The organism is Flavonifractor sp. HCP28S3_F3, from assembly GCF_052065355.1.
GTDB lineage: Bacteria > Bacillota > Clostridia > Oscillospirales > Oscillospiraceae > Flavonifractor.
The window spans coordinates 225,471-271,798 of record NZ_JBQHUF010000003.1 but is presented as its reverse complement, the minus strand read 5'-3'; the positions used below and the strand labels follow the sequence as shown (position 1 = coordinate 271,798).

Genomic DNA, 46,328 nt, shown 5'->3' with positions numbered 1-46,328 from the left:
CAGCACCGACAACGATGTTGCAGGAATCAAAAACTGGTTCAATGAGTTTTTTGCCAAGGATACCAGCCGCAAAATCCGTGCGGTACAGAAGGCCAAGGGCGAGCAGGGCATCCCGCTGACAACCAATGTTCCCTTTGGCTACCGCAAAGACCCGGAGGATCGAACAAAGTGGGTCGTGGACGAGGCAACCGCTCCTGTGGTCAAGCGCATCTTCAAGCTGTGTATGGAAGGACGGGGGCCGATGCAGATCGCCAAACTCTTGCAGGCGGAACGGGTGCTCAACCCTACCGCCTATAAGCGGAGAGATGGCATTAAGACCCCAAGCCCTGAAACCGCTGATCCATACCACTGGAACCCCAATACCGTTGTTCATATTCTGGAACGGCGGGAATACACCGGCTGTACGGTTAATTTCAAGACCTACACCAACTCCATCTGGGACAAGAAGCAGCGGGAAACGCCCATTGAGAAGCAGGCGGTATTCTACAACACCCATCCGGCTATCATTGAGCAGGAAGTCTTTGACAAGGTGCAGGAAATCCGCAAGCAGCGCCACCGAAGGACAAAAACAGGAAAAAGCAGCCTGTTCTCCGGCGTGGTTTACTGTGCTGATTGCGGGGCAAAAATGCGCTACTGCACCACCAACTACTTTGAGAAGCGGCAAGACCATTTTGTATGCGCCAGCTACCGCAGCAACACGGGAACCTGTTCAGCCCATTTCATCCGGGCAGTTGTACTGGAAGAATTGGTCTGGATGCACATGAAAACAGTAATCTCCTATGTAACCCGGCATGAATCCCATTTTCGGACAGTTATGGAGCATAGACTCCGGCTGTCCAGTGAAGAAGCTGTCCGGGGATACAAGAAGCGTCTGGCGCAGGCAGAACGCCGTCTTGGGGAACTTGACCGGCTGTTTATCCGTATCTATGAGGATAATGTGGCCGGGAAACTTTCTGATGAACGGTTTGCACTGATGAGCAAGACCTATGAGGACGAGCAGGCGCAGCTTAAAGTGGAAATCCAGACCTTGCAGCAGGAAATCGAAGTACAGGAACGACAGATTGAAAATTTGGAGCAGTTCATCCAGCGGGTACACAAATACGAGGATTTGCAGGAAATGACCCCTTACGCCTTGCGGGAGCTTGTCAAAGGAATCTACATCGAAGCGCCTGACAAGAGCAGTGGGAAGCGCAGACAGGGTATCCGAATCTCCTATGACCTTGTGGGCTTTATCCCCGTGGACGAACTGATGAAACAGGAAACGGCATGACCGAAGCCATGCCGTTCCTGCAAAAAGCAATATTACTTTCTTATGACCCCCGCCCATTCGTGCCGGGGGACTTTTTCTGTCTGATTATTCCGCTACTACAACGCGGACCTTGCCGCCCGCCTCAGGGGAGCGGTCATAGTATACCGTCAGGTTATTGGAGAAAGCCAGTGCCAGTTTCAGGGCCTCCTTACTTCCATCCTCACCTTCGGCTTTGTACCACTCACCGCTTGCCTTATTGTAGCACTCTACGTTATCCGCCACGGGAATGATCAGAGAATTTGTGGTAAGGGTCATATTGTCCAGATCAAATTGTGCGCGGCCCACACCCTTTACCGACTGGAGCGGCATAAACGCCGCCAGTTTGCTCTGGCCACCCAGCTTATCCATAGAGAGGGCCACACCGCCCATAACGCCGGTCTTGATCCCGTCCATGTAATAGGTCGTAAATTCCTGCGATCCACTGCTGTTGGTGACTTTAACGGTATCGTAAGTCACGTCTCCGTCCGGATCGGCCCGCTTATAATAGATCTCACCATAGATATAGCGGTCGCCGGTGACATCATTGATCACCACTTTGTCCGCACGGCCAGCCCAATCGTAACCCACATAGGGGATTTTAGAGGCCGGTATGGTGTTCACAGAGATATCGCTGCGCTGGATTTCCACCAGAGCACCGTTCCCCACCTGTTCAAAGAACCGTGCACTGGGAGAAAGCTCTTTTGTTCCCATCTTTCCGGTCTCCATATTCAGAGCGGCAGGTGCGCCGTTGCCAGTGACCTTGCTCAGGGAGAGGTAGCCTTTCTTGTAGGAGGATACCGTCACCAGCCGGCCATTGAGCTGCTGGGCGGCAGACTCGCTCATTGTGGTGCTGCCGGTAAGGGTAAGCAATCCGTCCAGCAGTTCGATACTGACGCTGTCTTTGGACTCGACCTGAGCCACACCGATTGCATTAGACTGGGCCACACTGGGAGATACGGCGCCCGCCACCTGACCCGTGGTGGTAAGGAGGAGCGTAACCTTGTCGCCCACCTTAAAGACAGACAGGTCTTCCACCGCACTGGGCAGCACATTCAGGGTAACTCCCATGATTTTAATGGTGGAAGGTGCGGCAGTGTTGGGATAGGCATCCTCGTACAGACCGCTGAGCTTCAGATCAGATACAAACAGGGTGTTGGAAGTCTTGTCATAGGTACCCACATCGTACTGCCGGATATCGCTCACCTGGGCGGGAGCACCATTTTTGTAGATAGTGGGGGACTTTCCACCGGTAATCACACTAAAGGGATTGCTGGTGCCGGTGGGCTTATTCTTGACCACCATTACATTGTCGTCGCTAGCGTCGGCCTTTCCGGAAGGTATATAGATGTAGTCCAGCTTGCCCGAACCGTTAAAGGCCAGCACCAGGGAGGTTCCGGTGCGCAAGCCGGTCCACTCCTTCTCGTAGGTCGTAGACTCAGGCTTATCACTGCGGTACACCGGAGTGGTCAGCGTAACGGAGATCTTGTCTCCGCCAACCACAGGGATGGCATTGGCCTCCGGACTGCCCATCACGGTAACACTGCGGAAGGTAGCGCTCTCCTCCGGGAGGATCGCCAGCAGTTTTTTGTTCTTATCCAGCACGATCTGGCCTCTGGTGCCGCACAGTTCGTTGCTGAAGGCTGCCCGATCGGTCTTGTAGGTACCAGAGGTGGTAAGTACGGAGCCGGTGGTACCATCTTCCGCAGTGGCGTCGGTGGACAACACGATCACGTTGTCCTCCAGGCTGCCGCCCAGGCTGGTCAGATAGGGGCTGTCGCTGTCCTTGGGGTTGGTAAACAGCAGGTTGTAGAACAGAATAGCAGCCTGCCCTCTGGTAAGGGTAGAAGCGCCGGAAATGCTCAGCCCGTCGGCCAGGCCGGAGGACCCGGCCAGACCCACATAGCCGTCATACCAGTTGGAACCGGAAGCTACATCCTGATCGCCGTAGCCCAGTACCCGCATAAGCATGGTGACCGCCTCACCGTAGGTGATAGCCCGGTTAGGCTGGAAGCTGCCATCACCCACGCCCATGATGAGCCGGGTACCGGCAGGCGCATTCTCACCGCTTCCGCCGCCGATAGTGATGGAGGCAGCCAGGTTCACATACCCTCTGGCCCAGTGCTCCGGCCCCACATCGGTAAAAATGGTGCGGTTGCGCTGAGCAGGCTCCTCGCTGCCCCGTCCCAGGATCTCCACCGCCATTTTGCAGAATTCCGCACGGGTGAGGGTTCCGTTGGGGTTAAAAGTGGAGCCGCCGGTACCATCTACCACACCCAGCACCCGCAGGGTCTCCGCAGCGTTGGCGGTGGCGGAGTCCTTGATGTCGGTAAAGCCGGGGTTCCCTGCGGCAGTTGCAGGAGCCAAGGTAACCAGCCCTGCCAGCATGACGGCGGCCAGCAGGCCGGAAATGAATCGTTTCACTCTCATAGTCTCTCTCCTTTATTCCGCCCGCAGGGCGTCCACCGGCTGGAGGCCGGAAGCTTTGATGGCGGGGTAGAGTCCAAAGCCGATACCCAGGGCCACCGAGATCAGGAAAGCTCCCACGGTAATGCCTGGACTTGGCAATAGAATTAGGTCAAAGGATGCCTTCCCCACGATCAGGGTGCCGATGTATCCCACCGCGATACCGAAGAGTCCGCCGATACCGCAGATCATACAGGCCTCAATGAGGAACTGTGCAATGATGCTCTTGCGTTCGGCACCGATAGCCTTGCGGATACCGATCTCCCGGGTCCGTTCGGTAACGGTGACCAGCATGATGTTCATGATACCGATGCCGCCCACCGCCAGGGAGATTGCGGCAATGCCGCCCAAGAAGCGCTGCTGCATCTTGATCTGCTCATTGCCTTCCTCCTGCCACTGGTTGGGGGTACGCACATCATAGTAACCCGATCCCTCCGGGATCAGCCCCTTGAGAAATCCCTTGAGCATGGTGATGGCCTTGGTGGTGGACCGGGCATCCCTGGCCTTGCCCACGAAAGTGTCCATCTGGGTGGAGCTGTTGAGCACCCGGTTCATGGTATAGGGCAGGACGATATAGCGGTCCATGCCGGTCATGTTGTTGGGGTCCTTCTCCTGATAGACGCCGATGACCTCAAAGGGCACGCCGTTGATGGTAATGCTCTTCCCCACTGGGTCCACATAGTTGAACAGAGAAGTGGCGATCTTGGAACCCAGTACGCACACCTGGTTGTAGTTTTCCACATCCAGATAGGAAATGTCTCTGCCTTTGGCCAAGGTAAAGTTGTTGCAGAGGGAAAAGGCTTGGTTTCCCATTACCACCTGGGGACTCTCCTCCCAGCTGGAGTTGTAGTTGTCCAGCGTCTTGGCACCATACTTGATGACGGTCTGATTATACATCTGTACCACCGGAGTCACACCCAGCATGTACTCATCCATCTCCAGGCAGTAGTCGTATAGCTTGTCGGATACACCCTTGCTGTCCCAGCTGCTGGCCTGGATGTTGATGACGTTGTTGCCCAGGCTTTCATAGTAGGCCCGCATTTGCTGGTTCTGGCCCTCAGCATAGGACACCAGGATAATGACCGCCGCCAGGCCGATGATGACGCCCAGCATGGTAAGGGCCGAGCGGGCCTTTTTGGCCGCGATGGATTTGATAGCGATCTTGAAGGCCTGTGTCAGATTCATGAAAAGGCCCCCTCTCTGTCACCGTCATACAGTATGTGTCCGTCGGAGATACGGACCACCCGCTCGGCGGTGGCGGCAATGCCGTTGTCGTGGGTAATCAGGATAATGGTGGTGCCCTCCTGATGGAGGCCGTGGAGGATCTCCAGCACATGTTTGCCGGTCTTGGAGTCCAAAGCACCGGTAGGCTCGTCGGCCATGATAATGGGCGGCTGGGTGGCAATGGCCCGTGCAATGGCCACCCGCTGCTGCTGGCCGCCGGACATCTCGGTGGGCTTATGCTCCGCCCGGTCGGCCAGACCCACCCGTTCCAGGGCAGCCTCCACTCGATCTGCCCGCTTGGACGCCGGCACTCCCTGATAAATCAGAGGAAGCTCCACATTCTCCCATGCGTTGAGGGCGGGGATCAGGTTAAACCCCTGGAAGATGAAGCCGATCTGCTTGTTGCGGATATGGGCCAGCTGGCGGTCGCTGAGTTCTGTGACGTCCACTCCGTCCAAATGGTAGTCCCCGTAGGTGGGGATGTCCAGGCAGCCCAGAATGTTCATCAGGGTGGACTTGCCGGAGCCGGACTGGCCGATGATAGCCACGAACTCTCCCCTGTCGATGGTCAGGGAGACGCCGTCCAGGGCCCGCACCTCGCTTTCCTCCCCCTCATGATAGATCTTAAAGAGGTTCTTTACATCAATGAGCATAGCATCAACTCCAACTGTCGGCGCTCTGGGTCTCCCGTCCGATGTAGACCGTGTCGCCCACATTCAGGCCACGCTTAATCTCCACTCGGGTGGTGTCGGCCAGACCCACCTCCACCGGCACGGCCCAGAAGCCCTCGGGGCACTCCCAGGCGGGGTCAGGCTCCAGGATGGCGTTGACGGGAGGCTTGTCAGCCTTCACAAATACGATGGTACCGGTGCTCTCGTCACCAGCTCCGCCCATGGAACCGCCCATGGAGCCGCCGCCGTCCACGATCACGCCGCCGCCGACAGCCACCGACATCAGAGGCTTTGCAAAGGCGCCGCCGGAAGTGCGCTGAGGCACCACCACGCTGCCGTCGCTCACCATCATGTCGCCGCCCTCCGCAGGCAGCATCTCACCATCGATCATACCGTCTTCGGGCAGCATTTCACCGTCGGTCATACCGTCCTCGGGCAGCATCTCACCGTCAGTCATGCCGTCGCCGCCCTCCGGGGGAGCCGCATCCAGCGTATCAGGCAGGGTGACGTTAGCAAAGCTGACGTACATAACAGCGGCAATGGGTACAGTCATACAGTTGTCAGACTGGCTGGCCACAAAGGAATAGCTGACATAAGTACCAGGGATCATGGAGCCGTCGAAGTTATCCACCGTGACCACCGCGGGCACGGAAGCCACACCATTCTCGCCGGAAGCGGTCATGGAGACGCTCTCTACAATACCCATGTAGGGGGTACCGTACTGGTCGATATTGACCATCATACCAGCCTTAACATAACGGGCGTTGCGCTCATCCACATTGATCTCCACCACCATCTGGGTGGTGTCGGCGATACTGATGCCCTGTCCGCTCTGGACCTCCATACCCTCCTGCAGGCTGCAGGAGAGGACGGTACCCGAGATGGGAGAGACTGCGTTGTACTTGGCCAGTTCGTCGTTGGCCTCCTTCAGCTTCTCCTGGGCGGACTTCAGGGCCTCCTCCTTGGTGGAGATCTCCTCGTCGGTGTTCTTGGCGCCCAGCTTGACCATGACCTGGCCGGCCTTCACATCGGCGTAATCCAGCAGATTGAACTGCTCCACCGGGCCGGAGGCCTTGGCCTTCACCACGGTGGTCTCATAGAATTCCAGCTTGCCGTTCTGATAGGCATAGATGGGAGTGCCGTCGGCGGCGGTGAGGCCGGCAGAAGCCTCCATTCCCTCCGTCAGGGTGCCGGGATTGTCCAGCACGAAGACCACCTCAAAGTGGGTGGCACCTTCAGGGGAGACAAAGCGCACCTTGTTGATCTTCTCCACCGTACCGGTGCGGGAATCCATAATGGCAGGGATGGAGATCTGGGCCGTCTGTCCCAGCTTGATCTCACCCTCATAGGCGTAGCTGTAATAGAGGGAAAGCCGCAGCTTGGTGTCGTTAACGATGGTAGCAATGGTGTCACCCTCGTTAACCGTATCCCCCACCTTCAGGTCAGCCACTTCCCGCAGATTTCCGCTGTGGGGAGCCTTGACGGTGAGCTCGGCGATCTTATCATATACCGCCTGCAGGTCCTTCTGGGCGTTGTCCACCGATTCCTGAGCGGCGGTGACGGCCTCCCGGGCCGTGGTGTCGTCCATTTTGTAGAGCTGCTGGCCCTCCGTGACCTGATCGCCTTCCTGAACATAGAGCTCCAGGATGGTACCGCTGCCGGGGGTCACACTGGCAGAATTCCGGGCTTTGGTCATACCGGAACCCTCCACCATGGACTGGATGGAACCCAGCTGGACAGTATCCGTCATGATCTCACCCAGGTCCTCCGTCTCCCGGAACACAAAATACCACAGGATCACAGCTACCGCGATTACCACGGCAGCTGTCACCAGGATTCCTGCGATCATCTTTCCTTTTCCGCGGCGCTTCTTTTTCGGTCCTTTCGGGGCCGCCGGTACAACGCCGCCGGTCTGGACGGCCTGCTCTATCACGGGCGTCTGCTGTTGGCTCATTTCCGTATCCTCCTTATTTGCATTACGCTCCACACAGATTCTACCACAGCGTGGGCTGGTTAGAATTACAAAGCAATGACAAGTTCTTAAGGAAACCTTAAATTTTCCGCCCGTTATTTAGACGCGTGGCTTTATAAAAAGTTTCCAGTCCCGTCCATAAACTTTTCCGCCCGAAACGACAAAAACGACCCCCGCCGTATCCTGCGATACGGCGGGGGCCGTTTTCTTAGTTCCGTTGTAAAAGGCGGCGATATTACCCCTTCAGGCTCTCCGCCCAGGCGGCGTACTTGGTCACCTTCTCGTCGGCCTCGGCCTTGGATGCGCCATTAGCCAGGATATACACCTTGACCTTGGGCTCGGTACCGGAGGGGCGAACGATGAGGCTGGTGCCGTCGGCCATCTCATAGCGCAGCACGTTGGAGCCGGAGAGCTCCATAGTGCTCTTGCTGCCGTCGGCCACATTGACCACGCTGCCGTCCTTGTAGTCCTTCTGCTGGGCCACTGCCACACCGGCGATCTCCACCGGGGGCTTCTCCCGCAGACCGGCCATCAGATCAGCCATCTTCTTCAGGCCGTCCAGACCGGGCATCACCAGGTTCAGCGTCTTCTCAGCGTAGAAGCCGTACTTCTCGTAGCACTTCTGCAGGGCGTCGTACAGGGTCATACCCTGCCCGGCGTACCAGGCCGCCATCTCGGTCAGGGCCAGAGCGGCGGTTACGGCATCCTTGTCCCGGACATAGTCGCCCAGCATGTAGCCGTAGCTTTCCTCGTAGGCAAAGATGACCTTGCCCTCACCGGCATTCTCCAGCTTGTCTTTCTTCTCAGCCAGGAACTTGAAGCCGGTAAAGGTGTCATAGCAGGCCAGGCCGTTGGTCTCGGCCACCTTCCGGGCCATCTCGGTGGTGACGATGGTCTTCAGGGCCACGGGCTTTTCAGGCATCTTGCCGGTGCGCTTCTTGGCGCCGATCAGGTAGTCCAGCAGCAGTACGCCGGTCTGGTTGCCGGAAATAGTGATGTACTCGCCCTGATCGTTGCGGACCATGATGCCCACCCGGTCGGCGTCGGGGTCGGAGCCCAGGATGAAGTCGGCGCCTTCCTTTTTGGCCAGATCCACTGCCAGGTAGAAACCCTCGGGGTTTTCCGGGTTGGGAGAGACCACGGTGGGGAAGTTGCCGTCGATGACCATCTGCTCAGGCACACAGATCACATGCTTCATACCCAGACGCTTGAGCGCCTCGGGGATCAGCTTGTAGCCGGTACCATGGAAGGGGGTGTACACCATCTTGAAGGTGTCGGCCACCTTTTCCACAGCGGCCTTGTCATTGACCTGACCCATGACGTTCTCCAGGAACTTCTCATCGGTCTCCGCTCCCATCAGGGTGATGAGACCGGCCTTCACCGCCTCGTCATAGTCCATCCGCTTGATGGAATCGAAGAGGTCCAGCTCCTCCATCTTCTGGGCGATGGCGGAAGCATGGTGGGGGGGCAGCTGGGCGCCGTCCTGCCAGTAAACCTTGTAGCCGTTGTACTCCTTAGGGTTGTGGCTGGCGGTGACATTCACGCCGGCGATGCAGTGATACTCCCGCACGGCGAAGGACACCTCAGGGGTGGGACGCAGGGACTCGAACAGGCGCACCTTGATCCCGTTGCCCGCCATAACGCAGGCGGTCTCTTTAGCGAAAGCATCGGAGTTGTTGCGGCAATCGAAGCACACCGCCACACCCCGCTCCATGGCCTCGGGACCCTCGGCCTTGATGACCTCGGCGAAAGCCTGGGTGGCATGCCGGATCACGTGAATGTTCATCTGATGCAGACCCACGCACATGGTGCCCCGCAGGCCGGCAGTACCGAACTCCAGGGGGGCAAAGAAGCGGCTCTCGATCTCCTTCTCGTCGCCAGCGATGGCGCGGAGCTCGTCCTTTTCCGCTTCGCTGAGGGCGGGGCTGTTGAGCCATTTTTCATATACGTCACGATAGGACATGGGAATTACCTCCAATACCTCAATTTCACAGGTCAGCGCATTGCTGCTTTGGTCATTATACCATAAAACGCTCCGCATATCTACCCTGTCCTCCGGCATTTCGCAGGATAATATGCAAATTTTTTCCTGTTCTTTACTTGTGGTACCCGGAGCCCTCCTGGATCTTGAAACAGCGGTAGACCTGCTCCAGCAGCATGACCCTTGCCAGGTGATGGGGGAATGTCATGGGGGACATGGACAGCTTCAGCTGAGCTATATCTTTGAGGGAGGGATGCATACCGTAAGAGGAGCCGATGAGAAAGACCAGATTGCTGGCCCCGCCTGCCGACCACTGCTCCAGCTTTGCCGCCAGCTTCTCGCTGGAGAGGAGGGTCCCCTCCACGCACAGGGCGATGACCGCCGCTCCTTTGGGGATCTTCCCCCGGACAGCCTGGGCTTCTTTTTCCAGCGCGGCATCGATCTGGGCTCGGGAAGGGTCAGCGGGCAGCCGCTCCTCCGGCAGCTCGGTGAGCTGAAGCTTACAGTAGGCGCCCAGCCGTTTTACATATTCTGCCACTGCATCAGCATAGAATTTTTCCTTCAGCTTGCCCACACAGATGATATGTACACCGATTCCCTTCATATGCAATACCGCTCCCCGATCTCTGCCCGGGGTGCCACCGTCAAGGTCACGTCCCGGCCAATTTGAGCGCCCCGCCGCTCCAAAGTGGAGCGTACCACGTCATATGCTCGCTGAGGGGTGTTGTTTTCCTGGGAAAGATGGGCCAGCACCACAGTACGGGCGCCTCCCTCCACCGCCTGCCACACCAGCTCGGCTCCCGCCTCGTTGGACAGGTGGCCGTGGTCCCCTAGAATACGGCTTTTTAGGAAGTAAGGGTAGGGCCCGGACTGGAGCCACTCCACATCGTGATTGGCCTCCGCTACCAGCAGCTCCGCGCCCCGGATACCGCCGGCGACCGCCTCAGTCACATGGCCCAGGTCGGTAACCACCGCCGCCTTCTTCCCTCCGGCGCTCAGGGCGTAGCCGTTGCTCTCCGCGGCGTCGTGGGGGGTGGGAAAGGTCTCCACGCCGATACTCCCCAGGGAAAAGCTCTCTCCCGGCGTAAAGGTGTGGAGCAGGTCCTCCAGGAAGGGGATGCGGTAGCACAGCTGCCGTCCGGTGCCCCGGCTGGCGTATACCGGCACTGCCAACTGCTTGGTCATAGTGGCCAGCCCGGCGATGTGATCGGTGTGCTCATGGGTAACCAGTACACCAGCCAGCCCCTTGGGATCTATCCCCAGGCTCTTCAGGGCAGTGGTGATCCGCCGGCAGGAAATGCCCGCGTCCACCAGAATGTGGGTGGCCCCGTCGCTCACCAGCAGGCAATTGCCGCTGGAGCCGCTGGCCAGGGTACAAACTTCCAGCACAAAATCGCTCCTTCTCATAAAAAACAGGCGGGGGTCCTCCCCCGCCTGGATGACGGTCTGTTTCTCGCTCAGCCTACCTGGCTCTGCTTCTCCTCATCGGGGGTAACTACCACCCGGATATCCGCCCCCACGCCGGAGAGCTTGCGGACGATATCTTCATAGCCCCGCTCGATGTGGTGGATGCAGCCGATCTCCGTAGTCCCCTGAGCAGCCAGTCCGGCGATAACCATGGCTGCCCCGGCCCGCAGATCGCAGGCCTGGATACGGGCGCCGGTCAGATGATCCACGCCCTCGATGACGGCGATCTTTCCGTCCACCTGGATCTGGGCACCCATCCGCCGGAACTCGTCCACATAGCGGTAGCGGTTGTCCCACACACCCTCCGTAAGCACACTGGTGCCCTCTGCCAGGCAAAGCACAGCGGCGATCTGGGGCTGCATATCGGTGGGGAATCCGGGATAGGGCAGGGTTTTGACATTGGTACGGGTCAGGTTCCCGGTACGACGAACCAGAACAGCGTCATCCCGCTCCTCCACCGTCACGCCCATTTCCAGCAGCTTGGCGGTAATGCACTCCAGGTGCTTGGGAATGACATTTTTGATGAGGACTTCGCCGCCGGCGGCGGCCACGGCAGCCATATAGGTACCCGCCTCGATCTGATCGGGAATGATGGAATAGGTACCGCCGGAGAGGCGGTCCACACCCCGGATCTTGATGACGTCGGTACCGGCGCCCATAATGTCTGCGCCCATGGAGTTGAGGAAGTTCGCCAGGTCCACGATGTGGGGCTCCTTGGCCGCATTCTCAATGACGGTCATACCCTCAGCCAGCACAGCGGCCAGCATGATATTCATGGTAGCGCCTACAGACACGATATCCAGGTATACATGGGTGCCCTGCATCCGGCCCTTTTCGGCCTTGGCGTGGATAAATCCGCCCCGGACGTCCACCTCAGCTCCCATGGCCACAAAGCCCTTGATATGCTGATCGATGGGCCGTCCGCCGAAGTCGCAGCCACCCGGCGGGGGTACTTCAGCAGAGCCAAAGCGGCCCAGCAGAGCGCCGATCAGGTAATAGGAAGCCCGAATCTTTCGAGCCAGTTCCTCCGGTACCCGGGCATTGCGGATATGGGAACAGTCCACATCCACCGTGGTACGGTTGACCGTGCGCACATCGGCGCCCAGTTCCTGGAGGATGTTCAGAATCAGCGTCACATCGCTGATCTGGGGAATATTTTCAATGCGGCAGCTCCCGTCCACCAGCAGGGCGGCGGGAATGATAGCGACAGCGGCGTTTTTCGCGCCGCTGATATCGATCTCACCAAACAGCGGTTTTCCGCCGTGAATCACATATTTTGTCAAAGCAGCAACCCTCTATTCCTTCCGCCGGAAGGGCTTTGTACCTTCCAGGGTATCCAAGGACCGCAAATGGCGGTCCGGTAAACACAAAACAGACAGCACTGAATGATTCAGTGCGCTCCTTCACACGTACATTATAGCATAGTTCTGCCTAAAATAAAAGAAAATTTCTTTCGCCTTTTCTTTCTGTTCTCCACCAACATCTTTTCCGATTTTTGTTTGTTTTATACACAGCAAGCGGGCGCGGAGACTCATGGGCCTCCGCGCCCGCCGTTCTGCCATTACTGCAGCAGGAGGCGGCACAGGCTGTCCCGGTCCATACCCTTGAAATACCGACCAGGCTCCACGCCGTTCAGCCGCTCCGTCAGGGCGTTCTCTTCCAGGGCGCAGCCAAGCAGCAGCTCCGCCAGTTTTTCCGGCTCCTCCATGCTGAAGTAGTCGCCGTAAAAGTGCAGGGTCTTCAGTGTTCCCTGCTCCACGTCCATGTGCACCTCCAGCTGTCCGCATCCCTCGATCCGACGCTTTTTGACAATCTGGCAGGCCGGTGAGGCGCCAAAGTTCCAGTCCCAGGTGCTGTACAGCGTCGCCCGCAGGTGCTCCACCTGAGCCTTCTGTTCTGCAGTCAGCTCCAGCTGCTTCATAGGGTACATCTTCCACAGTGCGTTCCGCAGCCGCTCCAGAAATGCCTCCGTAGGGAAGTCCTCTTTCACGTAGGGCCGCACATTGGTAACCCGGCTGCGCACCGACTGCAGTCCTTTGGAGGTGATCTTGTCCTCCGGCACCTTCAGCGCCTGCCCCACTACGCTCAAATCAGAGTCGTACAGGATGGTGCCGTGGTGCATCACCCGCCCGTGCTTGACATACTGGGAGTTGCCTGAAAACTTTCTCCCGTCGATGGTCATATCGTTGCGTCCGCTGATCTCAGTGGTCACACCCAGCTCAGCCAGGGCAGCAGCTACCGGCCTGCAGAAGGAAGAAAAGTCCATCTCCCCGCCCTCATGGGGCGCAATAAAGGTAAAATTCACATTGCCCATGTCGTGGTACACTGCACCGCCGCCGGAGAGGCGGCGGGCCACCCGGACGTCGTGCTCCCGCACATAGGCCATATTGACCTCCTGCAGGGTGTTTTGATGCTTGCCCACCACAATGGTGTTGTCATTCTGCCACAGCATGCAGCAGGTCTCCAGCTGGCCCGGTCCGTCAAAGACCACCTGTTCCAGAGCCAGGTTGTAATAGGGATCCGTACTTGTGCTTTCCAGGTACAGCATGCCGTCTCACCCCAGTCTTTCCGTCCATTCGGCTTCCCGGAATCCCACAAGGACGAACCCGTCGCCCACCAGGATCGGCCGCTTGACCAGCATTCCGTCGGAGGCCAGCAGCTGGATCTGCTCATCCTCGCTCATACCGGGCAGCTTATCCTTCAGCTCCAGGGCCTTGTACTGCAAGCCGCTGGTGTTGAAAAACCGCTTCAGGGGCAGACCGCTGATCTGATGCCACTGCCGCAGCTCTTCTGCCGTAGGCCGCTGCAGCTTGATGTCCCGCCCCTCGGTCTGGATGCCTTTCTCTTCCAGCCAGGCCAGGGCCTTTTTACATGTGGTGCATTTGGGATAGCAGAGAGCCAGCATAAAAATCTCCTCTTTCTGTTTGATCTGTATTTACAGCATGGCGTAGAGCAGCTTGGCCACCTCGCCCCGGGTCAGCAGGCCAGTGGGTCTGATCTGGTCGTTGGAGCCGCTGACCACACCCTGTCCCACCAGGATCTCGGTATATTCCGCCGCCCAGTCGGGCACCTGACCGGCGTCGGTAAAGGCAGTCAGTTCTGCGGCGGCATAGCCCTTGGCCTGGGTCCGCCCCAGAAGGGTGATGGCCTCAGCGCGGGTGATGGTGGCGGTAGGATTGCACATCAGGCCGCTGGCACTCTCTGCGCCCTGAAGCAGGCCCAGGCTGTACATGGCCTTGATTTCATTGAGGGCCCAATCGGGGATCTTATCCTTGTCCGCAAAGGGCAGTTCCACCCCGCTGTACTGGGTCAGGTCCAGATCCATCCAGTGGGCCACCATAGCAAAGAACTCGGCCCGGGTGATATTCCGATCGGGCTGATACTGAGGCACATCGCCTCCGGTTCCCTGGGAGATCCCCTGGTCGTAGAGGAAGGTGGCATAGGGCTCAGCCCAGTGTCCCGTCATATCTCCAAAGGGTGAGGTCCGCTGGGCGGAGGGCTTGATATCCGCCGAGGCGCGGGCCAAATTTCCGCTGGCGTCGCTGACTGTAACGGTGACCCTGTGGTAGCCGCTGTCCGCAGCGGGCAGTGCAGCGCTCAGGGTTCCTGCGCTCTCATTCCAGGTAAAGGAGATATCTGCACCGTCGTAGGTCACCGACACATTGCTCTGAGGAATGGTTTTGTCCACATCGTCACTGACCGTAGCAGTGAGCTGGGTACCGCTGACCTTGACCGTAACAGAAGGTGCGGCAGTATCCACAATCTTTTCATTGGCAGTGACCATCTGATCCAGCCAAATTGTGCCGTTCTGCTTTCCTTCTGTGCCGCCGTAGATCACCGACAGCTCAGAGATAGAGGTGGCGCCATCCGGCAGCTGAGCCATCACATACTGCCAACCCGTAAAGTCCAGGGCGGTGAGCAGGATCTGGCTGGTGCTCTGACCGTTGACGGTGGCCATCAGGGTATTGCCTGACCCATCACCGTACACCCACATACCGATCCAGCTCTCACCGGAGGGGATGGGCAGGTTGGTGCTCAGGCCTGCCACACCGGTAGTACCCGCCTGATAGGTCAGCTTTAGGCTCTGCCTTCCGTTGTGGACATATTCCAGTCCGGTCTCCGCCTGAGCCGAAGCGGTGCTTGTATTGGTAAAGGCGCTGAGATTGCCTTCACAGTTCTCCAAAGTCTTGACATGGCCAGCCACGCTTACCGGGATGCTGACAGACTTTCCGCCTGCAGAAACCGTAAGAGTACCGCTGGCACTCTTGGCACCGGCTGTAAATACACCGTTTTGGTCTACGGTACCAGCCTCACCCTGTACCGACCAGGTAAAGCAGCTGTCCTGAGCGGTAAGTGCCAGTTTGCGATAAACGGCGGATGCCTTCAGATCCACCTGCTGACCGGGATTCAGGTTAAGGGATGTGACAGCCGCCCCTGTGCTCTCGTTGGTCAGGGAGATGGAATCCGGAGTCTTGACCGTGGTCAGGTACGCCGTACCGGAATAGGTGCCGTCGCTGGCAGTGACTTGTGAGAAACCACTCTCCGTCCCGGCGGTGTACATCCCAGTCTCACTGACCGTTCCGCCGCCGCTGGTCACCGACCAGCTCACCTGATTGCCAGTCGTGGTGTAATAGGAGGTATCCAGACCGGTGGCGGACAGCTGGACCTGAGCACCAGAGAGGAGCATCTGGTCACTGGGCGTCACATAATAACCGGCCAGCTGACCGGTGGGCTGGAGGGTGGTAGTGAGGAAAATCGCGGTGCTGTTGGACCGCTGGGCACCGTCGGAAGGTTTGTTCACCACCTGCATACCGTCTTTGTCAGGGTAGGTGACGCCGATGGTGGTGGAGCCGCCGCCGTCCATGCTGATAGCATCCACGCAGCCCAGTTCCACCAGCCGCTGGGCTACCTGTGTGAGGTTAGCGCCCACACTGTAGCCGGGCTGGCTGCCGTCCATGGCATAGAACACCAGGGTGCCGTCGGCCTTGATGCCGATGGCGGAACATGCGGTGCGGGAGGCGTCCAGCCCGGAGGCCACCTGTCCGTTGGTGACGATCTTGTATACGCCGCCCAGGGCCTCGGTGGCAGTGTTCCACCGCTCATCGGCAGAGGTCACAGAGAGGGTAACCTCCTCTCCCGGCTGAAGAGCCCGCAGAGCCGCCAAAATATTGGCGTCGTCGGAGGCGTTCATGGTAAGCACTGCCTTCCCTTCAGGGATGGCGATGGGGGCGGTGGATTCCAGTACCTGGTCCACCGTGTACCGCACCGTTTTGCCGATGGTGGGCGCCAGGGCGGAGGTGCCGGTACCATCGTCCACCGGGGTGAGCACCACGTCCACACCCGCCTGGGTGTTCTGGGTGGTGGATGCAAAATCGGAGGTGAGCAGGGTCAGCCCGCCTACGCCGTTCTTATTCACCTGCCGGACCTTGTTGATAGCGCCGGTGAGGGGATAGCTCTTTCCGCCAAAGGTCACCGTAGTGGTCAATCCGGTCTGTGCGATAAAGGCGCTTCCATCCTCCTGGAAGCCAATGGCCCAGGAGGTGCTGTAGTACGGAGTGGCCCGTACCACGCCGTCGGTGACCACCAGGCCGGTGGTGGCGCCGGTGGCCACCACGTACCAGTCGCCGTTGAGGCCGGATACCACCCGCTTGCCCTGGCTCTCCAGGGTCTGAGCCATGGAAGACAGAGTTGCCTTGGAAAGCACCTTATTTCCGTAAGCCACTGTGGGTTTTACATTTTCATTGGGCGTATAGCTGACGTAATACTCGGTCCGCAGGTCCGAATACGTATCACTCCAAAACACATTTTTTCCAATCGTCGTCCCCTGGGAGATCGGTACGCTGCTTTTATGTACGTCCCAACCCAGAGCAACTGAGGCGCTGGCCGCTGTTACTGTCATTACCAATGCCAGACCGAGGGCCGCGCCCCGCCGGATCATTTTCTTCATCGCGTTCCTCCTATGCCGTGTGTCAAAAGCTGTTATGCGCATTATGTTAACACAAAAGCCCCCGCTTGTAAACAAGCGGGGGCCATATACCCGGAAATCGACAAAACATCTTCTGCCGTATGCCGACCGGTCAGCGCTCCTGTTCCGGCTCCGGTCTGCCTTGCTTCAGACGGGGCAGGGTTTTCTCCAACGTGGCTTCTTCCTGGATGCTCAGCAGCTCACCGATGAGCTGGTTGGACACCAGGAATCCCTTAGGCGTCAGATTCCACCGCCGGTCGTGGCGCTCAGCCCATCCCCGGCGCTCATATTCCTCCAGCTTCTGCTCGATGGGGTCGAAGTTCATAAAGAACTCCCGTCGGTACTCCCATTCCTCAATGCCCCTGGTGGTGCGCAGCCGGAGCATCAGATACTCGCTGCCCCGCTCTCTCTGGGGGATGAGCTCGGACTCGTCAATGACCGCGCCGCCGCCCAGCACACCGGTAATATACCGCTCCAGGTCCCGGACAAAGGAGTACCGCCGCCCGCCGAAGTCGGAGTGGGCGCCCGGGCCGAAGCCGATATAGGGCCGCCCCATCCAGTATTTCAGGTTGTGCCTGGACTGGAATCCCGCCCGGGCAAAATTGGAGATCTCGTACTGCTTGTACCCGGCCTCTCCCAGCCGCTCCACCATCCATAGATACATGTCGGCCTGGTCATCATCGTCGGGCAGCTTCTCGCCCCGGACCACCCGATCGTCCAGCGGGGTGCCCGGCTCCACCTTCAGGCCATAGCAGCTCAGGTGCTCCGGCTCCAGGGCCAGCACCTGCTCCACTGTATCCTGCCAGCCCGCCATATCCTGGCCGGGCAGGCCGTAAATCAGGTCTAGACTCAGGTTCTTGAACTTAGCCGCCCGGATCGCCTTCACGGCCTCCTTCACCTGCTCAAAGTCGTGGGGCCGGTGGAGATTGCTCAGCTCGCAGGGGTGGGCGGACTGGACACCCAGGGAGATCCGGTTGGCCCCGGCCTTCCGCAGGGTCTGGAGCATTTTGAGATTCACGCTGTCCGGGTTGCACTCCACTGTGATCTCGGCGTCCTTGGCCAGATCGAACCGCTTGGCAATGGTGCGCAGCAGTTCCCGCAGCCGCTTCTCTCCAAAATAGCTGGGCGTGCCGCCGCCGAAATATACTGTATCCACCTGGCTGCCTTTGGTCAGGGGACCTGTCTCCTTCATGTGGGCGATCAGTGCCTTCAGGTAGTCGTCCATCCTGTCCTCTCGTCCGGCCAGGGAGTAAAAGTCGCAGTAGTCGCACTTACTGCGGCAGAAGGGGATATGGACATAAACGCCCAGTTTTTCCGCCATGGGAGCACCTCGATTCCGCTGGAGAGGGCCGCGGACGCGGCCCATATGGTTTAAGAGTTATTATACTACAAAACCCGCCGTTTGAAAAGCCGCACAGGCCGTGCTATACTGGAAAAAACGAGAAGGAGGGCGGATTTATGGAACAGCAGCCCCCTCGCCGCCTGGTGCTGACAGTCACGCCCGCCCAGTCCGGAGAGAAAATTGACACCTTGCTCCGCCGGGAGCTACATTTGTCCGGCACAGTGATCCGTCGGGTAAAGTGGCTGGAAAACGGCATTCTTCTGGATGGGGCCAGGGCCATTACCGGCCAGCGGGTAGCGGCGGGGCAAGAGCTCTCCGTCCTGATATCGGATCCCGACCCCAAGTGTGATATGATCCCGACTCCCGGCCCTCTGGATATCGTCTATGAGGACGCGGATATTCTGGTGCTCAATAAGGCTCCCGGCCTGTCCGTCCACCCGGGCCCCGGCCATTTTGACGATACGCTGTGCAACCATATCGCCTGGTACTACCGTCGAACCGGCCTTCTGGCGGATATCCACCTGGTCCACCGGCTGGACCGGGGCACGTCCGGCCTGATGGTAGTGGCCAAGCACTCCCATGCTCAGGAGCGGCTGAAGCTTCAGCTCCACACCCCCGCCTTCCGCCGGATCTACCTGGCAGTGTGCGACGGCGTACCCCAACCCAGCGAAGGGCTGGTGGATGCCCCCATCGGTCTTGTGCCCGGCTCTCTCATCGCCCGGCAGGTAGCCCAGGCGGGCCAGTGGGCCCGCACCAGGTATCAGGTACTGCGCACCGCTAACGGACGCAGCCTGGTAGAGCTGGAGCTGGACAGCGGCCGCACCCACCAGATCCGGGTCCATATGGCCCACCTGGGCTGTCCTCTCACCGGGGATTTTCTCTATGGTACAGAGGATCAGAGCCTCATCACCAGGCCCGCTCTCCACTCCGCCCAGCTTTTCCTGACCCATCCGGTCACCGGTGAATCTCTCCACTGGCAGCTTCCCCTGCCTGTGGATATGGCAGCCCTGTTGGACTGAGCTATACCCCCGTCAGATCAAAGGGCGGGATGTAGTCGGCCTGAGCGGCCTCCACGCCCTGGGCAAAACCCTTCAGTCCCAGGTCGGACATGTACCCCTCTGCCGCCCGGGCCTCAGAGGGGCGTACCCGCCGGTCGATCTCGGGAAATTCGGCAGCTCTTCCCCAGGGGATGTACTGGCTCATGAGGGAAAAGAGCACCTCTCCCGGCTCAAACTGCTCTCTCACCCAGTCCATCACCCGCTTGGCTTCGGCCAGCTTGCCGGGCAGCAGCAGGTGCCGGATAATGACGCCCCGCTTCAGCAGACCGTTTTCATCATACACGCAGGGTCCGGTTTGCCGGACCATCTCCAGAATCGCCGCCCGGGCAACCTCCGGGTAATCCTCCGCCCCGGAATACCGCTTTGCGTATTCCGGGGTGTGATATTTGTAGTCGGGCAGATAGATCTGCACCTTTCCATCCATAGCCCGAAGGGTCTCCACCCGCTCGTAGCCGCCGGAGTTCCACACCACTGGCACCGGCAGGGGCTCGTCCAACGCCTGCCGTACCACATGGGCGTAGTGGGTGGGGTTGACCAGGTTGATGTTGTGGGCGCCCTGTACGATAAGTGCAAAAAAGATCTCCCGCAGCCGGGAGACCGAAATGGCCTTTCCAAAATCCCGGTGGCTGATCTGCTCATTCTGGCAGAACACGCACCCCAGGGAACAGCCGGAGAAAAACACCGTGCCGGAGCCGTTTGTCCCTGAGACAGGCGGCTCTTCCCACTTGTGGAGGGCCGCCCGAGCCACCACCGGTGCCTCCGGCATCCGGCACAGGCCATGGCCCTCAGTTTCGGTACGCAATGCCCCGCACTGTCTGGGGCAGAGGTTACAGATCATGTTTGTCGTTCCTTTCCAGTTTCCGGATCCCGCACTCCCCTGGGGGGTACATCCAACAGGGGGGGCCGCCGGAGGCATGGCAATGCTAGTTCACCGTCCACACCTCTCTGCGCTGGGTGCGGCCCATGAGCCAATCCACGGACACGCCGTAGAAGTCGGCAATACGGAGCAGATTGTCAAACCCCGGCTTCTGTTCTCCCTTTTCAAAGCGCTGATATTGGCGAACTGTTATTTCCATTGCTTCCGCAGCCTGCTTTTGCGTCAATTTTTTCTCCGCCCTCAGCTGTGAAAGCCGTAATGCAAACTCCATACTTACTCCCCCTCTTGACACGACTAATTAGTCGCATTATAATAAACATGTCTAATAAGTCGTTTGGAGGTGTTCTAATGTCCCCTACCATGGAACTGCTCTACCACTACTTTGTAGGCCCGCCCGACCCCGGCCGGTGGCCGGAAGAGCTGCGGAACAATCCCGCCGCCGGTCATGGCATGTACTCCTTTGAACAAGGCCTGCGTCTTGGCCTTCTGCTGGTTGTGGAGTGTCTGACCCCCGACTTACTTAACGGGCCCTAAGTTGCCCTCTTTCCAGTGCTTACGGCACAGGCCAATATACTTATCATTGGCTCCCAGCACCACCTGCTCGCCCTCCTTGATGACCTTTCCGTTCTCGTCGAACCGGGCGTTGCACAGGGCCTTCTTACCGCACCAACAGATGGTCTTGACCTCCTCGATCACGTCGGCGGTAGCCAGCAGCTCCGCCGAACCTGGGAACAGATCTCCCCGGAAATCGGCACGCAGGCCATAGCAGATAACAGGGATATTCCAGTCATCCACCAGATCGGTGAGGTAGCGCACCTCGTCCCTGCTGAGGAACTGGGCCTCGTCCACGATGATGCAGGCGTAGGGCTTGAGCTGCTGGGGCGTCATAGCCATCAGGTCGGAAAAATAAACGCAGGGATGACTTAATCCCGCCCGGGAGGCCACGAACCGGGCTCCGTCCCGCTGGTCGATAGCGGGTTTGACCAGCAGGGCATCCTGTCCCCGCTCCTCGTAGTTGTAGCGCACCATCAGGGCGTTGGCCGTCTTGCTGGAGCCCATCACACCATATCGAAAATAGAGCTTTGCCATCCTTCTTCTCCTCCTAACCGTCCCTCCACCGCGCTCTGAAAGGCGCGGAATGCGTTGGGCACGGCGTATTCCCGTTCCAGGTCTGCCCGGCTGGCCCACACCCAGCCCTCCGGCAGTTTCTCCCCCTTGGCACCCACGATCACCGACCGCATCCGCCATTCAATGTGGGTAAAAATATGCTTCCCCACCGGGCCGTCGGTAAGGCTGACCGCCTCCACTGGGCAAGGCGCCGGGGCCAGCTCGTTGGGATACTCCCACAGTCCGGCCAGCAGGCCTTTTTTCTCCCGCCGACGCAGCGCCACCCGGTCCTGATAAAAAATGAGGAACACCGTCCGCTCCTCTATTCGCCGCTCCTTCTTGGCTGCCTTGACAGGCAGTTCTCCGGTGCGTTCCGTCCGGCAGGCCACACAGAAATCCCGCGCGGGGCATTGCTCACACAGCGGCGCCCCATTGGGCAGACAGACTGTAGCGCCTAGCTCCATCAGGGCCTGATTAAAGTCCCCCGGTGCCCGGACGGGCATGACCGCCCGCAGTGCTTCCCCCACAGCCGCCTTGGTCTGTGGCTTGGTGATATCCCGCTCGTCTCCGGTAATGCGGCTCACTACCCGCAGCACATTTCCGTCCACCGCCGGAACAGGGATGCCGAAGGCAATGGAGGCAATGGCCCCGGCGGTGTAGTCACCCACGCCGCAGAGCGCCCGGATCTCCTCGTACGTATCCGGGAATTTTCCCCCATGCTCGTCCATGATCTGTTTGGCGGCTTTTTGCAAATTCCTGGCCCGGTTGTAGTAGCCCAGACCCTGCCACAGCTTCATCAGCCTGTCTTCTTCCACAGCCGCCAGGTCGGCCACCGTCGGCAGTTCCTCCAGAAACCGGCGGTAGTAGTCCAGCACCGCCGCCACCCGGGTCTGCTGGAGCATGATCTCACTGATCCATACATGGTACGGCGTAGGGTCACTGCGCCAGGGCAGCACCCGTGCGTTTTCCTGGTACCATCGGATCAGCGGTACCGGCAGGCGGTCAAGGGGTCCCAAATACGATTCCTCCATCTCGGTTTTTATAGCAGAAGCTATTATATAATGCCTCCGCTGTTTTTTCAATGCGGGAAAATTTTCGACAGCGCTTGTGCTTTACCGCGTTATTCCGCTATAATAAAGGTAAAGTTTCAGTAAAATGCGGTCTCCGGGCCGCGGCAGGAGGGATCCGAATGGCCGCTCTTTCCACACTCCGGGGCTTTCCTTCGCTTTTTCGCAGCCGCCTGAAGGAAGCCCTTCCTACAATTTTGTTTTATGTGGTCCAGTTTGTGCTGGTTTCACTGATTTTCGGTCAGCGATATATTATCGTGGTGACCTGCTCTACCACTCTGTTCCAGATCCGCCGAAGGGCACACAATCTGCCCTCTGACTATGTGCGGCTGTTCCTGGTACCTCTGCTGATCTGCCTGCTCGCCTACGCTGCCACCCGAAATGTGGTGCTCTGCGTAGTGCTCAACCTGGCGGTCCCGGTATTTCTGGTATTCTGGAAGAGCAGCCAGTTCGCGCCCAAGGGTTACCTGGGCTTTGCCATGACCTTTGTGTTTATGGAGCTGCGCCCCCCTACACCGTCAGAATTCCGCACCCAGTTCCTAGCTGCGATTTTCTGTTTTGCCCTGCTGATCCCTGCGCTGGCACTGTATAACCGTCTGCTGCACCAAACGCCCGATCCCGCCAAGCAGATCGACACCGCTCTGGTACGTCTCTCCCAGCTGCTGGAGCTGCTTGCCAAGGACGGCAGCAACGCCGCTGTCCGTAAGGAGCTGTATGATACCGCTCAAAAATTCCATCGTCTGGGCTATGACCGGCGTCATCTGTTCCATCTTCCCGACAAACAGAAGCGATATTATCACCTCTTTGCCCTGCTGTTTCAGCGAGCCTCCTATCTGGTCACGGACGAGGCCGCCTGGCAGGAGGCCCGGGAGACCCCCGCTTTTCCTGAGGTAATGGATGCGCTGTCCGACCTGGTCCGCCGCCTGCATGAGGCGGACAGCTCGGCCGCGCTGGAGGCTCTGGCCGACGAGATCCAGCACAAGCTGGAGGAGAATTTTCTGCCCCAGGGCCGCCTGCGCATCTTCGCCCGCAGTGTGCTACATATGCTGCTGCTCCTGTGCCGGGAGCCGTTCTCTCCCACCCGTCCCTCCTTCCGCAGTCACTTCTGGCGGGACTGGTGGATGAATTTCCGCCAGCGGCTGTCTCCGGACAGCTTTGAGTTCCGCTTTGCCCTGCGCCTGGCGGTGGTGCTCACGGTAAGCTGCACCGTCAGCTTTCTCTGGGATTTTGAGCACACCTACTGGTTCCCGCTCCATGCCTTTCTGCTTCTCCAGCCCAGCTACGAGGAAAGCGCGCACCGCATGGTCACCCGCCCCATCGGCACCGCCATCGGCTGTCTGCTGGTCCACCTGGTCTATCCCTATCTCCCCGGCCTGCCCGGTATTTTTGTCTTCTCTCTGGTAATGATCGCTCTGATGTACTGCTGTACGCCGGGCACCTGGGTCCACCCCATTTTCTCCACCTCTTTTGCACTTACCATGGCCACTCTTACCGTGGAGGAGACCGAAGCTATCCAGCTGCGTCTGTTCTATCTGGCCATGGCGGTGGTGCTGGTTCTGCTCGTCAATCGTTTTCTGCTGCCCAGCCGGAAGGACCTGCAATTCCGCCGCAATCTCCGTTCCCTGTTCTACCTCCAGTCGGTGTACTGGGGCGTGGTGCAGCGCAGTCTGCGGGACCCGGTGGACCCTGCCCTGTACAGCGAATTGCTGTCTCAGTTCCATATGGTGTACCATGAGGCAGCCTCCTACATCGCCCAGCTTCCTCCGGATGAAGGGTCAGGCTACCGCACCATGCAGCTGACACTGTGGAACATGTTTTCCGAGCTGGAGCAGGTAGAATGCCTGATCCAAACCGGCGCCCTTTCTCCAGAGGAGTACGCGCCGCTGGAGGAGCTGGCCAGCCGGATCCGCACCCGCTTGATACCGCCTCAGCCCAGCCTGGCTGAGCTGACTGAGGAGAGCCTGCCTCAGGGCGATCTGCGGGGTATGCTGGAGCGTTATTTGCAAAATGCCCGCCTGCTTCTCACCTGTCTGCCTAAGGTATAAAAAACGGGACGCCGACGGCGTCCCGTTTTTTATACCTTCATCTGCTGCTTCAGCGCCTGAGCCAGCTGGTCAGGGCAGGAGGTGCTCTTGAACCCGCAGCGGATTCCGTCCAACCGCCGGATAACCTCCTCCACCGGCATTCCTTCCACCAGCCGGGCAATCCCCTGCAGGTTTCCATTGCACCCACCGGTAACCTTCAGACTGCGGACGATGCCGTCCTCAACCTCGATGTGCATACGCTGGGAGCAGACCCCTCTGGGCCGAAAGTCAATGCTTGTCATATCCTGTCCGCCTTTCTTTCCGTTCCGGCCTATCATAGCACATCCGAGACAGGATTGCAATTTCTTAAGTTTCTGTGCTATAATGATGATCGTATGGTGTTTCAGTACGGCCGTTTTCCGGGTGTCTCAGGAGGTGAGACCGTTGGCTCCCAGTACCAAGCTCGCTTTGGCGAACTCCTTGAAAAAGCTGCTGCAGAAAAAATTTCTGGATGATATCACTGTAAAAGAACTGGTAGAGGACTGTGATGTCAACCGTCAGACCTTTTACTATCACTTTCAGGACATATACGACCTGCTGCGCTGGTTCCTGGCCCATGAGACAGAGCAGACGCTTCAGGGTGCCCACGACTGGCATGAGGAGCTGATGCGTGCCTTCTGCTATCTTCAGGAGAACCATCTGGCTATCTACCATGTGTTTCGTTCCAGCGGACGCGACCACTTGGACTGTCAGTTTTTCTCCCTTTCCCAGGCGTTGGTGTCCAAGCTGTTTGGGCTGTATGCCGGCGACCTGACTCTTCCGGAGGAAGACCGGGCTTTTTTAACGGATTTTTACATGTATGCCCTCTCCGGGATCCTGGTTCGCTGGATCTCGGACGACATGAAGGAGGACCCGGAAATTTTGGTAGACCGGCTGACCCGCCTGTTGGAGCCGGAGATCCGCCGGGCGGCGGAGCGATTTGCCAATCCGCCCACCGGAAGCACTCCTTCCTGATAAACGATCAGATCCCCTGTGGCAGAGATTCGCTCTTCCGCGGGGGATCTTTTTTGTGCTCACTTTTCCTTCTGCTGCAGCTGGAGCCGGTCTGCGATCATGGCAATGAACTCGGAATTGGTGGGCTTGCCCTTGGCGTTGGATACGGTATATCCAAAGTATTTCTGCAGCGTCTCCAGATCGCCCCGATCCCAAGCCACCTCGATGGCGTGCCGAATGGCCCGCTCCACCCTGGATGCGGTGGTACCAAAGCGCTTGGCCACCTCCGGATAGAGGATTTTAGTCACCGCATTGATGACCTCCATATCCTTCACCGCAATCAGGATGGACTCTCGCAGATACTGATATCCCTTGATATGGGCAGGCACGCCGATCTCGTGAATGATAGCGGTGACCGTGCTCTCCAGGTTTCTGTCCTGTTCCTGCTGCTGTTCACCGTCCGCCTCACCGGTAGCCAGCTGACGGATACGCTCCGTCACCGCCGCCAGCTTACAGGGCTTTATCATATAATAGTCCGCGCCTCTGGCAGCGGCCAGCTCCGCCACATTGCCCCGTACAAAGCTGGAAAGGACCAGCACTCTGGGCCTGGCCGAAAGCTCCGCCAGCTTTTGCAGTACCTCCAGCCCGTCCATTTTGGCCAGCACCAGGTCCATGACCACCACGTCGGGCGCTTCCCGCTCTGCCAGACGCACCGCCTCAGGTCCGTCTCCCGTCTCGCCCGCCAGCTCCATGTCGGCTTCCTCCGCCAATCCCGCCGTAAGTATGCGGCGAAATTCCTCATTGGCGTCCGCCACCAAAATCCGCTTTCTGGTTTCCAATCTTGACACCCTTTCCGCAGGTTCCCCTGCATTGCGTTTGCTGCCTGGCCAAGGCTTCTTACCGGTCCTCTATAATTTACCATAATCAGACAGACAGCGCAAGGGTTTTGCTGGAAATTTATGGGTATATCTCTTCGACTTGTTTCGACTTTACCTGCAAAAAACAATGTTTTTTCTTAGTTATTCCGACATATTTCAGCATCTATTTTTCTCTCACTTCTGGAAGCAGCTTCCAATTATGCCGGACAGCCTTCCAGTTCGCCTGCCTGTTTTTTCTTCAATCTGATCCAATTCCAATAGCCATACAGATCGTTGATCAGGAACACAGCAAAGCAGATGACCACCGCGCTGTATTGCCGGTCCTGCCGGGCGGCGATCAGCCACAGCGCGATAAGGACCACATCATTGGCAGCATAACCCACAGCAAAAAAGGGGCTGCGCCGCATGGTCAGGTAGGAAGCCAGGAAGCTGGTAAAGACCGACAAAGTACTGAGCCAGAGCACCTGTGTGTGGCAGGCTTTCAAAATGAAATAGAAGACACAGGTCACCGCCAGGCTCAGCGCAACCAACAGGAGGTATTCCCAGCGAGGCAGGCGGTTGACTTTTACCTCCCTTTCTCCCTCCTGGGCGGGATTTCTGGCCCAGGACACCACCGATGCCACGGCGATAGGGGCGGTCATGCCCAGATAGGTGATCATCTCGCCATAGTAGGCCGTAGAGTAGGAGATGACGCCGTAGAGCAGACTAAACACAACCGTCAGCACCTGTCCCCAGACGTTTCCTTTGGCGTTTAGGATCAGGAACGTGGCACCGATGAGGGAGGCCAGCAGGGTCAGCACATCGCCGGCCTGGAACAACAGGTAGGAGCCTACGATGGCGGTCACCGACACCAGCCATAACCCTTTCTCAAATTTGGTAAAATAGCTTGTTTTCTTGTCCATGGGGCCTTTCCACTCCTCAAAAAACGGCGCATCTTCGTTTACGGCTTCTAAGACCTAACGCCGTAACCAAAAATGCGCCTGCATTTCACTACCCGGTGGCAGTATCCTATCAATTGCAGAGGAAACTCTACCATAAAAGCACCGCCCTGTCAAGGGCATAACAAGAAGGCGGGGGAACTCCCCCGCCTTCTTGTTATGCCCGCTCCAGCATGTTTTCGATCAGGATGCCGTATCCCTGAGTGGGGTCATTCACCAGCACATGGGTAACGGCACCCACCAGCTTTCCATCCTGAAGGATAGGAGAACCGCTCATGCCCTGCACGATACCGCCCGTGGTCTCCAACAGGCGGGAATCGGTAACTTTCAGCATGAGGTTGCGAGTATCCTGCTCATTTTCGGGAAAAATACGGATGATCTCCACTTCGTAATCCTCCGTGGTATCTCCCGCCACGTTGGAACGGATCACGGCCTTACCGGTGTGGACTTCCTCCCGGGCGGCCACCTCCACCGGCTCCGTCTCCTGGAAAAAGTCACTGGTGCTCAGGGTACCGAACACACCGCCCGGCGTGTTGGCATACAGGGTGCCCAGGTCGCGGTCGGTCTGAAAGGCCCCCTTCAGTTCACCGGGCTCGCCCTTTTGGCCCTTCTTCACGTCAGCCACATCGGAATAGAGAATTCCTCCTGACTGCAGGGGCATAAGCTGAGCGGTGTCCACATCGTTGATCCCATGGCCCAGGGCACCGAACTGTCCCGACTGGGGATCCCAGTAGGTGATCGTACCAATGCCCGCCATGGAGTCCCGAATCCAGGCGCCCAGCTTATACTGACCGTCGCTGCTGCACTGTACGGCCTGAGCGGTAAACTGGACCAGCTCATCCTCCCGCAGGGCCCGTATACTCATGGTCTGGCCGCCTATCTCCTGGAGGACGCTCTGCACATCCTCAATGGTATCCACTTCCTCTTGGTTGATGTGGGTGATGATGTCCCCTTCCTTCAGCCCGCAGTCACGAGCGGGCACGGACCGGCCCTGGGCGGTGGCCACTTCGGAAAATCCTACCACCATCACGCCGTCGGAAAACATTTTGATCCCCACGGCCCGTCCTACGGGTACCAACGTGCGGACCGACTCCGCGGCCCTGGCGGGCTGCACCAGCGCCAGCGATGCAAAGACCAGCGCTGCCGCCAGGGCCGCGGCCACCCAGGGCCGTGCCTTTTGTTCCTCTTTCATGGTACCGGCATCTCCTTTCCGCGCAAAAATATCGCGTCGATTGACGCTGATGTTAATATATCCGAAAGTTCCGCCGGTTTTGCTGGCAATGAAACGCTCCTTTGGTTTGGATGCTTTTTCCTGGTGCGTGTACATCGGGCTTTCCGCAATTATGCAGGTATCTCATTCCCACAGCGGCATTTTTTGCATCATTTTTTTGCCGTGGGCATATGCTGTGCTGAACAGAAAAAGGGGGTCGTCGTCATGTCTCGTCTGTCCCGCACCGTCCTGCTCGCCTTTGCCGCCGCCGTAGTGGCGGGGAGCTGTCTGCATTTCGTATACGATCTTTTGTCCTGTACCGTAACCGCTCTGTTCGCGCCGGTGTCGGAGAGTCTGTGGGAACATGTCAAGCTGCTCTACTGGCCCAGCCTCGTCACCGGCCTGCTGCTGAAAGACCGCCCTGGTCCCCGTGCCTTTTCCCTGCTGCTGGGCGCGGTATTTATGCTGGCTGTGGGCTATGTGTACCACATTCCTCTGGGCGGCGAAAGTCTGCTGTTTGATATCATCCTCTACGTCCTGTCTATGGCCATCTCTCTGCTTCTGCCCTATTTTCTGGATGGGCCGATCTGGCAGAAGGGGCAGGGTGTCTTTCTCCTTCTGGCCTTGGCTCTGGGCGCCGCATTACTGGTGTTTACCTTCCTACCCCCTTCCGGACTGCTGTTCACCGATCTGTCCGGTGTCAACACCTGGAGTACTTATCCCTACTGAAAAAAAGGGCCTCCGGCACCTGTGTGCCGGAGGCCCTTTTTATTCCTCCACAGCGCTTTCCAGCGTTTCCAGCAGAGTGGCCGCGGCGCAAGCCGCCGCGCCTCGGGACAGGATCCCCTCTTCCAGCTCCGTCCCCTCTTCCTTCTGTCGCTCCATGGCTTGGGAAACCGCCTGTTCTGCCAGCGTGTCGCTGTCCTCTACACCTCGGTACTGTGCGGTGGCAGCAAAGAATGCCTCCGTCTCTTCCTCCGTGATGGGGTCATCCGGCCGGAAGGTCTCCACATCCTCTGGCAGCAAACCCGCCGACCAGGCAGCGCTCACTGTCTCCATATACCACAGGCCTTCCTCCAGGTCCGTATAGGGCGGGCTCTCCTCTCCCGCCTCCAGGCCCAGTCCCCGGGTAATCATAGCCAGTACCGCCGCCCGGCTGGCGGCGGACTCGCCCAGAAAGTCGCCGGTACCACCGCCGCTGAGCGCCCCCAGAGAGGTGAGGTATTCCACCGAATCCTCATACCAGGTGCCTTCAATGTCGGCGTAGCTGGCGTACTCCTCCCGCTCCGTCCGCCCGGCGGACAGGCCCAGGGTACGGAAGGCAAAGTCATAGTAGTTTGTGTCCAGGATGGCGGCGGACACCGTCAGCTGATCTTCCATAGCCTGGATCAGTTCCTGTGCCTGAGCCTCGTCGCCCGTTCCGTCCCGCCAGGTGATGTCCCCGCTGGAGGCATCGTATACCAGATCTTCCGTCAGGAAGCTGCCATCCTTCAGCAAGGCGACATGGGTGCAGTCGGCCAGCACGTCCCGACCGGTGAGCAGCCGGGAGTCATAGTCAAAGCCGAACAGGTTCAGCAAAGTGGGCAGGATATCCTGGGTGCAGCAGTAGTCGTCTACCACGATAGGCTCCTCCAGCCCGCCAGTCCAGCAGATAAAGCTGTTCCGGTATTGCCAGAAGGGCTCCTCCACCGCTTCTCCGGCCAGAGTCTCATAGTCCTCCTCCGGCAGGCCGTAGGGAGCGTGGTCGCCGGTGAGCACCACCACCGTACGGTCGGCAACTCCCGCCTCCTCCAGCCGCTCCAGCAGGTACTCCATGGCCTTTTCCAGCTCCAGCTGGCAGGCGTAGTAGGCCCGCAGCTCCTCGGAGCCCTCCATATCGGCCACCAACTCCTGATTCTGGGCGCTCATGTCGTTGTCTTCAAAGGAATAATCGGCATGGCCGGAATAGGTCATATAGTAGGTGTGGAAGGGCTCCTGGTCCAAGTACTCATCCACCGTTTTCTCCATCATCTCCAGGTCGGAGGTGGGATTTCCCGGCTCCATATCCAGACCGAAGTCAATGGCCTCGAAGGTGTATCCCATGTTGGTGTGGGTGTTCACCCGGTCGTAGAAGGTACCGATGTTGTTGTGATAGGCCCTGGCCTCCACCCCGGCCTGGCTGAACATGTTGCCCAGACAGAAGGGCAGATAGTTGTCCTTGGACACCGCAAAGCTCATTTTGCTGGCATCCGGCATCAGCCCCATACACAGGCCGTATTCTCCGTTGGTAGTCAGATTAGGGAAGCTGTTGTAGAAGTTGCGGAACACGATCCCCTCGTTGGACATCCGGTAGAGGGTTGGCGTCAGCTCGGGGTCGATCAGATAGGGCGAGAAGGCTTCCGCACAGATAACGATGAGGTTGTAATCAGAAAACAGCCCGGTATAGTTGTTCTTCACCGTCCCCTGGAGGGAGGCGAAGTAGTTGTTCAGGCTGAGCAGATCTTCATCCTCTGCGGCCTGGTCCAGCTGGTCAAAGTCCATGCCGTCCAGCACATTGGTGGGTCCCCGACCCCCGGCAGTAAGGTCCAGCCCGCCGGACACCCGGACGCCGCCGCTCCCCAGCAGGGTCTGTTTGGCGTCCAGCACCCCCGCCGTCAGCAGGCCCAGCTGCTGGGCCCGCCGGTCGATGGTGGCCGAAGCACTGTAAAAGGCCCCCTCTGGGGTGCCAGCCCCCGTTCCCATCAGGGGCAGGGTAAGAATCAGCACCACCGGAATGGCCACCGCTGTCCCAATCAGAGCCAGCTGAGCCCGCCAGGGCCGCCCCGCGATGGGCAGCCATCTCTTCCGCCGCAGTACATAAAAGACAATCAGCGGAAGGGCCATCACCAGCAGTCTGGGCAGGCAGCGCCAGATGGCCGCCGCCGCGATAGACCAAAAAGTAGTGACCGCCTCTCCTCCCATGGCGGTGTAGGCCAGGGACAGGTAGGACCCAAAGATATCCGCGTACACCAGCTGGGTCCCATAAAACACATAGGCCAGCGGGAAAAGTACCGCTCCCACCTTGCCGCCCAGCCAGCCCGGCAGGCCGCAGGCGGCAGTACCCAGCGCTGCTGCGGCCAGGCAGAAGCCCGCCGCCGGCCAGAAGCGGAATTCTCCCACCACAGCCTGCTGGACCGCCGCCTCCCACAGCAGGAAAGCGGCGGCCCATAGGACAAAATAGCTTCCAATGTCTTTGCGTAGCGATTTCTCCATCAAAATGCCTCGTATACGAATACGCCGTTACCAGTAAAGTAGATCAGCACCAGGGCCGCCATGGCGGCGTATACCGCCACGCTCACCACCAGCTTCACCACCCGCAGGGGCATGGGCAGGGGCGGAGCCTTCTTCCGGCCCTGCCCGCCCTCCGGCGCCGCCATCAGCAGTGTCCAGTCCGCCAGCTGTTTGGCGGGAGCCGCTCCCCACAAAGCGAACAGGGCAATGGCCCACCCGTTACGCACCGGGTCACCACCCAGGATCATGGCCGACACCACGCCGGCCAGCAGCAGTCCGCAGGATATCAGCGCGCTCCGGCTGACCGATTTCACTTTGGTAAGCGCACCCCACAGGGCCAGCAGCAGCACCCCCAGCATGTAGCTCTGCAGGAAGGGATGCATCACCCTGGTAATGATCTTGTTGCGGGTGGGGCCTCCGCCATCCACCCGGGCCCAGCTGTAATCATAGGATGCGAATTGCAGCCGCACCCGCTCCGCCATAGCCCGGAGAGAGAGCTCTCCCGAAATGGATGCTCCTCCCGCCGCCAGCCAGACCGCCAAAAGAATGATCGCCAAAACAGCCGCCCGTTTCCACAGGTTTCCGTCCCGCTTCCGTCCGGGCAGGGTGAAGAGGAACCAAGCTATGATTCCCAGCAGGGGGACGGGCAGTCCCGGCTCCAGCACCAGGCACAACCCCCAGGCCATCCCGGCCAAGCCGTGGTTCAAGCCTGTCTGCGCAAAGGGACGACACACCAGCAGCCACAGTCCCGCCAGCAGCAGGGCGGTGTACAGCGGCATGGAGGTCAGTACCCCGGCGGCAAAGAGCAGGGTAGGACAGAACGCCAGGATGCCTCCGGCCATCAGCCCGGTAAGTCTGGAACCGGTGAGTTTTTCGCCGATCAGGGCAGTGAGCAGGCAGCTTACGCCTCCCCATACCGCGTTGGGCAGCTGTACCGCCGCAAGGGTAGGCCCAAACAGCCGGATCAGCAGGCCTTGGTACAGGGTAAACAGCGCACCACCGGACAATTCAGCGTTCTGTACCAGCTCCTTCCACTCCCCCGCCCCGGCCCGGGACAGCTCCAGGGCCAGATTCCACTGGGTCAGATAGTCCCCATGGGGATATACCGTCCACTTCAGGGCAAAGACCGCCCGCAGGCCGACGGCCCCGATGAACAGCAGCACCAGCCACGCCATTTCCTCTCCCGCCGCTAACAGCCGGGCAAGCAGGATGAGGCAGAACAGTCCGCCAAGGGCGGCCACGGTGTACACCGGCTGGATAGCACCCGCTTCACGGGCAATAGAGGCCGCCGCCAGCGCCAGCAGGGCGGCAGCGGGCAGCAGCAGGAGCAGCCCCAGCTTGTGGGCGGGCTCACTCAGCTCCCGCCGCAGGGTCTGCTCCCCCTCCGGCAGGGCCAATCTCTTGTGTTCCTCCATATCAGCCCTCCTCCGCCAGCCAGGGATCAATAAAGTCGGTGAACCAGGGCGCCCCGGTGTCGTAGTCCAGATGCCCGGTGTCGTAGAAATACTGCACCGGCACCGCACGGGTCAGATCCAGCACTTCGATCCCCATCTCCGCCAGCATCTCGTCGGCGTGATCCATGATGGCCTGGGCGGCGGGATAGATCTCCATTTTCTCGTTCCAGGGCATCCACACGCCCCGCAGACGGATGCCGTGCTCCTCACAGTAAGCGACCAGCTGTTCCAGCGCTGCAAAGTTCTCCTTGCAGTCGTCCAGGGTCACATTGCCAAACCGCTCCACCATGCTGTCGATGCTCTTCTGCAGGTCTTCGTCGGAGAGGGCGCCCCGGTATACCGTCCGCTGCTGACCGGATGTGTCGGCGTAGAAGAAGGAGCCGCCGTCCATCATGCTGTCCAGCCCCAGCGTGAGCAGCCGGTTCAGCCGGTCCCGGTGGAAGTAGACGTAGGGCTCATACCACTCCCGATGCCAGGGGTAGGTCTCGTTGGTGGGCAGGGTGTCCAGGAAAAAGATCTCGTTCATGCCGATGACCAGGTCGCTGTTGATGGTCACCCAGCCCTGCTCCAGCATCTCATACAGGTCTTTCACCGTACCATAGTCGATGCCCAAATTGGCATAGCCCGTGTCGTTGCGCCCCTCGATGTAGGAGGCGGTGACAGCGCTGCTGCCGTAAAACACCTTGTCGAAGGTCATGTCCGGATTGGCCACCTGAATGAGCTCGAAATCGTTGCGCCACACACAGGTCATATCCTTCACCGGGTTAATTTTGGTGAGGACCAGGTCCCCAATCAGCAGGGCTGCCGCCAGCAGGAACAGGAAGGCATAGCGCCCCAATGCTTTTACAAATCTCATAGGCGCACCAGTCCTTTCAGCACTTCAAAAAGCTGTCCGGCGTCCATGTAGAAGGACAGGGCGTTGATGCCGAAGAAGAAAGCCACCAGCAGGCACCGTCCCCAGAAGATCCACTTGGGAGTGCGCCGCTTGTCCACAGTGGACAGGCCGAACAGATTCTCAATGGCCAGGAAGGAGCCCATGTACACACCGTTGAGGATGGAGCCGATGCTGAACTCATGCCACAGGCTCATGACCACCATGGTACCCATGCCGATCAGCGCCCCCATCCACTTGCTCAGCCGCTTGCCGTTGACCACCACGAAGATGTGCTCCCGGATCCAGTCGCTGAGGGTGACGTGCCACTTCCGCCAGAATTGAGTGAAGCTGGCGGCGGAAAGGGGATTCTTGAAGTTCTCCGGCACCACAAAGCCGGTAAAGGCAGCCACCGAGATGGCGATATCGCTGTAACCCGACAGGTCAAAGAACAGGGATGCGTAGCACACCACGATAAGTGCCAGGCTCACCGGCAGGCACAGCCGTGCCTCCAGCAGCCGGGTGAGCACCTGGCTGAGGATGGCCACCAGCACCATTTTTTGAAACATGCCCCGGATAAACCTCTTCACAGCCGCAGTGGCAATAGGGGCGGTCACCGGCCGGGGTTTGAGATAATACTGCTCAAAGTCCCGGTAGCGCAGGATGGGTCCCGAGGTCATCACCGGGAAAAATAGCAGGAAGTTGGCGTAGGCAATGAGCGGGATGTCCTTGTCGGCATAGTAGACATAAAACACCGCATCAATGGCCTTGAGCATATTATAGGAAAAGCCCACCAGGGTGAAGATGGCCGGCAACACCGGCAGCAGCAGGGCGAACCGTGCGTAGAGGAAGGGGGAAGCGCACAGCAGGCAGAACAGCACAAAAAGCACTCGCCGGAGCCCCTCGCCCTTTGCCCCCTTCAGCACCCGCAGCATACCGTAGGTGACCAGGGTGTAGACCACATAGAAGGCGGTCAGCTCCCTGGACACGTAGATCAGCAGCCCCAGGTCAAAAACCAGCAGAAAGGGCGTCAGCCGCCGTTGGGGCCAGATCCGGCCCACTACGGCGGCTAACACCCCATACAGCAGGGTAGAGCCCAGGATCCACGCCAGGGTATCTACTTGCAAATACCACATGGACCCTTACTGCTCCCCCAGCTTCCGCTCCACCACCTGGGCGATCTCCCGGACGGTGTTCATGGGATAGAGGATGATATCCTTCTGGGTGATCTGTACACCGAAGGTATCCTCGATATAGAGGACGATCTCGGTGGCGCCCAGGGAATCCACGAACCCCTCATCAAACAGGTTCACATCCAGGCCGAAGTCGGGGTCGTCCCCGATCTCAAAGTGCTCCTTCACAAACTCGCAGATCTGCTCCATTACATTCATTGGTCTTGTCCTCCTATCTGATATCTTAACCGATCAACTGTTTCTTCAAGCCCACCCGGTCGATCTTCCGGTTGGGGGTAAGGGGGAGCTCCTCAAAAAGCTCCAGCCGCTTGGGCAGCATGTATTTGGGGATCAGCTTGCCCAGAGCCAGGTTGACCTTCCGCAGCTGGAGGGTCGCTTTGGTCTCCACCGCCAGGATGATCTCCTGGTTGACCTCATCAAAGAGGGCGCACACCTTGTCCACCCCTTCCAGGGTAGCGGCAGCGGTCTCGATGTCTCCCAGCTCAATGCGGTTGCCACGCAGCTTGAACTGGTGGTCCCGCCGCCCGCAGAACAGGATATTGCCCTCCTGATCCCACTTGCCCAGATCGCCGGTGCGGTACATGATTTCCGGATAGTCCGGGTTCAGGGGATTGCGGACGAAAGCCTTGGCGGTCTGCTCCGGGGCATTCCAGTAGCCCAGAGCCACACCGCTGCCCAGTACGCAGATCTCCCCCTCTTCGCCCACCGCGGCGGGGGTGTTGTCCTCCTTCAGCAGCAGCACCCGGGCTCCCCGCCAGGGCTTACCGATGGGCAGAGGATCGGCGTCGTCAAACTCCCGGTCCACAATGTAGCAGGTGCAGTCCACCGTGATCTCGGTGGGGCCGTACAGGTTGACGTACATCCGGCCGGGTAGAGCACGCCGCCAGACGTTGAGCTGCTTGTTGGGCATGACCTCCCCGGCGAACACGATGGTCTTCAGGTCGGGCAGCTCCCTCCCGTCCAGGGCGCCGGCGTTGGCCACCGAGATCATCACCGTGGGCACCCAGAACACGCAGGTAACCTTTTTTTCCTCCATCAGATCCATCAGCTTGTGGGGGTACATGAACAAAATCTCCGGGATGATGACCAGCTTGGCCCCGGTCATCAGGCAGCCGTAGATGTCAAACACGCTGTTGTCGAAGTGGAACCCGGACTGGAGGCCCATCACCGAATTCTCGGTAAGGCCGAAGGTGTCCACCACCGCCTGGGCATACTCCAGCACCCCTCGGTGTGGCACGGTAACTCCCTTGGGCACACCGGTGGAACCGGAAGTATACATAATATAGCAAGGATCGGTATCAATGACGGCGCTCAGCGTTGCCATCACCTTCTCATGGTCGGCCTCTTTGGCGGCCAGATCGGTGTAGAGCACGGCTTTGCTCTCCCCCAGGTCCAGCCCACCCAGCTTTTCCATGCCCGGCTGGTCAGTGACCACCAGGGCAGGGCGCAGATTTTCCAGGGTGCGGGCCAGCCGCTCCATGGGGATGGCGTAATCCACCGGAGCATAGGGGCACCCGGCGTACAGGGCGGCCAGGAAGGTAGCCACGCTCTCCCGGCTCTTGGGCAGGTAGACCAGCACCGGCTGGTTCCGTTCCACTCCCAGCTCCAGCATGGCGGTGGAAACACGTTCCACCGCATCCTCCAGCTCGCGCCAGGTCATGGTGCCCCATTCATCTTCCACACCTATCCGCTCCGGGAAACGGGCGGCGGTGGTTGCCAGCCATCTGGCCGCGGAATTCAGCATTACACATTCTCCTCTGCCAGGGTGGCCTTCAGGCGCACCCGGTCAATCTTGTCATTGGCGGTGTGGGGCAGCTTGTCCATGCACACCAGCTTGCCCGGCAGCATGTACTGGGGGATGTACCCCTTGAGCTGCTTGTTCATCTGCCGCAGGTTCATTCCCTGTCCGCCCTCCACAAAGAGGACGATGCGCTCCGCCGGAGCGTCAAAGATGGCGCAAGCGTTCTCCACGCCGGGGACGCACATGGCCGCCGATTCGATCTCGCCCAGCTCAATGCGGTTGCCCTTCAGCTTGATCTGACTGTCCTTCCGGCCCAGGAAGCGAATGAGGCCATCTTCTCCCCACTGGGCCAGGTCGCCGGTGCGGTACATCCGCTCCGGGAAAGCTGGGCTGAGAGGATTGAGGCAGAAGGCTTTCTGGGTCTGCTCGGGGTTGTTCCAGTAGCCCAGGGCCACGCCGCTGCCCAGCACGCACAGCTCTCCGGTCTCTCCGGGAGCGGCCTCTTTGCCGTCATCCGTGAGGATGTGCACCCGCATATTCTCGCAGGCCTTGCCGATGGGCAGGCTCTCGTAGTTTTCAAAGGGCCGACCCACCTTGTAGTAGCAACACACGTCAGTGATCTCGGTGGGGCCGTACAGGTTTGCATAGGCACAGTGGGGAAAAGCTTTGCGCCAGATGTTCAGCTGGGTGTTGGGCATAACCTCTCCGCAGAAGGCCACATTTTTCAGCTCCGGCAGGGGGTGTCCCTCCAAAGCCCCGGCGTTGGCCACATTGATCATCACCGTGGGCACCCAGAAGATGGAGGTAATGTGGTGGGTCTCCAGATACTCGGGCAGTTTTAAGGGGAACAGGAACAGGCTCTCCGGGGTGAGGAACAGCTTGCCGCCGCACCGCAGGGTGCCGTAGATATCGAAGGTGGAGTTGTCAAAGTAGAAGGGGGCCTGGTTGGCCATAATGGTGGTTTCGTCAAAGGCGAAGGTGTCCACCACCCAGTCGGCGTAGTCCAGAATGCCCCGGTGAGGAATGGTCACGCCTTTGGGAGTTCCGGTGGAGCCGGAGGTGTACATCACATAAATGGGGTCGGTATCGATGACGGCGGAAATAGCCGCTTCTACCGCTTCTTCGTTTACCGCCGTCCCCTCCAGCTGGGACAGCAGCACCGCCTTGGTGTCCCCCAGTTCTACCCCCTCCAGATTGGGCATCAGGGTCTCGTTGGTGACCACATAGGCCGGGCGGAGGCTCTCCACGATCTTCTCCAGTCGGGCCATAGGGATGTGGGCGTCCACCGGGGCGTAGGGCCGCCCAGCGCACATGGCCCCGAAGAACACCGACAGGGCGTCGATGCTCTTGGGCAGGTAGACCACCACCGGCCGCCGGTCACCCAGCAGGGCGGTGCCGATGGCCCGCGCCCGCCCCAGCATACCGCCGTAGGTCAGGCTGCCTTCTTCTTCCTCTACATAAACCCGCTCCGGCCAGCGCGCCGCGGCGCGTTCCAGCAGGCGAACGGCAGAATTACTCATATTCTCGCACCTTCTATTTCTTCGTGTTTACTCCCAAAAGTGGAGCACCAGGGTGTCGGCGTCTCCTCGCTTGGTCAGGGTGGTCCGCTCCCCCTCTCGGGTCATGGTCCAGCCCTCAGAGGGGGTGGACACGCTGCCCTCCACCTGTACCTCCATCAGGCCGCCCTCGGCAAAGTCCACGGTCAGGGTGTCTCCCTCCCAGGTCAGTTCAGCGGGCAGATTGACCTGCCGCAGGTAGGTGCCCTCCCGCTGGCCCTTCCAGACAGTGGTGTCCTTATCCAGGGACAGATAGAGACTGTTGCCCTCCTGACGCCACACCGAGGCATCGGTGGCGTAGTCAGAGGCAGAGTACCCCTCCCCAAAGGTGAGTTTCACGCCCACGGAATTCTGATAGTTCTCGTCATACAAAGCCAGATCGGTACTCAGTGTGGACGCGGACAGACGGATGGCTCCACTTCCATCCATTGCTGCGGTCACCGCCGTGTTGAGTGTGGCAGCAGAGGCGCAGGCCAGCTGATCCTCGGTAATACAGGTGTAACCATGCTTGTCCAGGAAATCGGACATGGCCTGAATGACCTTCTTGGCCTCTGTGTCATCCTTATAGATCCAGTCGCAGTGATAGTAGAAGCACACCGGCACGCCATACTTGGCGGACAGGTCGCTCCACTCCTCCCCCTTATAGTAGATGGTGGAGGCGTTAAGCATCAGCATGGTAGGCTCCCCGTCCTCTTCCAGGAAGAAGGGCAGTGCCAGCACATTTTCCGCCGCTGTCTGGGGAGAGGCGGAGGCGCAGGGCATCTCCGAGCCGGAGTTCCACAAAATGCCGTTGTCGTACTGGGCCAGGAAGGTCTGGGCAGGGCCGTACACACTGGTGTGCCAGGTATGCTGGTTGGTGCCCACACAATCCAGGTCCACACCGTAGGAGGCCAGGGCCTCCATGTGGCGCTCAAACTCCCGCTCCTCATAACCCTCCGAGGCGTACCAGTGGGTCAGGGCGTGAGGCCCCAGGTAATAGTTGTTTTCCTGCATCCAGTCGATCTGCTCCTGGAGTTCCTCCCGGAAGGGGAAATACTCCGAGTCAATGGGACAGGGCAAGCCGTACTCTAGCTGGCCGCAGATCAGGTCCAGGGCCCCGTCGCCGTTGACGTCATAGAACACCGGTTTGCAGTTGTTGCCGAATTTCAGGTGGGTGTTGCCCTTGTAGTTTTCCTCCCCGCCTTCAAAATAGCCGGTAAAGGTGTAGCTGTTCCCCTGCCGCACCAGCTTGGCCACATAGCCGTGGAAGGTACCCAAGGCAATATCCAGGGTGCCGTCCCCGTTCAGATCCACAGCACAGGGTGCCGCCCAATCAGAGATCTCCTCCGGCAGAGAAATGGCCTGCTTGCTGCTGAATCCGCCGCCGGACTTGCCCTTGTAGAGGGCCAGCCCGCCGCCGGCGGAGCCCACCAGCAGGTCAGTGACCCCGTCGCCGTCCATGTCGGCGGCCGCCGGGAAGATCTGCACCTCTCCCATGCCGGGGTCCAGCAGCAGTTGGGGCTCCTCAAAGGTGAGGTTACCCAGACCCCGGAGCCAGTAGAGCTTGCCGTCCCCGGCCCCGGAGACCACGTCGGGGACACTATCCCCGTCCACATCCAGGATGGTGGGAGCGGAGTGGCCGCCGGACACCGTCAGGTTCTCCCCTGCCTCATTGGTGAGGAATACCGGCGTGTCCACCGTAAAGCGCTGGTCGTTGTCCAGAATCTCATAGCAGTAGAACTGTCCGTCGCCGCTGCCGCACAGCAGCTCGTCGGCCCCGTCGCCGTCCACATCCCCGATGGTTGGGTAAGCCCGCTCGGTATAGCCGCCGTCGTCGCTGAAATAGCTGATGGTGTTCTCCACCCATACCTGGCTGAGCCAGTCGTTGTCGCACACCACATGGGTGCCGGAGGAGTAAATCCCCTCATATTCGTCCAGTTCATATTCCAGGCCGCTGTCGCTCTGATTCACCAGATAGGTGACGCTCTCCGCCCGCAGCAGCCACCAGTAGGCGCCCCGCACCAGGGTGTAAGACGGGATCTGCCCCGCGGCAACCGCCAGGTCGGCAAACTGCTTGGCCGAGTTCTCCCGGATGGCGGTGATCTCCTCGTAGTGGAGCTCCCAGGCGGCGGGATTGGTGCCGAAGGGCCCGTATACCCGCTCCACGGCGTAACCATACTGTTCCATAGAACGGTAGGCCAGCAGTTTTCCGTAAAACAGCCGGTTGGCGCTGTTGGTAGTGTTGGCGAAGGGCTCCTGCCCCTCCTCGCTGGCCGTCAGGCTGGGGCCGTTGATGGTATAGCTGTTAGGCAGCATGGGGTTGGTGAGCATGACCTGCCCCTCCCCCACATCGTTGAGGGTATACAGGGCCAGTTCTCCCTGGGTGGCAATCGCCTGGGCGGTGGTAACGGTGAAGCCATAGCCGTAATCCTTTCCCGCCAAGGTCTCGGCATCCCGATAGCTGGGGTAGAGGAAGGCAAAGTCCTGGATTACCTCCTGAACGCCGGAGAGATTTTCCTCCACCTCCGGCCAAGTCAGTTCTGCTGGCATGCTGTCCAGGGCGGTTCCTCCGGAGATACCCAGAAATTCCGCCGGAAACTGATCCCAGAAGGAATTGTCCAGCACTAGCAGGCCGCCGCCTTCCACATAATCCATCAGTTTCCGCCTGATCTCTTCCCAGTTCTCTTCCTCCAGCAGTTCAGAGTCGGCGATCACCATATCGCAGCCGGTCAGATCATCAGCGGTCTCCAGGGCCTGGGCAGTCACATTGGCCAGGGAGCTGTATTCCAGATGGCTCAGGGTATCCTGCCAGCCTCCGGAACTTTCAGCGTGGAGCACTCCGGCGGTGAGATCCGCCTGCTGGGTAAAGTCCAGCTCTTCCGGCGCGCCCGCTGGGGTCTTCCCCTCCTGGCGGCAGCCGGAAACACCCAGCACCAGCAAAACCGCCAGCGCCCCGGCTATGATCCGCCTGCTCCCTCTCCTGTTCATGTCCCGGCCCCTTTCCATGCATATACTCTAACTAATTAAAATACCACAAGATGCCCCTTTTTTCAATACTTTCCGTCTTTTTAGAAAGAATACCGGCCGTCTCCCTCCACGCTCAGGCTACTCTCGTAGAAGGCGGCACAAGCCTGGGCCAGATAGTCCGGGTCATGGCTCCCGGCGGTCTCCACAGCGGCGTGCATGGCCAGCTGCGCCATGCCGATATCCACCATAGGAATGCTCACCTGCTGACCCAGCAGATTGCCCAGGGTGGAGCCGCCGGGCTCGTCTGCCCGGTTAGCAAAGGTCTGCACCGGTACCCCCGCCTTTTGGCAGATGGCTTTAAAAACCCCCGCCGTCAGGGCGTTTGTGGTATACTTCTGGTTGGCAGAATATTTCACCACCACACCCCTGTTGGGGTACACCTTGTTGGCCGGGTCGGATTTTTCTCCAAAATTGGGGTGGACGGCATGACCGTTATCTGCACTGAGGAGCATGCTGCCCGCCAGAGCCATCCGTTTCTCCTGAGCATCCATGCTCAGGCAGCAGGCGATCCGCTCCAGCACGTCGGGCAGGAAGGTGCTCAGGGCGCCCTGCCGGGTGCCGCTGCCCACTTCCTCGTTGTCAAACAGGCAGTAGACCTGTCCTGCCGTCTCCTGACCCTTGGCGGAAATCAGCCCTTCCAGACCCGCCCAGGCGCAGCCCAGGTCGTCGATGCGGGGTGCCTGGAACAGTTCCGCCTCAGCACCCAGCAGCACCGGCTTCTGCCGGGGGCAGAGCACAAGGTCCCAGGACAGCAGGGTCTCCTTTTCCACACCCAATTCCTCCGCCAGCAAGTCGGTGAGGGACTTGCTCCCCATCAGGCCGTACAGGGGCTGCATGTCCCGCTGGGGGTTGTACTCGTGGCCCTTGTTCACATCCCGCTGCATGTGGATGGCCAGGCTGGGGATGGTGAGCAGATCCCGGTCCAGATACACCCGCCTGCTCTCCGCGCCGGTCTCGGTGGCCACCAGCACCCGCCCCGCCACGGTGAGGGGTCGGTCCTGCCAGGAAGCACAATTCATCCCGCCGTACCCTTCCACCGCCAGCCGCAGGTAGGTCTTGTCCCCCTCCAGCTTATCGTTTTTCACCGCAAAGGTAGGGGAATCGCTGTGGGCAGCGGCCAGCCGCCAGCTCTCCGGCTTGCGGGCAGGCAGCCGGAAGGCGATGAGGCTGCTCTGGTTTCGGGTGACATAATATCCATGTCCCGGGGTCAGTTCCCACTTCTGATGCTCCGTCAGAGGGGAAAATCCCGCTTTTTCCAGCAGTTCAGCCGCCTGAGCCGCCGCGTGGTAGGGGCTGGGGCTGCGGTCTATAAAATCCATCAGTGCCTGTACACTCATAGCACATGTCTCCTTTCGTCAGTGGTCCCATTGTACCACGCTCTGCTTTCTGTGACAATCTTCCCACAATTTTTCGGCATCAGCGGAGCATTTCGGCCCGCTCAAGCGTATTAAGGGTGAAGGAGGGAGGAAGATGACGGAATCCAACCGGTTGGGAACTGTGATCCGCGCCTATGAAAACACCCTGTACCGCGCCGCCCTGTCCATTCTGGGAGATCCCCAGGAGGCGGAGGACGTGGTACAGGAAGCCTTCCTGCGCCTGTGGGAAAAAGCCCCCATCTTTGAAAGTCCCGCCCACGAGCGGGCCTGGCTGCTGAAGGTAGCCGTCAATGGCTGCAAGAGCCGCCTGCGCTCGCCCTGGCACCGGCGTACCGCTCCCCTGCTGGACAGCTATCCCGCCGCCGATCCAGAGGAGCAGGCGGTACTGGAGGTGATCCAGTCTCTGCCTCCCAAAGACCGGACGGTGCTCCACCTTTATTATTATGAGGGCTATCAAACCGCCGAGATCGCCGCCATGACCGGCTGGCGGGAGGGCACCGTCCGTTCCCGGCTGGCCCGGGCCCGGGACAGGCTGCGGGAACTGCTGAAAGGAGAATGGGAATGAACCGCTATCGGAATTATATGGACCGCATCACTGCTCCCGCCAGCCTCCACGAAAAGCTGCTGGCCGGTGAGCCCCCCCATCATCGGAGAAATAGATACGCCCCGGCTTTTGCCCTGGCCGCAGCCTGCTGTCTGCTGGCAGTGGTGGGCTTGTGGCAGCCCTGGGCCGGCACACCGGCCCAGGAGGTCTCCCCTACCGCCGGCGTGGCCGCCACGCCCGGCACGGCGGAAAGTTCCCCACCGGAGCAAGCCACGGAACACACCTTGACCGTGGGGGGCGACCCCTTCCAGGGCCAGCCCCACACCTTTTTCGGTATCCCGACCCTCTCTTTCCCCGACTGCAACGACTCCGAAACCCTGATGATAGACTGGGGTCTGCCGGATGGCTGGTTCTCCGAGCCCATGACCGCCCAGGACATTCTGGGTATCTTCGGCGGCGGGGACGACATTCCCTGGAGCCTATACTGGTATGATTTTGGTCTGGACGGCACGGTGATCTACAACGCCGACGGCTCAGTAATCAACGCCTCCATCCGGGGTGTGCGCGATACCGAGTCCTTTACTCTCACCCTGTGGCCGGGGCAATACCCTCTGCTGAGCCCCGCTTATACCGACGCCGCCGTCCAGGAGGTGGACGGGGTGGAAGTCACCAGCTCCATGGTATACGCCGATGAAAACGGCGACCGCCGGTATGAGATAACCTGTCGGGCCACCTTCCAAGTAGGGGATCTGGGTATGGACTTCGTCTACACCGGGGAGGACGGAGACAGAGCCACCATGCTGCCCTGTGTGTTTCTGTGGAACGCCCTCCAGACAGACGGAACCATCACCACCGAACATCTGGTCTCCCGCACCAACGGGGAGGACTTTCTGGATCTGGGCACTGCCGTCATCTCCGGCGACCGCGAGCTGACCCAGGAGGAGGCCTATGAGGAAGATATGTCCATCTTCTTCCCCGATCCCGAGGAGCTCCCCCTGGGCTTCCAGTTTGGGGGTGCTCACCGGAATCTGGATCAGGACTGGGATTCTCTCAGCATTCTGTTTACTCACAACTACGGCTATCTCTATGTCCAGGTCATGCGCTTCCCTGCTTATGCCAGCCTTCTGGCCCCTGATTTCCAGCCCGGCAAAGTGACCGCCGCCGATCTGGAGGCGTGGGGCAGCTATGGGGACGACGCACTGTGGGACACCGCGACTTGGGAATATGACACCTTTACCATACATTACCCCCAGACCGACGGTTCCACCATGGTGGTGACCTGGGCCGCAAAGGGGGTATCCCCCGCCGATCTGGCCTCCCTGGTCAACGGCACCACCGTGGCCCTGCCGGAGGGTGACCTCCAGGCAGTTCCTCTGGAATAGCGCAAAAAGCGGGAGCCATACGGCTCCCGCTTTTTTATGACACAAGGAACAGGGATATAATCACGGTAATGATACCGCATACCCCAATAGCCAGCCCGCTCATGGCGCCTTCCGTCTCTCCCAGTTCCAGGGCCTTGGAGGTACCCACCGCATGGGAGCAGGCGCCGATAGCCAAACCGGCGGCCACCGGATCTTTCACCCGAAAGATTTTGATAAGCAGGGGCGCAAAGATGCTGCCCAGGATACCGGTAATGATGACCGCCACCACAGTGATAGCCTGGATGCCTCCCAGGCTCTGGGACACCTCAATGGCGATGGGGGTGGTCACCGACTTGGGCAACAGGGAAGCTGTCATGGCCTCGTCCAACCGGAACAGGCGGCACAGTCCGTAAATGCTGCCCATAGAAGTGATGGACCCGGCGGTGCAGCCCACCAGAATGGGCAGCCAGTTTTCCTTTAGCAGCTGGATCCGGGTGTAAATAGACACCGCCAGGCAAGCCGTAGCGGGGGCCAGGAACATGTTGATGACCGCACCGCCCTGATTGTAATCCTCATAAGGGATGCGGCAAATGAGCAGCACAGCTGACACCAGCACGATGGCGATGAGCAGCGGGTTGCACAGCTCCACGCCTGTTCTTTTCCGGATCTCTACACCGATAAGAAAGGCCAGGATGCTGAGGGCGATCCCAAAGAAAGGAGAAGCAAAGATCTCAGACATTATTTTTTCCTCCTATCCATCAGTCTGCGAGTCAACCGCACGGTCCAGGCGGTCACTGCAAAGGTGAGCACAGTACTGATGACACACACTGCCAACAGCGGCAGGATACTGCTGGCCAGTACGTCAAAATAGTTGATGATGCTCACCCCGGCAGGGATAAAGAAAAAGGCCATATTGGACAACAGAAAATCAGACTTCTCCCGAATATGGTCCACCTTCAGCACCCGGGTCATCAGCAGCAGGAGCAGCAGAAGCATACCGATGACGCTGGCAGGAAAGGCGATCGGGAGCAGCGCCTCAATGATCTGACTGATCCAGCATATGGAAAATATAATGGCGATTTGTATAATGATCTTCACGCGCGTTCCGCCTCCATACCATAAAATCCAGATTTCGATTCTAAAACCTTCCCCGCCATTTGTCAAACCAAGATTGTCCCTGTTTCCGCCTCTAATATGGTGCAATCTGCGCAAAAAGGGCGCGCCGCGAATTCACGGCGCGCCCTTTTTCTTGTTTCTGCTTATTAGATCTCGTCTTCAATGAGACCGTAATCTCCGTCATTACGCTTATAAACCACGCAGAAGCGTCCATCATGGTCTATATCCTTAAAGGCGAAGAAGGTGTGGCCCACCAGTTCCATCTGGAGCACCGCCTCGTCTACGGTCATGGGCTTGATGGGGAACTTCTTGGTGCGGACGATCTTGTACTCCTCT

Annotated in this window: 40 protein-coding genes (1 of these 40 only partly in view); 8 read left to right on the top strand and 32 right to left on the bottom strand. The window is 59.3% G+C overall.

Features of this window, described 5'->3' with window-relative positions:
* Window positions 1-1,270: recombinase family protein (locus ACTNB1_RS05285; RefSeq protein ID WP_441168218.1), on the top strand; the 1,270-nt coding region annotated here is incomplete at its 5' end.
* An 84-nt stretch (window positions 1,271-1,354) separates the two neighbouring features.
* Here ACTNB1_RS05285 and ACTNB1_RS05280 read toward each other — a convergent pair.
* From ACTNB1_RS05280 to hemW, 12 genes are all read right to left on the bottom strand, one after another.
* Window positions 1,355-3,715 (bottom strand): S-layer homology domain-containing protein, encoded by a 2,361-nt coding sequence (locus ACTNB1_RS05280; protein ID WP_441168217.1) that lies wholly within the window; start codon window positions 3,713-3,715, stop codon window positions 1,355-1,357.
* Window positions 3,716-3,727: 12 nt separating this feature from the next.
* A complete protein-coding gene (locus ACTNB1_RS05275) occupies window positions 3,728-4,936 on the bottom strand; it encodes an ABC transporter permease (protein ID WP_441168216.1) in 1,209 nt (402 codons plus the stop codon).
* Window positions 4,933-5,628, bottom strand: a complete 696-nt coding sequence (locus tag ACTNB1_RS05270) for an ABC transporter ATP-binding protein (protein ID WP_441168215.1) — start codon at window positions 5,626-5,628, stop codon at window positions 4,933-4,935. Before ACTNB1_RS05270 ends, ACTNB1_RS05275 begins: the two co-directional genes overlap by 4 nt.
* Window positions 5,629-5,632: 4 nt before the next feature.
* Complete coding sequence (locus ACTNB1_RS05265; protein WP_441168214.1) at window positions 5,633-7,600, bottom strand: efflux RND transporter periplasmic adaptor subunit; 1,968 nt, start codon at window positions 7,598-7,600, stop codon at window positions 5,633-5,635.
* 253 nt (window positions 7,601-7,853) lie between these two features.
* Window positions 7,854-9,581 carry a phospho-sugar mutase gene (locus ACTNB1_RS05260; protein ID WP_441168213.1) on the bottom strand — a complete coding sequence of 576 codons (1,728 nt, stop codon included), beginning with the start codon at window positions 9,579-9,581 and terminating at the stop codon, window positions 7,854-7,856.
* 133 nt (window positions 9,582-9,714) lie between these two features.
* Window positions 9,715-10,203, bottom strand: coding sequence for a 23S rRNA (pseudouridine(1915)-N(3))-methyltransferase RlmH (gene rlmH / locus ACTNB1_RS05255; RefSeq protein WP_441168212.1), 489 nt, complete (start codon window positions 10,201-10,203; stop codon window positions 9,715-9,717).
* Entirely contained in the window at window positions 10,200-10,988 is a 789-nt protein-coding gene (locus ACTNB1_RS05250; RefSeq protein ID WP_441168211.1) for an MBL fold metallo-hydrolase, read from the bottom strand. Before ACTNB1_RS05250 ends, rlmH begins: the two co-directional genes overlap by 4 nt.
* 68 nt (window positions 10,989-11,056) lie before the next feature.
* Window positions 11,057-12,349, bottom strand: coding sequence for a UDP-N-acetylglucosamine 1-carboxyvinyltransferase (locus ACTNB1_RS05245; protein WP_441168210.1), 1,293 nt, complete (start codon window positions 12,347-12,349; stop codon window positions 11,057-11,059).
* Window positions 12,350-12,627: 278 nt separating this feature from the next.
* Window positions 12,628-13,614, bottom strand: coding sequence for a lipoate--protein ligase (locus ACTNB1_RS05240; protein WP_441168209.1), 987 nt, complete (start codon window positions 13,612-13,614; stop codon window positions 12,628-12,630).
* 6 nt (window positions 13,615-13,620) lie between these two features.
* Complete coding sequence (locus ACTNB1_RS05235; protein WP_441168208.1) at window positions 13,621-13,971, bottom strand: arsenate reductase family protein; 351 nt, start codon at window positions 13,969-13,971, stop codon at window positions 13,621-13,623.
* 30 nt (window positions 13,972-14,001) lie between these two features.
* Window positions 14,002-17,013: a phosphodiester glycosidase family protein gene (locus tag ACTNB1_RS05230; protein WP_441168207.1), complete on the bottom strand. Its 3,012-nt coding sequence runs from the start codon at window positions 17,011-17,013 to the stop codon at window positions 14,002-14,004.
* 130 nt (window positions 17,014-17,143) lie between these two features.
* The gene (gene hemW / locus ACTNB1_RS05225) at window positions 17,144-18,352 is read right to left on the bottom strand and encodes a radical SAM family heme chaperone HemW (RefSeq protein ID WP_441168206.1); all 1,209 of its coding nucleotides are present in this window, start codon (window positions 18,350-18,352) and stop codon (window positions 17,144-17,146) included.
* A gap of 137 nt (window positions 18,353-18,489) precedes the next feature.
* Between hemW and ACTNB1_RS05220 the strand changes: the two genes are divergently transcribed.
* A complete protein-coding gene (locus tag ACTNB1_RS05220; RefSeq protein WP_441168205.1) occupies window positions 18,490-19,392 on the top strand; it encodes an RluA family pseudouridine synthase in 903 nt (300 codons plus the stop codon).
* Window position 19,393: 1 nt separating this feature from the next.
* On the opposite strand, the gene ACTNB1_RS05215 is transcribed toward ACTNB1_RS05220, so the two are convergent.
* Together ACTNB1_RS05215 and ACTNB1_RS05210 are read right to left on the bottom strand one after the other, a co-directional pair.
* Window positions 19,394-20,269, bottom strand: a complete 876-nt coding sequence (locus ACTNB1_RS05215; protein WP_441168204.1) for a radical SAM protein — start codon at window positions 20,267-20,269, stop codon at window positions 19,394-19,396.
* An 85-nt stretch (window positions 20,270-20,354) separates the two neighbouring features.
* Entirely contained in the window at window positions 20,355-20,579 is a 225-nt protein-coding gene (locus tag ACTNB1_RS05210) for a helix-turn-helix domain-containing protein (protein ID WP_441168203.1), read from the bottom strand.
* A 77-nt stretch (window positions 20,580-20,656) separates the two neighbouring features.
* On the opposite strand from ACTNB1_RS05210, the gene ACTNB1_RS05205 reads away from it, so the two are divergent.
* A complete protein-coding gene (locus tag ACTNB1_RS05205) occupies window positions 20,657-20,842 on the top strand; it encodes a hypothetical protein (RefSeq protein ID WP_441168202.1) in 186 nt (61 codons plus the stop codon).
* Here ACTNB1_RS05205 and ACTNB1_RS05200 read toward each other — a convergent pair.
* Both ACTNB1_RS05200 and mutY read right to left on the bottom strand, forming a co-directional pair.
* On the bottom strand, window positions 20,825-21,397 hold the full coding sequence (locus ACTNB1_RS05200) for a thymidine kinase (RefSeq protein WP_441168201.1): 573 nt from the start codon (window positions 21,395-21,397) through the stop codon (window positions 20,825-20,827). The two genes, ACTNB1_RS05205 and ACTNB1_RS05200, sit on opposite strands and share 18 nt — an antisense overlap.
* Complete coding sequence (gene mutY / locus ACTNB1_RS05195; RefSeq protein WP_441168200.1) at window positions 21,367-22,431, bottom strand: A/G-specific adenine glycosylase; 1,065 nt, start codon at window positions 22,429-22,431, stop codon at window positions 21,367-21,369. The genes ACTNB1_RS05200 and mutY overlap by 31 nt, the downstream gene beginning before the upstream one ends.
* A gap of 173 nt (window positions 22,432-22,604) precedes the next feature.
* On the opposite strand from mutY, the gene ACTNB1_RS05190 reads away from it, so the two are divergent.
* The gene (locus tag ACTNB1_RS05190; protein WP_441168199.1) at window positions 22,605-24,527 is read left to right on the top strand and encodes an FUSC family protein; all 1,923 of its coding nucleotides are present in this window, start codon (window positions 22,605-22,607) and stop codon (window positions 24,525-24,527) included.
* 29 nt (window positions 24,528-24,556) lie between these two features.
* Here ACTNB1_RS05190 and ACTNB1_RS05185 read toward each other — a convergent pair whose 3' ends face one another.
* A complete protein-coding gene (locus tag ACTNB1_RS05185) occupies window positions 24,557-24,808 on the bottom strand; it encodes a TIGR03905 family TSCPD domain-containing protein (protein WP_441168198.1) in 252 nt (83 codons plus the stop codon).
* Between the two features lie 133 nt (window positions 24,809-24,941).
* Between ACTNB1_RS05185 and ACTNB1_RS05180 the strand changes: the two genes are divergently transcribed.
* Window positions 24,942-25,520 (top strand): TetR-like C-terminal domain-containing protein, encoded by a 579-nt coding sequence (locus ACTNB1_RS05180; RefSeq protein WP_441168197.1) that lies wholly within the window; start codon window positions 24,942-24,944, stop codon window positions 25,518-25,520.
* Between the two features lie 59 nt (window positions 25,521-25,579).
* On the opposite strand, the gene spo0A is transcribed toward ACTNB1_RS05180, so the two are convergent.
* The 3 genes from spo0A to spoIVB all read right to left on the bottom strand — a co-directional run bounded on the left by spo0A (window position 25,580) and on the right by spoIVB (window position 28,507).
* Window positions 25,580-26,338 (bottom strand): sporulation transcription factor Spo0A, encoded by a 759-nt coding sequence (gene spo0A / locus ACTNB1_RS05175; RefSeq protein ID WP_441168196.1) that lies wholly within the window; start codon window positions 26,336-26,338, stop codon window positions 25,580-25,582.
* Between the two features lie 236 nt (window positions 26,339-26,574).
* Complete coding sequence (gene pnuC / locus ACTNB1_RS05170; protein WP_441168195.1) at window positions 26,575-27,279, bottom strand: nicotinamide riboside transporter PnuC; 705 nt, start codon at window positions 27,277-27,279, stop codon at window positions 26,575-26,577.
* A 193-nt stretch (window positions 27,280-27,472) separates the two neighbouring features.
* Window positions 27,473-28,507, bottom strand: a complete 1,035-nt coding sequence (spoIVB, locus tag ACTNB1_RS05165; protein WP_441168194.1) for a SpoIVB peptidase — start codon at window positions 28,505-28,507, stop codon at window positions 27,473-27,475.
* 243 nt (window positions 28,508-28,750) lie between these two features.
* On the opposite strand from spoIVB, the gene ACTNB1_RS05160 reads away from it, so the two are divergent.
* A complete protein-coding gene (locus tag ACTNB1_RS05160) occupies window positions 28,751-29,254 on the top strand; it encodes a DUF6512 family protein (RefSeq protein WP_441168193.1) in 504 nt (167 codons plus the stop codon).
* 39 nt (window positions 29,255-29,293) lie between these two features.
* On the opposite strand, the gene ACTNB1_RS05155 is transcribed toward ACTNB1_RS05160, so the two are convergent.
* The 9 genes from ACTNB1_RS05155 to ACTNB1_RS05115 all read right to left on the bottom strand — a co-directional run bounded on the left by ACTNB1_RS05155 (window position 29,294) and on the right by ACTNB1_RS05115 (window position 42,932).
* Window positions 29,294-31,756: an LTA synthase family protein gene (locus tag ACTNB1_RS05155; RefSeq protein WP_441168192.1), complete on the bottom strand. Its 2,463-nt coding sequence runs from the start codon at window positions 31,754-31,756 to the stop codon at window positions 29,294-29,296.
* The gene (locus ACTNB1_RS05150; RefSeq protein WP_441168191.1) at window positions 31,756-33,189 is read right to left on the bottom strand and encodes a hypothetical protein; all 1,434 of its coding nucleotides are present in this window, start codon (window positions 33,187-33,189) and stop codon (window positions 31,756-31,758) included. The genes ACTNB1_RS05155 and ACTNB1_RS05150 overlap by 1 nt, the downstream gene beginning before the upstream one ends.
* A gap of 1 nt (window position 33,190) precedes the next feature.
* On the bottom strand, window positions 33,191-34,084 hold the full coding sequence (locus ACTNB1_RS05145; protein ID WP_441168190.1) for a hypothetical protein: 894 nt from the start codon (window positions 34,082-34,084) through the stop codon (window positions 33,191-33,193).
* Window positions 34,081-35,235 carry an MBOAT family O-acyltransferase gene (locus ACTNB1_RS05140; protein ID WP_441168189.1) on the bottom strand — a complete coding sequence of 385 codons (1,155 nt, stop codon included), beginning with the start codon at window positions 35,233-35,235 and terminating at the stop codon, window positions 34,081-34,083. Before ACTNB1_RS05140 ends, ACTNB1_RS05145 begins: the two co-directional genes overlap by 4 nt.
* A gap of 6 nt (window positions 35,236-35,241) precedes the next feature.
* Window positions 35,242-35,490 carry an acyl carrier protein gene (locus ACTNB1_RS05135; protein WP_441168188.1) on the bottom strand — a complete coding sequence of 83 codons (249 nt, stop codon included), beginning with the start codon at window positions 35,488-35,490 and terminating at the stop codon, window positions 35,242-35,244.
* 25 nt (window positions 35,491-35,515) lie between these two features.
* Window positions 35,516-37,036 carry an amino acid adenylation domain-containing protein gene (locus ACTNB1_RS05130; protein WP_441168187.1) on the bottom strand — a complete coding sequence of 507 codons (1,521 nt, stop codon included), beginning with the start codon at window positions 37,034-37,036 and terminating at the stop codon, window positions 35,516-35,518.
* Window positions 37,036-38,553 carry an amino acid adenylation domain-containing protein gene (locus tag ACTNB1_RS05125; RefSeq protein WP_441168186.1) on the bottom strand — a complete coding sequence of 506 codons (1,518 nt, stop codon included), beginning with the start codon at window positions 38,551-38,553 and terminating at the stop codon, window positions 37,036-37,038. Before ACTNB1_RS05125 ends, ACTNB1_RS05130 begins: the two co-directional genes overlap by 1 nt.
* Before the next feature lie 27 nt (window positions 38,554-38,580).
* The gene (locus ACTNB1_RS05120) at window positions 38,581-41,556 is read right to left on the bottom strand and encodes an FG-GAP repeat domain-containing protein (protein WP_441168185.1); all 2,976 of its coding nucleotides are present in this window, start codon (window positions 41,554-41,556) and stop codon (window positions 38,581-38,583) included.
* Between the two features lie 80 nt (window positions 41,557-41,636).
* A complete protein-coding gene (locus ACTNB1_RS05115; RefSeq protein WP_441168184.1) occupies window positions 41,637-42,932 on the bottom strand; it encodes a M18 family aminopeptidase in 1,296 nt (431 codons plus the stop codon).
* Between the two features lie 133 nt (window positions 42,933-43,065).
* On the opposite strand from ACTNB1_RS05115, the gene ACTNB1_RS05110 reads away from it, so the two are divergent.
* Window positions 43,066-43,536, top strand: coding sequence for an RNA polymerase sigma factor (locus ACTNB1_RS05110; protein ID WP_441168183.1), 471 nt, complete (start codon window positions 43,066-43,068; stop codon window positions 43,534-43,536).
* Window positions 43,533-44,897: a hypothetical protein gene (locus ACTNB1_RS05105; RefSeq protein ID WP_441168182.1), complete on the top strand. Its 1,365-nt coding sequence runs from the start codon at window positions 43,533-43,535 to the stop codon at window positions 44,895-44,897. Before ACTNB1_RS05110 ends, ACTNB1_RS05105 begins: the two co-directional genes overlap by 4 nt.
* Window positions 44,898-44,931: 34 nt before the next feature.
* Here ACTNB1_RS05105 and ACTNB1_RS05100 read toward each other — a convergent pair whose 3' ends face one another.
* From ACTNB1_RS05100 to hpf, 3 genes are all read right to left on the bottom strand, one after another.
* On the bottom strand, window positions 44,932-45,615 hold the full coding sequence (locus tag ACTNB1_RS05100; protein WP_441168181.1) for an LrgB family protein: 684 nt from the start codon (window positions 45,613-45,615) through the stop codon (window positions 44,932-44,934).
* A complete protein-coding gene (locus tag ACTNB1_RS05095; RefSeq protein ID WP_441168180.1) occupies window positions 45,615-45,974 on the bottom strand; it encodes a CidA/LrgA family protein in 360 nt (119 codons plus the stop codon). Before ACTNB1_RS05095 ends, ACTNB1_RS05100 begins: the two co-directional genes overlap by 1 nt.
* 164 nt (window positions 45,975-46,138) lie before the next feature.
* A protein-coding gene (gene hpf, locus ACTNB1_RS05090; protein ID WP_441168179.1) for a ribosome hibernation-promoting factor, HPF/YfiA family crosses the window boundary here: on the bottom strand, window positions 46,139-46,328 show its end. 356 nt of this gene lie beyond the right edge of the window; the window shows 190 of its 546 coding nt (coding positions 357-546); its start codon lies beyond the right edge, outside the window — the gene reads right to left on this strand; its stop codon occupies window positions 46,139-46,141.

Excerpts from the sequence above, each read along its gene's own strand:
- ACTNB1_RS05280 (WP_441168217.1), bottom strand. The coding sequence starts at position 3,715 with ATGAGAGTGAAACGATTCATTTCCGGCCTGCTGGCCGCCGTCATGCTG.
- ACTNB1_RS05125 (WP_441168186.1), bottom strand. The coding sequence starts at position 38,553 with ATGAGTAATTCTGCCGTTCGCCTGCTGGAACGCGCCGCGGCGCGCTGG.
- rlmH (WP_441168212.1), bottom strand. The coding sequence starts at position 10,203 with ATGAAGGGAATCGGTGTACATATCATCTGTGTGGGCAAGCTGAAGGAA.
- spoIVB (WP_441168194.1), bottom strand. The coding sequence starts at position 28,507 with ATGAAAGAGGAACAAAAGGCACGGCCCTGGGTGGCCGCGGCCCTGGCG.
- ACTNB1_RS05150 (WP_441168191.1), bottom strand. The coding sequence starts at position 33,189 with ATGGAGGAACACAAGAGATTGGCCCTGCCGGAGGGGGAGCAGACCCTG.
- ACTNB1_RS05115 (WP_441168184.1), bottom strand. The coding sequence starts at position 42,932 with ATGAGTGTACAGGCACTGATGGATTTTATAGACCGCAGCCCCAGCCCC.
- ACTNB1_RS05215 (WP_441168204.1), bottom strand. The coding sequence starts at position 20,269 with ATGATCTGTAACCTCTGCCCCAGACAGTGCGGGGCATTGCGTACCGAA.
- ACTNB1_RS05135 (WP_441168188.1), bottom strand. The coding sequence starts at position 35,490 with ATGAATGTAATGGAGCAGATCTGCGAGTTTGTGAAGGAGCACTTTGAG.
- ACTNB1_RS05230 (WP_441168207.1), bottom strand. The coding sequence starts at position 17,013 with ATGAAGAAAATGATCCGGCGGGGCGCGGCCCTCGGTCTGGCATTGGTA.
- ACTNB1_RS05275 (WP_441168216.1), bottom strand. The coding sequence starts at position 4,936 with ATGAATCTGACACAGGCCTTCAAGATCGCTATCAAATCCATCGCGGCC.
- ACTNB1_RS05140 (WP_441168189.1), bottom strand. The coding sequence starts at position 35,235 with ATGTGGTATTTGCAAGTAGATACCCTGGCGTGGATCCTGGGCTCTACC.
- ACTNB1_RS05110 (WP_441168183.1), top strand. The coding sequence starts at position 43,066 with ATGACGGAATCCAACCGGTTGGGAACTGTGATCCGCGCCTATGAAAAC.
- hemW (WP_441168206.1), bottom strand. The coding sequence starts at position 18,352 with ATGGCGGAAAAACTGGGCGTTTATGTCCATATCCCCTTCTGCCGCAGT.
- ACTNB1_RS05100 (WP_441168181.1), bottom strand. The coding sequence starts at position 45,615 with ATGTCTGAGATCTTTGCTTCTCCTTTCTTTGGGATCGCCCTCAGCATC.
- ACTNB1_RS05130 (WP_441168187.1), bottom strand. The coding sequence starts at position 37,036 with ATGCTGAATTCCGCGGCCAGATGGCTGGCAACCACCGCCGCCCGTTTC.
- ACTNB1_RS05200 (WP_441168201.1), bottom strand. The coding sequence starts at position 21,397 with ATGGCAAAGCTCTATTTTCGATATGGTGTGATGGGCTCCAGCAAGACG.
- ACTNB1_RS05160 (WP_441168193.1), top strand. The coding sequence starts at position 28,751 with ATGTCTCGTCTGTCCCGCACCGTCCTGCTCGCCTTTGCCGCCGCCGTA.
- ACTNB1_RS05210 (WP_441168203.1), bottom strand. The coding sequence starts at position 20,579 with ATGGAGTTTGCATTACGGCTTTCACAGCTGAGGGCGGAGAAAAAATTG.
- ACTNB1_RS05185 (WP_441168198.1), bottom strand. The coding sequence starts at position 24,808 with ATGACAAGCATTGACTTTCGGCCCAGAGGGGTCTGCTCCCAGCGTATG.
- ACTNB1_RS05235 (WP_441168208.1), bottom strand. The coding sequence starts at position 13,971 with ATGCTGGCTCTCTGCTATCCCAAATGCACCACATGTAAAAAGGCCCTG.
- ACTNB1_RS05205 (WP_441168202.1), top strand. The coding sequence starts at position 20,657 with ATGTCCCCTACCATGGAACTGCTCTACCACTACTTTGTAGGCCCGCCC.
- ACTNB1_RS05265 (WP_441168214.1), bottom strand. The coding sequence starts at position 7,600 with ATGAGCCAACAGCAGACGCCCGTGATAGAGCAGGCCGTCCAGACCGGC.
- ACTNB1_RS05240 (WP_441168209.1), bottom strand. The coding sequence starts at position 13,614 with ATGCTGTACCTGGAAAGCACAAGTACGGATCCCTATTACAACCTGGCT.
- ACTNB1_RS05145 (WP_441168190.1), bottom strand. The coding sequence starts at position 34,084 with ATGAGATTTGTAAAAGCATTGGGGCGCTATGCCTTCCTGTTCCTGCTG.
- ACTNB1_RS05155 (WP_441168192.1), bottom strand. The coding sequence starts at position 31,756 with ATGGAGAAATCGCTACGCAAAGACATTGGAAGCTATTTTGTCCTATGG.
- ACTNB1_RS05120 (WP_441168185.1), bottom strand. The coding sequence starts at position 41,556 with ATGAACAGGAGAGGGAGCAGGCGGATCATAGCCGGGGCGCTGGCGGTT.
- ACTNB1_RS05270 (WP_441168215.1), bottom strand. The coding sequence starts at position 5,628 with ATGCTCATTGATGTAAAGAACCTCTTTAAGATCTATCATGAGGGGGAG.
- ACTNB1_RS05260 (WP_441168213.1), bottom strand. The coding sequence starts at position 9,581 with ATGTCCTATCGTGACGTATATGAAAAATGGCTCAACAGCCCCGCCCTC.
- ACTNB1_RS05190 (WP_441168199.1), top strand. The coding sequence starts at position 22,605 with ATGGCCGCTCTTTCCACACTCCGGGGCTTTCCTTCGCTTTTTCGCAGC.
- pnuC (WP_441168195.1), bottom strand. The coding sequence starts at position 27,279 with ATGGACAAGAAAACAAGCTATTTTACCAAATTTGAGAAAGGGTTATGG.
- ACTNB1_RS05220 (WP_441168205.1), top strand. The coding sequence starts at position 18,490 with ATGGAACAGCAGCCCCCTCGCCGCCTGGTGCTGACAGTCACGCCCGCC.
- ACTNB1_RS05105 (WP_441168182.1), top strand. The coding sequence starts at position 43,533 with ATGAACCGCTATCGGAATTATATGGACCGCATCACTGCTCCCGCCAGC.